Source organism: Mycoplasma sp. 1012 (assembly GCF_054343455.1).
This window is the reverse complement of record NZ_JBTGVG010000004.1, coordinates 1-46,445: the sequence shown is the minus strand read 5'-3', so window position 1 is coordinate 46,445 and position 46,445 is coordinate 1. Positions and strand designations below refer to the sequence as shown.

General features: G+C 23.7%; 43 protein-coding genes. 42 read left to right on the top strand and 1 reads right to left on the bottom strand.

Annotation, left to right across the window (positions count from 1 at the left end):
* The first annotated feature begins 252 nt into the window (after positions 1-252).
* The 18 genes from prfA to ACXX89_RS01065 all read left to right on the top strand — a co-directional run bounded on the left by prfA (position 253) and on the right by ACXX89_RS01065 (position 14,362).
* Positions 253-1,332, top strand: a complete 1,080-nt coding sequence (gene prfA / locus ACXX89_RS01150; RefSeq protein WP_458557350.1) for a peptide chain release factor 1 — start codon at positions 253-255, stop codon at positions 1,330-1,332.
* The gene (locus ACXX89_RS01145; RefSeq protein WP_458557349.1) at positions 1,325-2,056 is read left to right on the top strand and encodes a peptide chain release factor N(5)-glutamine methyltransferase; all 732 of its coding nucleotides are present in this window, start codon (positions 1,325-1,327) and stop codon (positions 2,054-2,056) included. The genes prfA and ACXX89_RS01145 overlap by 8 nt, the downstream gene beginning before the upstream one ends.
* Positions 2,050-2,766 (top strand): hypothetical protein, encoded by a 717-nt coding sequence (locus ACXX89_RS01140; protein ID WP_458557348.1) that lies wholly within the window; start codon positions 2,050-2,052, stop codon positions 2,764-2,766. The genes ACXX89_RS01145 and ACXX89_RS01140 overlap by 7 nt, the downstream gene beginning before the upstream one ends.
* Positions 2,767-2,898: 132 nt before the next feature.
* Entirely contained in the window at positions 2,899-4,302 is a 1,404-nt protein-coding gene (gene gltX / locus ACXX89_RS01135; RefSeq protein ID WP_458557347.1) for a glutamate--tRNA ligase, read from the top strand.
* The gene (locus tag ACXX89_RS01130; protein WP_458557346.1) at positions 4,293-4,667 is read left to right on the top strand and encodes a hypothetical protein; all 375 of its coding nucleotides are present in this window, start codon (positions 4,293-4,295) and stop codon (positions 4,665-4,667) included. The genes gltX and ACXX89_RS01130 overlap by 10 nt, the downstream gene beginning before the upstream one ends.
* 1 nt (position 4,668) lies before the next feature.
* Positions 4,669-5,880 carry an endonuclease/exonuclease/phosphatase family protein gene (locus ACXX89_RS01125; RefSeq protein ID WP_458557345.1) on the top strand — a complete coding sequence of 404 codons (1,212 nt, stop codon included), beginning with the start codon at positions 4,669-4,671 and terminating at the stop codon, positions 5,878-5,880.
* Positions 5,881-5,931: 51 nt separating this feature from the next.
* A complete protein-coding gene (gene dnaJ, locus ACXX89_RS01120) occupies positions 5,932-7,035 on the top strand; it encodes a molecular chaperone DnaJ (RefSeq protein ID WP_458557344.1) in 1,104 nt (367 codons plus the stop codon).
* Positions 7,014-7,502, top strand: a complete 489-nt coding sequence (locus tag ACXX89_RS01115) for a Sua5/YciO/YrdC/YwlC family protein (RefSeq protein WP_458557343.1) — start codon at positions 7,014-7,016, stop codon at positions 7,500-7,502. Before dnaJ ends, ACXX89_RS01115 begins: the two co-directional genes overlap by 22 nt.
* Before the next feature lies 1 nt (position 7,503).
* On the top strand, positions 7,504-7,950 hold the full coding sequence (locus ACXX89_RS01110) for an RpiB/LacA/LacB family sugar-phosphate isomerase (RefSeq protein ID WP_436358897.1): 447 nt from the start codon (positions 7,504-7,506) through the stop codon (positions 7,948-7,950).
* A 109-nt stretch (positions 7,951-8,059) separates the two neighbouring features.
* A complete protein-coding gene (gene rplK, locus ACXX89_RS01105) occupies positions 8,060-8,641 on the top strand; it encodes a 50S ribosomal protein L11 (protein ID WP_436358898.1) in 582 nt (193 codons plus the stop codon).
* A gap of 1 nt (position 8,642) precedes the next feature.
* Complete coding sequence (gene rplA / locus ACXX89_RS01100) at positions 8,643-9,332, top strand: 50S ribosomal protein L1 (RefSeq protein ID WP_458557342.1); 690 nt, start codon at positions 8,643-8,645, stop codon at positions 9,330-9,332.
* Positions 9,333-9,407: 75 nt separating this feature from the next.
* The gene (gene ylqF, locus ACXX89_RS01095) at positions 9,408-10,232 is read left to right on the top strand and encodes a ribosome biogenesis GTPase YlqF (RefSeq protein WP_458557341.1); all 825 of its coding nucleotides are present in this window, start codon (positions 9,408-9,410) and stop codon (positions 10,230-10,232) included.
* A 9-nt stretch (positions 10,233-10,241) separates the two neighbouring features.
* Positions 10,242-10,784 (top strand): DJ-1/PfpI family protein, encoded by a 543-nt coding sequence (locus ACXX89_RS01090; protein WP_458557340.1) that lies wholly within the window; start codon positions 10,242-10,244, stop codon positions 10,782-10,784.
* A 237-nt stretch (positions 10,785-11,021) separates the two neighbouring features.
* On the top strand, positions 11,022-11,369 hold the full coding sequence (locus ACXX89_RS01085) for an MG284/MPN403 family protein (RefSeq protein WP_436358902.1): 348 nt from the start codon (positions 11,022-11,024) through the stop codon (positions 11,367-11,369).
* Complete coding sequence (locus ACXX89_RS01080) at positions 11,338-12,492, top strand: MHO_1580 family protein (RefSeq protein ID WP_458557351.1); 1,155 nt, start codon at positions 11,338-11,340, stop codon at positions 12,490-12,492. The genes ACXX89_RS01085 and ACXX89_RS01080 overlap by 32 nt, the downstream gene beginning before the upstream one ends.
* The gene (locus ACXX89_RS01075) at positions 12,464-12,901 is read left to right on the top strand and encodes an MHO_1590 family protein (protein ID WP_458557339.1); all 438 of its coding nucleotides are present in this window, start codon (positions 12,464-12,466) and stop codon (positions 12,899-12,901) included. The genes ACXX89_RS01080 and ACXX89_RS01075 overlap by 29 nt, the downstream gene beginning before the upstream one ends.
* An 8-nt stretch (positions 12,902-12,909) precedes the next feature.
* Entirely contained in the window at positions 12,910-13,125 is a 216-nt protein-coding gene (locus ACXX89_RS01070) for a phosphopantetheine-binding protein (protein ID WP_458557338.1), read from the top strand.
* Between the two features lie 13 nt (positions 13,126-13,138).
* Positions 13,139-14,362: a Y-family DNA polymerase gene (locus ACXX89_RS01065; protein WP_458557337.1), complete on the top strand. Its 1,224-nt coding sequence runs from the start codon at positions 13,139-13,141 to the stop codon at positions 14,360-14,362.
* Between the two features lies 1 nt (position 14,363).
* On the opposite strand, the gene ACXX89_RS01060 is transcribed toward ACXX89_RS01065, so the two are convergent.
* The gene (locus tag ACXX89_RS01060; protein WP_458557336.1) at positions 14,364-15,083 is read right to left on the bottom strand and encodes a PQ-loop domain-containing transporter; all 720 of its coding nucleotides are present in this window, start codon (positions 15,081-15,083) and stop codon (positions 14,364-14,366) included.
* Positions 15,084-15,209: 126 nt separating this feature from the next.
* On the opposite strand from ACXX89_RS01060, the gene pyrH reads away from it, so the two are divergent.
* From pyrH to rbfA, 24 genes are all read left to right on the top strand, one after another.
* Positions 15,210-15,932 carry a UMP kinase gene (gene pyrH / locus ACXX89_RS01055; RefSeq protein WP_458557335.1) on the top strand — a complete coding sequence of 241 codons (723 nt, stop codon included), beginning with the start codon at positions 15,210-15,212 and terminating at the stop codon, positions 15,930-15,932.
* Between the two features lies 1 nt (position 15,933).
* On the top strand, positions 15,934-16,485 hold the full coding sequence (gene frr / locus ACXX89_RS01050) for a ribosome recycling factor (protein WP_458557334.1): 552 nt from the start codon (positions 15,934-15,936) through the stop codon (positions 16,483-16,485).
* An 8-nt stretch (positions 16,486-16,493) separates the two neighbouring features.
* Complete coding sequence (locus tag ACXX89_RS01045) at positions 16,494-17,423, top strand: phosphatidate cytidylyltransferase (protein WP_458557333.1); 930 nt, start codon at positions 16,494-16,496, stop codon at positions 17,421-17,423.
* Positions 17,424-17,430: 7 nt separating this feature from the next.
* Complete coding sequence (locus tag ACXX89_RS01040; protein ID WP_436358911.1) at positions 17,431-18,345, top strand: Cof-type HAD-IIB family hydrolase; 915 nt, start codon at positions 17,431-17,433, stop codon at positions 18,343-18,345.
* Position 18,346: 1 nt separating this feature from the next.
* Complete coding sequence (locus ACXX89_RS01035; protein WP_458557332.1) at positions 18,347-19,009, top strand: ribonuclease HIII; 663 nt, start codon at positions 18,347-18,349, stop codon at positions 19,007-19,009.
* A 128-nt stretch (positions 19,010-19,137) separates the two neighbouring features.
* Positions 19,138-20,487, top strand: coding sequence for an APC family permease (locus tag ACXX89_RS01030; protein WP_458557331.1), 1,350 nt, complete (start codon positions 19,138-19,140; stop codon positions 20,485-20,487).
* 83 nt (positions 20,488-20,570) lie between these two features.
* A complete protein-coding gene (locus ACXX89_RS01025; protein WP_458557330.1) occupies positions 20,571-24,872 on the top strand; it encodes a PolC-type DNA polymerase III in 4,302 nt (1,433 codons plus the stop codon).
* Positions 24,873-25,030: 158 nt separating this feature from the next.
* A complete protein-coding gene (locus ACXX89_RS01020) occupies positions 25,031-25,588 on the top strand; it encodes a hypothetical protein (RefSeq protein ID WP_458557329.1) in 558 nt (185 codons plus the stop codon).
* A 164-nt stretch (positions 25,589-25,752) separates the two neighbouring features.
* Positions 25,753-26,478 (top strand): ATP-binding cassette domain-containing protein, encoded by a 726-nt coding sequence (locus ACXX89_RS01015; RefSeq protein ID WP_458557328.1) that lies wholly within the window; start codon positions 25,753-25,755, stop codon positions 26,476-26,478.
* A complete protein-coding gene (locus ACXX89_RS01010; protein WP_458557327.1) occupies positions 26,456-28,126 on the top strand; it encodes a hypothetical protein in 1,671 nt (556 codons plus the stop codon). The genes ACXX89_RS01015 and ACXX89_RS01010 overlap by 23 nt, the downstream gene beginning before the upstream one ends.
* Positions 28,126-31,677, top strand: coding sequence for a hypothetical protein (locus ACXX89_RS01005; RefSeq protein WP_458557326.1), 3,552 nt, complete (start codon positions 28,126-28,128; stop codon positions 31,675-31,677). Before ACXX89_RS01010 ends, ACXX89_RS01005 begins: the two co-directional genes overlap by 1 nt.
* Positions 31,658-34,030 (top strand): hypothetical protein, encoded by a 2,373-nt coding sequence (locus ACXX89_RS01000; protein WP_458557325.1) that lies wholly within the window; start codon positions 31,658-31,660, stop codon positions 34,028-34,030. The genes ACXX89_RS01005 and ACXX89_RS01000 overlap by 20 nt, the downstream gene beginning before the upstream one ends.
* The gene (locus ACXX89_RS00995) at positions 34,030-35,121 is read left to right on the top strand and encodes a hypothetical protein (protein ID WP_458557324.1); all 1,092 of its coding nucleotides are present in this window, start codon (positions 34,030-34,032) and stop codon (positions 35,119-35,121) included. The genes ACXX89_RS01000 and ACXX89_RS00995 overlap by 1 nt, the downstream gene beginning before the upstream one ends.
* A gap of 185 nt (positions 35,122-35,306) precedes the next feature.
* Positions 35,307-35,639: a hypothetical protein gene (locus tag ACXX89_RS00990; RefSeq protein ID WP_458557323.1), complete on the top strand. Its 333-nt coding sequence runs from the start codon at positions 35,307-35,309 to the stop codon at positions 35,637-35,639.
* Positions 35,639-36,739 carry a hypothetical protein gene (locus ACXX89_RS00985; protein WP_436358560.1) on the top strand — a complete coding sequence of 367 codons (1,101 nt, stop codon included), beginning with the start codon at positions 35,639-35,641 and terminating at the stop codon, positions 36,737-36,739. Before ACXX89_RS00990 ends, ACXX89_RS00985 begins: the two co-directional genes overlap by 1 nt.
* Entirely contained in the window at positions 36,639-38,966 is a 2,328-nt protein-coding gene (locus ACXX89_RS00980; RefSeq protein ID WP_458557322.1) for a hypothetical protein, read from the top strand. Before ACXX89_RS00985 ends, ACXX89_RS00980 begins: the two co-directional genes overlap by 101 nt.
* Positions 38,966-40,072, top strand: a complete 1,107-nt coding sequence (locus ACXX89_RS00975; protein ID WP_436358557.1) for a hypothetical protein — start codon at positions 38,966-38,968, stop codon at positions 40,070-40,072. Before ACXX89_RS00980 ends, ACXX89_RS00975 begins: the two co-directional genes overlap by 1 nt.
* 8 nt (positions 40,073-40,080) lie before the next feature.
* Positions 40,081-40,590, top strand: coding sequence for a hypothetical protein (locus tag ACXX89_RS00970; RefSeq protein WP_458557321.1), 510 nt, complete (start codon positions 40,081-40,083; stop codon positions 40,588-40,590).
* The gene (locus tag ACXX89_RS00965; RefSeq protein ID WP_436358552.1) at positions 40,590-41,687 is read left to right on the top strand and encodes a hypothetical protein; all 1,098 of its coding nucleotides are present in this window, start codon (positions 40,590-40,592) and stop codon (positions 41,685-41,687) included. Before ACXX89_RS00970 ends, ACXX89_RS00965 begins: the two co-directional genes overlap by 1 nt.
* 110 nt (positions 41,688-41,797) lie before the next feature.
* Complete coding sequence (locus ACXX89_RS00960; protein WP_436358550.1) at positions 41,798-42,214, top strand: LSm family protein; 417 nt, start codon at positions 41,798-41,800, stop codon at positions 42,212-42,214.
* Between the two features lie 7 nt (positions 42,215-42,221).
* The gene (gene nusA, locus ACXX89_RS00955; RefSeq protein ID WP_436358549.1) at positions 42,222-43,916 is read left to right on the top strand and encodes a transcription termination factor NusA; all 1,695 of its coding nucleotides are present in this window, start codon (positions 42,222-42,224) and stop codon (positions 43,914-43,916) included.
* A complete protein-coding gene (locus tag ACXX89_RS00950) occupies positions 43,909-44,187 on the top strand; it encodes a YlxR family protein (protein ID WP_436358547.1) in 279 nt (92 codons plus the stop codon). The genes nusA and ACXX89_RS00950 overlap by 8 nt, the downstream gene beginning before the upstream one ends.
* Positions 44,168-45,973: a translation initiation factor IF-2 gene (gene infB / locus ACXX89_RS00945; protein ID WP_436358546.1), complete on the top strand. Its 1,806-nt coding sequence runs from the start codon at positions 44,168-44,170 to the stop codon at positions 45,971-45,973. Before ACXX89_RS00950 ends, infB begins: the two co-directional genes overlap by 20 nt.
* 1 nt (position 45,974) lies before the next feature.
* Positions 45,975-46,322, top strand: a complete 348-nt coding sequence (gene rbfA, locus ACXX89_RS00940) for a 30S ribosome-binding factor RbfA (RefSeq protein ID WP_436358544.1) — start codon at positions 45,975-45,977, stop codon at positions 46,320-46,322.
* Positions 46,323-46,445 lie beyond the last annotated feature (123 nt).

Genomic DNA, 46,445 nt, shown 5'->3' with positions numbered 1-46,445 from the left:
GTCCCATACTTTAAATTTTACTTTAAAGTGGTGCACTTGATCTTACAATTAAGCAGGACATAAATTTGGTTTCTTACCAAAGTTATGTTCTTGTTTATATAGAAATGTTTTTTATGTTTAAAACTGGAAATGTTTTTACAAAGTAAAATAAAATTTTAAAACTTTTAATAAATCTTTAACTTTACAAATATAATTAAATTTTCGCCTTTTAAGTTTTTAAAAAAGCAGTTTTCTTATATAATTAAAATTAATATGGAAACTTCAATGTATAAATCACTAATTTCAATTAAAGAAAAATATAATGAATTAAATAAAATTTTATTAGATGAAAAAACAATGAGTGATATAAAAAAATACACTCAAATTGTTAAAGAAATTTCTTCAATCAAAGACATAGTAGAAACATTTGACAAATATTTAGCATTTGAAAACACTATAAAAGAAGCTAAATTTCTTCTTGCAGAAAAAGATGCAGAAATTATTGCTTTTGCTAAATCTGAAATAACAAACTGTGAAGAGCAAATGCCTATTTTAGAAAAAGAACTTATTATTTTATTATTGCCAAAAGATGAAAATGATGAAAGAAACGTTATTATGGAAATAAGAGGGGCAGCTGGCGGCGATGAAGCAAACATTTTTGCTGGTGACCTTTTTAAAATGTACAATAAATGAGCTGATTCAAATGATATGACAGTAAAGGTTCTTGATTCTACATTTGCTGTAGCTGGAGGTTTTACTCAAATAGTTTTTTCAATTAGTGGTGAAAAAGCATATTCAAAACTTAAGTTTGAGTCAGGAGTTCATAGGGTTCAAAGAATTCCAGAAACTGAAACTCAAGGTAGAGTTCACACTTCAACTGCAACAGTTACTGTAATGCCTGAAGCAGATGAAGATGTTGAAATTGAAATTAATCCAAGTGATATTAGAGTAGATACTTTTAGATCTTCTGGTGCAGGTGGTCAATCTGTTAATACAACAGATTCTGCTGTAAGAATAATACACATTCCTACAGGTGTTATTGCTACTTCTCAAGATGGAAGAAGCCAAATAGCCAACAGAGAATTAGCAATGAAAATTTTAAAATCAAGACTTTATGACTTAGAAATTAGAAAAAAACAAGAAGTAGAAGGTGCTTTTAGAAAATTAGCCGGTTCTGGTGCAAGAAGTGAAAAAATAAGAACTTATAATTATCCACAAGATAGAATAACAGATCATAGAATTGGTTTTTCTACATCTTTAAAAAATGTTGTAGCAGGTCAATTAAATCCAATTATCGAAGCTTTATTAGCGGAAGAACAAGCAGAAAAGATTCAAAATGCAGGACTTGAATAAAAGAAGAGAAGCTTTATTACGAGAAAAAATAAGAAATAATTTACCATTAATAATTACTAATGAAGAAGAAAATAAATTAAAAACTTCAATGCCTATTCAACAAATTATTGGTTTTGTTCAAATGGACAGACTAAAATTTTTAATTACAGAAGATAAGGTTTTAATCCCAAGATATGAAACAGAAGAAGTTATTAATGAATCTTTAAAATTTTTGAATAAAAATTCTAAAGTTTTAGATATGTGTGCAGGTTCTGGCTTTATAGGATTAACTATTTTTGATAAGATAGGTTGTGAAGTAACTTTAGTTGATAATGATGAAAAAGCAATAAGTAAAATTTTGACTAATATAAAGGAAAATCACTTATTTTCGTCAAAAATTAAAGTAATTAAATCTAATCTATTTAAAAAATTAGATTCCAATCAAAAGTATGATTTAATTATTTCTAATCCCCCATATATACCTGAAAATATAAAACTGGATCACTCTGTTTTAGAATGAGAAAATCACAATGCATTATTTGCAAAAGAAGATGGAAATTACTTTTATAAAAAAATTATTAATGATGGTAAATCTTTTTTAAAAAAGGAAGGAATTCTTATATTTGAAATTTCAGATTGAAATTTAGATTATTTTAAGTCTCTTGAAAATTTAAATATAGAAATAAAAAAAGATATTAATCAAAAAAACAGAATAGTTATAATTAAAAAAGGAGAAAAATGATAGCTTATATAATAACTTTCTTAGCAATTCTTTTAGCAACAATTTTAACAATTTCAATCACTTTTATTAGATATAAGAACATAATTAATTTAAAAAATGTAGATTTAAAATTATGAAAAAAATTTCTTATTACAAATAAAAAAATTTCTTATTTTGATATTATCTATTTATTTTTTGAAATTATTTGTTTAATATTTGGAATAGGTTTTTTGATTATTGATTTTTTTAATTCTAAAACTTTTAATATCAATGTTATATTATTTATTGTTTCTATTGCTTATATTTTGTTTTTAACTTTTATTTCATTTATAGTTTATAAAATAAAATTAAAAAAAGAAAAGAAAAAAGCAAACTGAGATCAAATTGAAGTAAATCAAAATGACTTAGTTTATTTTGAAAAATATTTAAGTAAAGATTTTTATTTTGAAGAAAATGAAGTCGTTGAATTTTACAAAAAAGAGGAAAATATTTCTTTTAAACTTTTAAATTATATAGATCAAAACAAAATAGATTTTAATGAAAAAATAAAAGATGAAAAAGAAAAATTTATTAATATAATAACTTGTACTTTTTGATTTTATAATAGACTATACTTTGGAAAATCTTACATAAAAGTTAATGATACAAAAATTTATAAAAATGATAAAGATTTTTATCCTTTTATTCTTTGATATTCAATAAATTTTTATTTAAATAAGAATTGAAATAATTAAACAAAATTAGCAAACTTTCAAAAAGGAAGTTTGCTTTTATCTTGAAAATAAATAAAGAAGTTTTATTGCATTTATTCAATTTTTAAAAAAATAAAATATAATTATTTATAAATTAATAACTAAGGAGAAACAATGAAAAAAATAAGAACTAGATATGCACCAAGTCCAACAGGATATCTCCATATAGGTGGAGCAAGAACAGCTTTATTTTCATACTTATTTGCTAAGCATTATAGTGGAGAATTTGTTTTAAGAATTGAAGATACTGATGTTTCGAGAAATGTTGAAGGAGGAGAAGAATCACAATTAAATAATCTGAAATGATTAGGTATTATTCCAGATGAATCACCAATAAATCCTAATTCAAAATACGGAAAATACAGACAAAGTGAAAAACTTGATAGATACAATGAATTAGTAGATTGATTAATTTCTAAAAACCTTGCTTATAAAGCATATGATACTTCAGAAGAGTTAGATAAACAAAGACAAGAACAAGAAAAACAAGGGATTTTCAGCTTTAGATACGATAGAAATTGGCTAAAAATTTCTGAAGAAGAAAAAGAAACAAGAGATAAAAATAAAGAATATTCAGTAAGATTAGCTCTTAAACCTAACAAAGATTACGCTTGAAATGATATTGTAAGAGGACAAATTTCTGTAAATTCAAACGATATTGGTGATTGAGTAATAAAAAAATCTGATGGATTTCCAACTTATAATTTTGCAGTTGTAGTTGATGATCATGATATGGAAATCACCCATGTTTTAAGAGGTGAAGAACATATTACAAATACACCTAAACAACTTGCGGTATATGATGCTTTTGGTTGAGAAACACCAAAATTTGGACACTTAACAATAATTACTAATATGGAAGGAAAAAAACTTTCTAAAAGAGATTTAAGTTTAAAACAGTTTATTGAAGATTATAAAAATGAAGGTTATATTTCTGAAGCTATTTTTAACTTCTTAGCATTACTTGGATGAACAAGTGAAGATGCACAGGAAATCTTAAGTCACAAAGAATTAATTGAAAAATTTGATGAAAATAGATTGTCTAAATCTCCTTCAAAATTTGATATTAAGAAAATGGAATGATTTTCTAAACAATATATGAAAAATCAAAGCAACACTATTTTAAAAGAACAATTACAACTAAATAGTGATTCTGATTGAAATGAATTATTTGTAGAAACATATAAACAAAGTGCTGCTACTTTAAATGAAATTAAAAATAATTTAAGAATTTACAAGTTTCCAAAAGATTTAACAGAAACATTTATAAAGGAAAACCCTATAAATTTAGAAGTTATTTTTGTTTTTTACAGTCATTTAAATAATTTAAATTTTTCAATTGATAATATTCAAAAAGCAATAGATTTAACAAAAGAACAAACAAAATTATCTGGAAAGAATTTATTTTTACCAATTAGAATTGCTTCCACTCTTGAACAACATGGACCAGAATTAGCAAAAAGTATTTATTTATTTGGAGAAAACATTATTAAAGAGAGATTGAAAAAATGACTATAAAATTTGTTTCAACAATTATCAAGGATGATGATAAAAAAGTAATTGAATTTATTTCTCCTTTAGAATTAGATAAATGAGAAGAATTTGATGCATTTATTTTTAAAGATCCAAATACAAATATTGCTATAAGAATTGAAGTTTCAAAAAACAAAGTTAATATTTTTCAAAGTCATGCAACTGTTAATTTAGAGTTAAATAAAGAAAAAGTATGTCCTTTTAAAACTGAATATGGTGAGTTAGATTTCATTTATAAAATGACAAAATTAGAAAGAGAAGAAAATTTTATTTCCTTTTATTACGATTTATTTTCTGCTAAAGAAGAATACATTTCAAGTTTTCAAATAGAATTATTTATAAATAGATAAAATGAAAAAATGAATTAAATGATTTTCTTTTCTTTCTTTACCTTTAGTTTTTACTTCATGTGGTTCAAAACAAACACATCAAGAACCTATTACAAAACAGACACAACAGGAACAACCGTCAAAAGAGAATATTAACTCTTCTATTCCAAGTAACGATGAAAAAGGACAAAAAGAATACAAAAAAAATAATGATTTAAACAAAAAAACAGATAATAATCAAGAATTATGATTTGATAAAATAAGAATTGGTCATTGAAATATTTTAAATCACACTGGAAAACAAGATTGAAAAAATGAAGCAATAGCAAAAATTATTAATCATGAAAATCTTTCCTTAGTTGGTTTAACTGAAGTTACAATTGATAATGAAAATAATGAACTTGCTGTTTCTAAAATAATTGAAAAATTAAAAGAATATGATCCTGATGGAGATTGAAAATATTTATTAAGTCCTAAATTATTTGGTAAAGGTAAAGAATCACAGCAAGAATATATAGGTATAGTTTATAAAAATAAATTTTTAGAACCAATTCCATTTGCTGGATATCAAAACAATAAAAACCCTTATTTAGGAATTCCTTATCCAAACCCAGAATTTACTTCTTACTTTAATAAAAAAGAAAAAACCGTTTATGCAAGACCGCCATATGGAGCACATTTTAGAGTTAAAAATCAAAAACATAATGATTTTACCGTAGTATTCTCTCACTTTGATTCTCCAGGACAAAAAAGAGGTGTTGAACCAGCAGCGAGCGGTTATTCCGGTCAAGGTCAATTTGAAATAAATGAAGCTAAAGAGTTAAAAAATGTTTTAAATTGATTTGATTTACAAGATGGCAAAAATAACGATATTTTCTTTATGGGAGATACAAATATAAAGGAAAATAACGGAGCAAAAGCATTTGATTTAACAATTAAAGCAGGTTATAAAACATTACTTGATTGAAATTTAGAAACAAGTCTTGGCAGATCTCGACAATGATCAGAACCATATGATAAAATCCTTTATAAAGGTGATTTAAAAACTTCTAACGCTCAAAGATTTGATATATTTTCTGTCTTTAAAAAAAATATTATTGAAGAAAAAGAATGAAAGAAAAAAGTTGATAAAAAACCTTCAAAGGATAACTTACAAAATTGAATTTTAAAAATTAGCGATCACACCTTAGTTTATACAGATTTAGATGTATCAAAAGATGACATAGACGAATAATAATATACAAAATTTTAGCACTCTAATATAAAATGTGCTAAAATTTTATTTATGAAAAAAAGAGATTATTATGAAGTATTAGAAATAAATAAAAACGCAACAGATAAAGAAATAAAAATAGCTTATAGAAAATTAGCTATGAAATATCACCCAGATAAAAATAAAGAAACAGATGCAGAAGAGAAATTTAAAGAAGTAAATGAAGCATATGAAGTTTTATCAAATCCAGAAAAAAGAGCACAATATGATCAATATGGTCATGATGCTTTTGATCCAAATGCACAAGCAGGCTTTGGTGGATTTGGAAATTTTGGTGGATTCAGTGGATTCAGTGACTTTTTTGGAGATATTTTTGGTGGATTTGGCAGAAGAAAATCAAGAGAAAATTATCCAGAAGACGGTTCGGATTATAAAATTGAATATTCAATAAGTTTTCTTGAATCAATTTTAGGAACAAGCATAAAGAGAAAATTTGATAAATATAGCACATGTAATAATTGTCATGGTAGTGGAGCAAATTCTACAGCAGATATTAAGCAATGTAGTACTTGTGGTGGAACAGGAAGCGTTACAAAAGTTATTAAAACACCTTTTGGAGCAATTCAAAATAGTGCAACTTGTTCTGATTGTTCTGGTAAAGGAAAAAGAATTCAAAAATTATGTAAATTATGTTCTGGTAAAGGAATTATAAAAGAAAGTAAAGAGTTGACAGTTTCTATCCCTGCAGGTATTAAAGAAGGGCAATCTGTAGTTTTAAATGGATATGGTGGTCCTGGATTAAATGGTGGGCAAAATGGAGATTTATATATAGAAATAACTGTTAGAGATCATACGCATTACACAAGAGTTGGTGATGATATTCATTTAACTGTGCCAGTTTCTGTAATTGATATTATTTCTGAAAATCTTATCACAATTCCAACACCATATGGAAATGAAGAGATTAGAATGAATAATTCTTATAAATCAGGTGATGTATTAACTGTAAAAAATAAAGGCTCTAAAAATCCAAAAAATAATTCTTATGGAAACTTAAAAATTCACTTACAATTATATGTTCCAAAATTATCAAATTCAGAGAAAAAAGCAATGGAATCAATTTTTTCAGGTGTAAAAGATGATCGAAAAAATAAATGATTGAAAGATTTTGATTAATGAATGAAATTGACAAATATAAAGATGTATTTATTACTACAACCGATACAGTTGTTGGTATAGGAATTCCTGTCAAAACAAAAAAAATAGATCTTTTATATGAACTTAAACAAAGAGATATAAATAAAAAAATAATAATTTTAGTTGCTTCTATAGACCAAGCAAGAGAATTTCAAGAATGAAATTCACAAGCAGAGGAATTGGCTAAGAAATTTTGACCTGGAAATATAACTTTAATTGTTAATAATCAAGGTTTTAGAATGCCAAATCAAAAAGGATTACAGGCGTTTTTGGAAAAAACTGGTCCTTGCTGAGTAACAAGTGCAAATATTTCTGGTCAAAAAAATTTAACCCTAAAAGAAGCACAAAAAGTTTTTAATAAAATAAAACAAGTTTATAATTTTGGAGAAGGAAGCAACGAACCTTCACAAATTATAAAAGTAGAAACATTGGAAAGATTAAGATAGTATGGAAAAAATTAGAGTAGCATTCGCAAGCGATCATGCTGGTTATGATTTAAAAGTAAAAGTTTTAGAATATGTAAAATCCAAAGGATATGAAGTGGAAGATTTAGGTCCTTTTAACGGAGTAGAATCAGTATCCTATGCTACATATGGTAAAAAACTTGGAAAATATTTACAAAGCAAAAAAGCAGATATTGGAATGGGTTTTTGTGGAACAGGACTAGGAATTTCATATGCTTTAAATAGATTCAAAGGAGTTAGAGCAGCAAGAATTACAAATGTTAATGATGCTTATTTAGCAAAATTACACAATAACGCAAATGCAATCGCTTTAAGTGGTAGATTTACAACTTTTGAAGAAGCAAAAAAAATGGTCGATGAGTATTTTGAAACTAAATACGAAGGCGGAAGACATCAAGCAAGAATTGATGAGTTAGATAAATTAGACTAAATTTTAATTTAAAAAAGCAAAATATGGTAAAATTTCAATTGCAATATTTATATTGCCTTAGTGGAAGAGAAATCGTTATTACCACCAAGAGAAAGAAAGGAAGCTCGCAATGGCAAAAGAAATAGTTCGTGTTGCTAAATTGCAATTTAATGCTGGACAAGCTAAACCTGGTCCTGCATTAGCTGGTTTAGGTATTGTTATGCCTGAATTTACAAAGCAATTTAACGATCAAACAAGAGATAGAGGGAGCGAACCAGTTCCTGTAGCTATCACAATATATAAAGATAAATCATTTGATTTTAAATTATTCACTTCACCTGCTTCATATAAAATTAAACAAGCAGCAAAAATTCAATCAGGTTCTTCAAATTCTAAAACTAAAATTGTTGCTACAATTACTTTAGAACAATTAAAAGAAATAGCACAATACAAATTAGTTGATTTAAACACAGACTCATTAGATAAAGCTATGCAAACAATCGCAGGAACAGCTAAAAATATGGGTGTTTTAGTTGAAGGTTGAGACGATGTTGTAGCTGCTAAAAAAGAAGCTGAAAAACAAGCTAAAGCAAATGCAAAAGCTGCTGCTTCAGCTGCTAAACTAGAAGAAGATGCAAAAGCTGCTGCAGAAAATAAAGGTTTTGTAGATGCAGAAGTTATAAAAGAAAAACAAGAAAGTGAAGAAAACTAATATGAGAAAAATTGGTAAAAAACTTCAATCTGCAAGAGAACTTGTAGAAAAAGATAAAGTTTATTCTTTAGAAGATGCAATGGAGTTAGTAAAGAAAACTTCATATGCAAAATTTGATGCATCAGTAGATTTAGCAATTAGATTAAATTTAGATACAAGAAAAGCAGATCAACAATTAAGAGGGGCTGTTGTATTACCTAACGGAACAGGAAAAAATATTAGAGTTTTAGTAGCAACAGATAATCCCGATATGCAAAAATCTTCAAAAGAAGCAGGAGCCGATTTAGTTTATACAACAGGTGAATTAGAAGAAGCTTTAAAAAATGATGTATTTGACTTTGATGTAATGGTAGTTGATCCAAAAATGATGCCTGTTTTAGGTAAATATGGTAAAAAACTTGGACCAAAAGGATTAATGCCTAACCCAAAAACTGGAACAGTTACTCCTACACCTTCAAAAGCTGTAGAAGAACTTAAAAAGGGTAAAGCAAACTATAGAGCAGATAAATCTGGTATTGTTCACTCATTAATTGGAAAAACTTCAATGAGTGCACAAGCATTAGCAGAAAATGCACAAACATTAATTTCATTAATTAAAAAATTAAAACCAAGTGTTGTTAAAGGTGCATATATTTTAAACTTAACAGTTTCTGCTTCAATGGGACCTTCAATTAAAATCAAGTTTGATTAATAATATACAGAAATTTCCTATAAATTAGGAAATTTTTCTTTCTTATTTTTTTAAAAATACATTATAATAATTGATATGATTCAATGATTCCCAGGCCATATGGCAAAAGCGATGAAACAAATACAAGAAAAACAAGTTTTAGCAGACTTGTTTTTAATTGTTTTAGATGGTAGAGCTCCAATAAGTAGTTACAATGAAGAATTTGATAAAATATCCCCTTCTAAGCCTAGGTTGTTTGTAATTACAAAAAGTGATATGTCAGATAGAAGTAAAATAAATAAAATTTTATCAAGATTTAATAGTGAAAATTCAAAAGTAATTTTTGTTAATTTAAAAGAAAATAGCAGCAAAAAAATAATTTTAAAAGCTATTAATGACCGATTGGAAGATAAGAGAAAAAAAGATTCTGCAAAAGGTTTACTAAAACCACGATTAAGAGTTTTTATTATGGGTGTTCCTAATAGTGGAAAATCTACATTAATTAATTTAATTTCAAATGCAAAAACTAAAGTTGGAGATATGCCAGGAGTAACAAAAGGACAACAGTGGATAAATGCAGGTGATATACAATTATTAGATACTCCTGGTATTTTATGACCTAAATTTCAAGATGAATTAATAGGGATAAAGTTAGCTATAATCGGTTCAATTAAACCTGAAATAATACCAAAAAAAGATTTTTTTAATTTCGGTTATAAACTTCTTTCTGAATATTATCCAAATAAAATTATTGACTTAGGTTTAACTCCTTCAACCGATGAAACAGAAATTTATAATAATTTATACAAGCTAGGAAAAATTAAACTTTTTCTAACTAAAAATAATCAACCAGACTTAGAAAAAACTATGCAATGATTTATAATATATTTACGAAAACTTACAAATGTTACATATGATTAGAAAGGAAAAATGAATAATAAATTACTTGTTTTAGTTCAAGATGATTTTCAAGATTTTGAATTAACTGCTGTAACTACAACTTTAGAAAGAGCGAAAACTTTTTCTGAAATAATTTTTTATAATAATAACGAATCAAGAGAATATATAGGACAACACAAAATTGTAAAAATACAAACTAAAAAAGAAATTGATTTAAGTGAATTTTCAGCTATTTTTATTCCAGGCGGTAAGGGAGCAACTTATTTAAGAAAAGATTTTAAAAATTTAAATATAGTCAATCATTTTTTAGAAAATAAAAAATGAATTTTTGCTATTTGTGATGCACCAAATGCTCTTTTTGAAACAAAAATTTTTGATGATAAAACTGAATATGTAGGTTTTCCAAATGAATCTAAAAAAGGGGAAAAATTCCAAGACAAAAACATAGTGCATTTTGATAAAATTATAACCGCTAAAAGTGCTTTTTATTCATTGGAATTTTCACTAAAAATAATTGAAATTATTCAAGGAATTGAAATTAAAAAACAAATTTTAAAACAACTAACAGGATAAAAAATAAACATAATTTTTATAGTTTTAAATTAAAACATTTTAATATGACAACTATCAATAAGAAATATAAAAATTTAATTTCAATATTTAGTTCAAAAAACCAAAAAGTGTCAAAAATATTAGGAAAATTGCCCTATTTTTCCTAATTTTTTCCTTTTTTTATGATTTTTTTAAAAATATTTAAAAATTATAATGGGTAGAATATTAAAAAATTACCCAAAAAAGGAGAAAAAAAACATGGCAAAATTACATAGAATCATTACTTTCGTAGAGAAAAGAAAATTTATGGAATTAATTATTTTAATGCATAATAAATTAAAACTAGAACAAAGTTTAGAAATAAATTTAGATCCAAATAATCAAAATAAAATTGTTGCTGAAAAACCAGTTTCTATTTTTGAAAAAATAATGGACTTAATTGAACCAGAATATTCTTATATTTTAAGAAAAGAATTTCTTGAAAATAACAAAAACTGATTTAAAAAACATTGATCAAAAAGTACATACTATAAAAATATCAACAAAGCAATCGACAGATTCTTATTTTACTTATATGGACAATATCCAGCATCTATCTGAGTATAAAGAAATAAATGAAATAGAATCAGTTTTTGAAGTTAAAAAAAGTAAAATCATTTCTAAAAATACACCAATGGGTGAAAGACATTTTATAGAAATCAAAAGAAACATTATTGATGATACATTTTCAATTAAATCTACATATTTTTCTAGAAATCAAAAGAAAGTAGAATTTAGTATCCAATTAAATAACCAACCTTTAGATTTTTCTGTAATTAAAGAGATAAATGAGGAATCTTATGAAAATTTTATAATTCCGTTTTTGGAATTTAAAAAAAATACTTTTTCAGATATTAAAACTTTAAGTTTAATTAGTTCAATAGAAAATAAGAAAGAAGATCCTTTAATTGTAACTCAATTAAAATTAGTTAAAAATCCACTTTTACAAAAAGATTTTTTTGTAGATGATAGTATTATATTTAAATCAGTTAAAGCCCTTAGAACTTCAAGTTTTGCAAACACAATAAATGATAAATATCAAAATTCTTATGATAAATTACTTTATAACAATTTAGTATTTTATCCTACAAAACTAAAATTAGGAGAATACAACGAAACATTATTTGATGTAGTTGCATATAACGATGCATATAATGAAGAACTAATAGAAAGAGATTTAAATTTAAAACCTAAGTTTGTTGAAAATTTACCAATTGAAAATCAAGAAAAACTAAATTTATATTTTGAAAAAAATGATAAAGTTGAATTTATTAACGGTAAAAAAGTTATAGGAAAAATTAAAATTGTAGATAATACTTATTATGATTTTGAGAAAAAAGCCACTGTAAAGGGCATAAATAGCTATTCTAAGCGAGGTTTTATTATTCCCTATAATTTCTCAGGGGAAATATTTCCACGCATTAAAATTGATATAAATAAAGATTTTGAAGATATCACTTTGAGTTATAAACAAAAAATTAAACATAAATTTTTAGATAAAAATGATGGAAAAGTAAAATTTTATATTTCTAGCTATAAAGAACCTAGAATTTCAGAAGTGGATCACTATTTAATAAAAAATAGTCAATTTAAATTTTTATTAGATACTACAATTACTCTTGATGGATTAAAAAAATTATACAAAAAAGATGAAGAAGAAATTGTCGAAAATAAAGGAAATTCTCTTTAAAAAGAAAAAAATAATTTTATATTATTCTCTTTCTGTTGCTTCTGTTATTGCTATAACTATCCCAGTTATATATTTAGCTTTAAAAAGTGAAGATACTTCGAAAAATAAAAAAATTAAAAATAATAACGAATCATTTTTCTTAACTGAAAATGATATTTTCCCAGAAGTTGATGCAAGAGAATATTATGATTATATTGAAATTGAAAATGGAGAACCAGTAATAAATGATAAAATGATTTCATTTTTTATAACAGATATTATAAAAAGACTTGGTGTATCTTATGGCGATATAAAGTTTAATTATAAATATGAAAATAAAAAAAGTGTTTTAGTAGAGTTTATTTGGATTAATGAAGATCAAAAAGTTTATAAAAATTATCATTTAAATATAGAAAATAATGATATATAATTTATTTTATGAAAGATTTCGTTTTTGAAAAATTAAAAAAAATAACAAATAAAAAATTCACTGAAGAAAGTGATATTTTTGAAATTGGAGTTGATTCTCTTGATTTAGTGGAAATTATAACAGATATTGAAACTGAATTATCAATATCTATTTCAGATGAAGAATTAATGAAAATATCAAAAATAAAAGACGTTATAGTTCTTTTAGAAGAAAAGAAACAATAAAATACATTATAAAATGTCAAATAAAAAGATTATATTACATATTGATATAGATTCTTTTTTTGTGTCTGCAGAGAGAAAGAATAATAAACTTTTAGAAAAAAAAGAAATTGCTATAGCTTACAATAGAAAAAACTCTATTGTTGTTTCATTGTCTTATGAAGCAAAAAATAAAGGTGCTAAAGTTCCTTGATTATTGTCAAAAATAAAAGAAATAATTCCAAATATAGTTGTTGTGGAACCAAACTATAATTTATATTTAAAAGAATCTGAAAATTTTTTTGATTTTTTAAAAAGAAAATATACAAAAAAAATTGAAATCATTTCTATTGATGAATGTTTTATGGATGCTACTGAATTAGTTAAAAAATTTAATAACAATTTAAATTTTATGATTTCTTCTATTCAAAATGATGTAAAAAAATTTTTAGATTTACCCATTACAGTTGGTGTTTCTTACAATAAATTTTTAGCAAAAATGGCAACCAATTTAGCTAAACCATTTGGTTTAAAAACATTAGAGAAAAAAGATATTAAAAAAGAAATTTTACCGCTATCAATCGATAAATGTTATGGTATAGGAAAATCTTCCTATATCAAATTTCAAAATTTGAAAATTTATACTATTGAAGATTTTTATAAGAAAATAAAAAAAGATTTAGAAACAAATCAAAAGGTTCATAAGAGAGATTTTGACCTTTTAAATAATTTAGAAAATAATGGTGATGATTTTGTAAATTATAAGCATGAAGAACCTAAAGGAATTTCACAACAAATATCTTTTGATACTGATAATTGAGTTACAGAAAGAAAAGTTTTACTAGAAAGCATAAAACATATTTCCAAAACAATTTGTTCTAATTTACAGAGAAAACAGTTATTTTCAAAAAATTTATTTTTAGTAATTTATACAGATTTAGAAAAAAAATCTAAAAAATTAACTCTTTCTAATTTAACAAATAATGAGGAAGTTGTTTATAATCATTTAAGCAAAATGCTAGATCAAATATGAAACGAACAACCAGTTAAATTTATCACTTGTGGTTTTAATAATTTAGTTGCAAGTTTCTCACAAATAAGTATAATTGAAGAAGAAGGAGAAAATAAAAAAATTCAAAATTTAATAACAAAATTAAATAATAAATTTTATAAAAAAACCTTTATGTCATTATCTGAACATAAAGATAATAAAATTAAAAATAAAGAAACTACTTATAAAGGTTTTGGTGTAAAGAAATAGTTTATTTATGTTTTATTTTGGTTGATTTTTCTTTTAATAATAATACTATTTGTATTGTATAAATTATCATAGCAATTGCTTGAACAATTAAAATGTAAATTATATCTACTTTTGTTATTAATCCTGTTGAAAAACCAATGATAAATCAATAAATTTCTCAACTAAAATTAATTAAAAATCCTAAAATTAAAGTAATAAGAGATAAATCTTTAACATTTCTTGTTTTAATAATCATAAATGTTTGTGGTGCAAAAGCAAAAGAAGTTCCTGATGCAGCTGCTATTCCAAAAATAGCATCAGCAATAGAATTTAATTTTCACCCGTTGTGATATGCGATTGAAGCAAAACAAATTACCCCTATATTGTATATAGTGGATAAGAAAATAAAAGGTTTATAAAATTTTGATTCTCTATACTTTAAAAATAAATTAATAGTAATTGTTAAAAGGACTAAAGAAAGTAAGTTTGCAACTACTAATTGAATTTTTTTAAATTCAAGTAAAGAAGCATAAATTGATCATAAAGTAACTCCGAAAAAGAAAATAAAGAAACTTAATAAATTAACTTTCCCACTTTTTTCTTTAAAAGTTTTTATTAATTGCGGAACTGCAAAAGCAACCGTAAAAATAACTCCAAATCAACCGAAAATTTCTCCAAAAATTTCTGTCATTAAATTGTGCCTTTCTAGTTTTAATGTTTTTACCTTATGAAATTTTATCATTTATTATTTATTTTTTTAAATAAATGAAAATTAAATCAGTTTCTTTTTTAATATATTAAATAATTTATTAGTTTTTTATTAAAAAAGTATTAAAATTTAAATAAATAAATTATAAGTTGGTGAATAATGGAATATAAATATAAGAGAATTTTGTTAAAACTTTCAGGAGAAAGTTTAGCAAACAAAGAAACTAGGTTAGCAATTGACAATAATATGGTAAAAAAAATTGCAAAACAATTAAAAGAAGTTATTAAAATGGGAATTGAAGTTGCTGTTGTTGTTGGTGGTGGAAACTTTTGAAGAGGTGCTTCTGCTGAAAAAAACGGAATTTCAAGAAATAGAGCTGATTATATAGGGATGCTTGCAACTGTGATGAATGGTTTAGCATTACAATCAGGTTTTGAACAGGAAGGTTTATCTGCAAGAGTATTGTCTTCTATAAACTTTGATAAAAGAGTTTCAGAATACTATATTAATGAAAAAACAGATAAATATTTATCACAAAAAGAAATAATAATTTTTGTTGGAGGAACAGGAAGACCATTTTTTACAACAGATACTGCAGCAACTTTATTCGCTTCAGAAATAAATGCTGATGTAATATTAGTTGGTAAAAATAATGTTGCGGGAGTTTATGATTCAGATCCAAAATTAAATCCTAATGCACAATGATTTGAAAAAATAACATATGATGAAATTTTAGAAAGAAATTTAAAAGTAATGGATTCTACATCCTTTTCTATGGCAAAAGATAATAATATTGAACTTATAGTTTTTAACATAAATGAAGAAAATTCAATTTTAAGAGCTATAAGAGGAGAAATAAAACATACAAAGGTAATTAATTAATATGGAATTAGATTTATATTTATTAGAATTTGAAGAAAAAGCAGAAAAAGTTATTGATAATTTTGAAAGACAATTAACTAAAATCTCTACAGGACGAGCAAATCCGCAATTAGTAGCATATATAAAAGTTAATTATTACGATACATTAACCCCTATTGAACAATTAGCATCAATTTCAGTGCCACAACCACAACAATTATTAATAAAACCATTTGACATTTCCTCCGTTAAAGAAGTTTATGCAACATTAGTAGCACATAATTTAAATATTCAAGTAGTTAACGAAGGGCATCAAATAAGATTAACTTTTCCACCTTTAACTACAGAAAGAAGAAGAGAACTAGTCAAAAGTTTATCCAAAACCATTGAAGAAGCTAAAGTTGGAATAAGATTAATAAGACAAGAAATAAATAAAGATGTTAAAAAAGATGAAGAATTAAGTGAAGATGAGCAAAAAAGATATTTAGAAGTTATTCAACAAAATGTTGATAAAAAAATAGATTTAATTTCTAAAATAGCAGATGAAAAAGAAAAAGATTTAATGACTATCTAAAGAATATTATGAAAACAGAAAATAAATGAAATTGTCTTCTAAAAAATAAAATTTTAGTAAGAACAATTGTGGTATTATTGATTTTTTTAATTTTATTTCCAAGCTTTTTTTCAATTTATTTTTTGGGAATTGGTGGAAGAATTTTTGGTTTACTCTTTTTTATTGTTTTAAGTTCTTATGGTTCATACGAAATTCTCAAAAATTTTAAAATTAAAAAGTTGATATTCATCCCGTTAATTGTTTTATCAAATATGACTTACTTTTTATCTATAGATAATTTCTTATCAATAGTTAAAGATGGTATAAATCATTTTGAAGATTTAATTTCTTATTTAACATTAGATTTAGAAACTGGAATATTTTTAATTTCTTTATTTATTTTGCTTTTAATTATTAGTTTTATTGATAAAGAAACACAAAATATTTTTAACTATATATTAATTTATTTAGTGCTTTCTTCAATTTCTTTATTCGGAAAATATTTATTTATTTTTAATGTTTATAGTGTTTATGCTGTTCTTATAATTGGATTTATTGCAGGAATTTCCGATACTTTCGGTTTATTCGGAGGTTCTTTACTGGGCAACAAAATTTTTAAAAGAAAATTAGCACCAAAAATTTCACCTAAAAAAACTTGAGAAGGAGCAATAATTTCTGTTTTATTTTCTGGAATTTTTACTTTTTGTTGTTTATATTTTAGTCCCATTTTTCCTTTTGCAAACAATGAAAAAATAATTTTTTCATTAGTAATGTCATTGGTCTTACCAATTGCTTCGATTCTTGGAGATTTATTATTTTCATTAATAAAAAGATATTTATCTATAAAAGATTTTTCTAATTTATTGCCTAATCACGGCGGAATAATGGATAGATTCGATTCAACATTTTTAGTTCTTTTTTGTTTGGTTATAGGAATTTTAATAATTAATATTTTTTAGGAGAAAAATGAAAAATAAAAAACAAAGATATTTATTTGCTTTGGACTTAGATGGTACAGTTTTAGCGAATTCAGCAACCGGAGAAATGCATCCAGATACAATTGAAGCAATAAAATTAGCAAAAAGTCAAGGGCATGTAGTTTGTATAATAACAGGTCGTCCATGAAGAAGTACCAAACCAATTTATGAAAAATTAAATTTAGATACAGTTGTTGGTAATTATAATGGTGCTCACATTCATAATCCTGTAGATGACTTTTTTATTCCACAAATTCATTATCTAAATTTAAATGAAATGCTTTATATTTTAGGGGATAAAAGGGTAAAAAAAGAAATTTCTAACATTGCAATTGAAGGGCCGGGTTGAGTTCAACTTAAAAAAAGAGATGAGGCTTTGGAGAGGGTTTTTGGATTTAGTGATTCTTTAAAATTTACAGTAGGAATCAATTTAAATAAATTACCTTTAAAACCAACAGGAATTGTTTTTGATGTAAAAGAAACCACTGATGTATATGAATTAAAAACCTATTTAGAAAGAAAATTCGGAGATTTAGGAGAATTTTCTTCTTGATCAAAAGGAGAAGGTTTAACACCTGTATTTGATATTACTTCAGTTGGAGTTAATAAAGCTAAAGTTGTTTCTTTATTAATGAGATATTACGATATAGACGTAGATAATACCATAAGTATTGGTGATGGTTATAATGACGTTTCAATGTTTCATGTTACAAACGTTGCAGTTGCTATGGGAAACAGCGAACAAAGAATTAAAAGAATTGCAACAGTAGTCTTGAAAAAAACCAATAAAGAAGGTGGTGTAGGACACTATATTAAAAAATTTTTAAAAGATCCAAGCAAAGAAAAAGAAAAAAGCAAAAAAATAAGAGAATCTAGAAATAACAAAGAAGCAGAAATAACTTAAAATGATTAATGAAAAAATAGGTTGTGATGAAACTGGAGTAGGTGATTATTTAAGTCCATTAGTTGCTGCAGCAGTTTTAATTCCTAAAGAAAATTTAGAAAAAATTTCTTTATTAAATATCAAAGATTCCAAAAAAATAACAGATTCTAAAATTATTGAACTTACTCCGAAAATAAAGGAAAATTGCTACTTTTCAATCAGTTTTTTAAGTCAAAAACAATATAATTATTTATCTAAATTTTTAAATGCAAATGAATTAAAAATGTTGCTACATTTACAAAATATAAATAAACTAGAAAAAAAATATATAACAAATGAAGTTATTATTGATCAATTTTCTACAACAAATTCCATTAATAAATATATTAATAAATTGGTGAATTCATCACTACAAGTTACAGCTATCAAATCCAAATTAAAGTTAGAAACAAAAGCAGAAGACAAATTTTTAGAAGTTGGTTGTGCTTCGATTATTGCAAGAGAATTTTTATTACAAAAAATGGAAGAACAAAACCAAAAATGAAACTTTAAATTTTTATTAGGAGCTACTAAAGATGCAAAAAATTGTGCATTTGAATTTGTAACAAAATATGGTTTTGAAAATTTAAATCAAGTAGCTAAAATTAACTTCAAAATTACAGAAGAAATTAAAGAAAATTTATAAGCTTTATAATGAAAAAGGGCAAAAAAATACAATTTTTTCATTTGAAAGCTTATTTTTTATAAAATTTTTATTTTTTTTCTATAATTATGTAGTTGTTTATTTTAATAACAACGAAAGGGGAAAAAATATTGAAGAATAACTTTTCAGAAAGGCAGTTTTTACTATTTGGACTAAACTATATAGTTGGTTTTGGTTTTATAGTAACAATTGCTGGTGTTATTAGTAAAGGACTTTGAGGAATGCTTATTTTTGTATTAACAGCCTTTATTTGTGGTGCTGTTATGCTTGCTTTTGCCAGGGGTGGAGAAAATTTTGGTTCTGAAGTTGGTGGAAGTTATGTATATGGAAAAAAAGCTTTCCCAAAACAAAGATGATTTATCTTTTTCCAAGGATGAAATCAATTTGCTCAAGTTCCTTTATTTTCTGCTACAACTCCATTGTTCTTTTCTGGTTTATTGAGCGAACTTGATAAAGAACATCAAGAAATTTATCTTGCAGTTTCTATTGTGTTTTTCTTATTAACTACAATAGTGAGTGCTTTGGGTTTGAAAATATCAAAATGATTTATTTTTATATCAGCGATTATAAAATGAATAACAATAATAACAGGTTTATTTATAGTAATTTACCTTTCAGCAACACAGTTAGATTTTGCATCTAAATTATTAAGTCAAGATGAAATAACTATAGGGGTAATAGTTGGTTCGGTTTTAAGTTTTATTTATGCTTTTGGTGGTTTAGAAGGTTTAGCAGGTCTATCTGCTGATGTTGAAACAAAAAGATTTAAGAAAATTTTAGTTTTAATTTTTATAATAATTTTAAGTTTTTATTTAATCTTTTATTTAATTTTTTTAGGAGTTTCTTTTAACGATACTACAAATTCCTTTTCAAATTTATTCAAACTAGTTTTTGGAATTACAGGAGTTATATTATTTGCAATAGGGTTATTTTTTAACAGAACAACTTCTTCAATTAGTTCATTAGTTTATTATGCAAGAACAGTTGTACCTTTAGCAGAAGATGGATTTTTACCAAGTTCATTAGCAATAAAAGGAAAAAATAATAATTATAAAAATGCCATTATTTTTTGTACTATTTTTGCATCTATATCTATGATTATTTTTACTCTAATTCCTTATTTTTTAGGAATAGAAGACAAATTCCATGCAATTCTAAATGCTGGTAATATTGTGTTCTTAATGCAATATTTACTCACTATATTTAGTATTCTTGTAATTGGTTATAAGTATAAAGAATTTAAAATCCCAATTTGAGAACAAATATTATTATATTTTGGAATGTTAGTTATAATTTTCGTAATTTTAATTTCTTTTATACCACCAATGGTAGGTGAAGAATATACATTAAGTACAGCAATTTTATTACCAAGTTATGCAGGAACAATGTTAATTGGTTATGCAATTTGAGGTCTTTGACACTGAATTTCAAAGAGAAAACAAAATAAGAGTAAGTTGTAAAAAACTTACTCTTTTCATTTGAATTTTTAGCAAAAAAGATAGTATAATTATTTTTTATAATAAGCATAAATAAAAGGAGTTATATGAACGAAACATTTAAAAAATTTTGTCAAGAAATTGAATTTGAACCAACTGAAGAATTTTATGGTGTCGAAATTGAACAAGTTAGCAGAGAAGGTAATTATTATTTAGTCTATTTTAATTTTAGAGACATTGTTAAAATTTCATTATTTAGACAATTTTATTCTAAAGTTAGAAAAGCAAAACTTAATTTTGAAATTAAAATTAAATATTTTGATGATTCCAAAAAAGAATTTTTAGTGAAAGATTATTTTGAATATGCTTTTCTTTTAGTTAATAATTTATTTGATTTTTTTGAAAACAAAAATTATGAGTTTTCAAAAAGCAATATTTTAACAATTTTTGTTAGAAATGAATTAGACGCAAAAATTGAAAAATTAAATCAAATAGAAACATATATGCAAAACTGAGGTTTTGAAAACTTTAAAGTAGAATTTAAAATTGATGAAGAAAAAGAAAAAGAAGCACAAAAATTAAGAATTGAAGAAATGTTCAAAGAAGAAAAAATGAAACAAGATTTTCTCAAAAGTGTTAAACAAACTGAAAATAGCAATAATATAGGTTTCAAAAAGGATTTTACTTCTTTTATGAAAAATAAAAGTTATACTCCTTTATCTATAAAAGAAGCATTAGAAAGTGAAGAATTTAATGTTATAGTTACTGGTGAAATTTTTAAAAGAGATGTTCAAAAAACTAAAACCGGTTTATGAATAACAATTTTAACAATAACAGATTATGAAGAAGCTATTAAAGTTAAAATATTTTCAAAAACTGATCAAGAAAAAGAAGAACAGGAAAAATATGTAGTAGGTAAAACAATAACTGCATATGGTTCTAATACAAAAGATGAGTATTTAAAAACTAAAGTAATTAGTGCTAAAAAAATAGAATTTATAGAACTCAAAAAAGATGAAAGAATCGATAAAGAGAAAGAAACAAGAGTTGAATTTTATGCAAGAAGCAATATGAATGCTATGGACGGAATATCAACAGCAGAAGAATATGTGCTTGCAGCAAAAAAATTTAATCACAGTGCAATTGGTATTGCTGATGTTGATTCTGTTCAATCCTTTCCTGAATTTTATCATTCATCTAAAAAACACAAGATAAAAGCAATTTATGGTTCCACTTTTAACACCATCGAATATAAAAACAATGCTGTTATAAATGCAAAAAAAGATTCCGTATTAAAGAATGCTAAATATGTAGTTTTTGACTTAGAAACAACAGGTTTATCTCCTAGATATGACGAAATCATTGAATTTGGTGCAGTTGTCATAGAACATGGAAAAATAAAGGAAAATATTCAATTTTTTATCAAACCCAATAAACCTTTACCAAAGTATATTACAGAAATTACAAACATTACAGAAACAGATGTAATTAATGCAATTTCACAAGAAGAAGGAATAAAAAAAATTAGAGAAATTTTAGATAATTCCATCGCTGTAGCTCATAATGCTAATTTTGATATAAATTTTGTTAATGAAAAAATAAGAGTTTTTAATTTACCAAAATTAGATATTGAAACTATTGATACACTTATAGTGGCAAGAATTATTAATCCAGATGCTAAAAAATTTAGATTGGAAAATTTAGCAACAAGATTAAATATAAGTTATGATTCAACTGTAGCTCATAGAGCTGATTATGATGCTAATGTTTTAGCTCAAGTTTGACTTTCTTTTTTAAGAGAACTAGAACAAAAAAATATTACTTCTAGTTATGATTTAGAATTTTTTGAATTAGAATCACTTCATGAAAAAAAATTCAGTTATGAAGTAGTTATTTATGCAAAAAATCAAAAAGGTTTAAAAGAATTATTTAAATTAATATCAGACGCATCAGTCCAAACATTTTACAATGGACCAAAACTTTTTATAGATAAATATCAAAAAAGTGAGAATTTATTATTAGCTAGTGGAACTTTAAATTCAAGATTAATTGATAAACTTTTCTTTTCTACAACAGAAATTTTTGAACAAGAATTACAAAGATATGATGTTATTTTTGTACCACCATTAAGAGATTTTGTCCATTGAAATAATAGAAATATTTTAGCTACTAAAGATATAAAAGAAGGTTTAAGAGATTTAGTTTATACAGCTCAAAAATTTAATAAAAAGATTATCGCTGTTTCTGATTGTCGTTATATAGAAAAAAACCAAAAGATACTTCATAATATTTATATAAATGCTAAAGGGCTTGGTGGGACAAGACATTATTTATATAAATATAAAGAAGAAAATCCAATTTATCCTTTACAAAACTTTTTAACAACTGATGAAATGTTTAAAGAATTTGACTTTTTAGAAGATTTTAACATCATAAAGGAAATTGTGGTTTCCAACTCAAGAAATTTAGCAGAAGAATTCGAAGAAATCCAGGTTATTAAAGACAAATTATATGCTCCTATTTTCGATAATTCAAAAGAAAATTTAGAAAAACTTGTTTGAAAAACAGCGAAAGAAAAATATGGTGAAAATTTACCAGCCATAGTAAAAAATAGATTAGAAAAAGAGTTGAATCCTATTTTAAATTATGGTTTTGATGCGATTTATTGAATTAGTCATAAACTAGTAAGAAAATCACTTGATGATGGATATTTAGTTGGATCTCGTGGTTCAGTTGGTTCTTCTCTTGTTGCAACAATGGCAGGAATTACTGAAGTTAATCCACTTGTTCCACATTACATTTGTTCTAAATGTAAAACATCCGAATTTTTTGAAGATGGTAAATACCTTTCAGGTTTTGACTTACCAGATAAAAATTGTTCTAACTGTAATATTCCTTTTGAAAAAGAAGGACAAACAATTCCTTTTGAAACCTTTTTAGGATTTAAAGCTGATAAAGTTCCTGATATAGATTTAAATTTTTCAGGTGAATACCAAATCAATATTCATAATGAAGTAAGAAGATTATTTGGAGAAAACCACACTTTTAGAGCGGGAACTATTTCTACAAATGCTGAAAAAACTGTTTATGGTTATATTAAAAGTCAAATAGAAGAAAATTTAGCTAACTATTCTTCTGCTTTTATGGAATTTTTATCATTAAAAGCTAAAGGAGTAAAAAGAACTACAGGACAACATCCTGGTGGGATAATCGTAATACCAAAAGAATTTGATGTAGAAGATTTTACTCCAATTAATTATCCAGCTAATAATGACTCATCTACTTGAAAAACAACTCACTTTGATTTTAGTTCTATTCATGATAATGTATTAAAATTAGATTTACTTGGCCATGATGATCCTACAGCAATTAGGATGCTAGAAAATTTAACTAAAGTAAAAGCAACAAGCATTCCAAAATCAGATCCCAAAATAATTTCCCTTTTTTCTTCCACAGAGGCTTTAGGTATTTTACCAGAAGATATTTCTGGAGAAACTACAGGAGCAATGGGAATTCCGGAGTTTGGGACTAACTTTGTAAGAGGGATGTTAAAAGTAGCAAAAGCAGAGACTTTTGCGGACTTAGTTGCTATTTCTGGTTTATCTCATGGAACAGATGTTTGAAAAGGAAATGCTGAAGAATTAATAGTAGAAAAAAAACTTACTTTCAAAGATATAGTATCTTGTCGTGATGATATAATGAGTTTTTTAATTTTGAAAGGAGTTGAACCATCAGCATCTTTTAAAATTATGGAAAATGTTAGAAAAGGAAAATCTTTAACTAAAGATGAAGAAGATTTATTAAATAAACATAACATTCCAGATTGATATATAGAATCACTTAAAAAAATTAAGTATCTTTTCCCAAAAGCACACGCTACAGCCTATGTTTTAATGGCTTGAAGAATCGCTTATTACAAATTATATTATCCACTTGCTTATTATGCAACTTACTTTACAACAAGAGCTGATGTTAGTGATATAAAAACACTAACATCAGGAAAAACAGGGATAAAAGAAAAAATAAGAGAATTAAAAAGAAGAGAATTTTCAAAGAAAAAAGAAGAACAATTATCTGTAAAAGAAAAAGATTTAATTCCGATTTTATGTATTGCTGAAGAAATGCATGCAAGGGGATTTACTATTTCTAATGTAAATCTAGAAAAATCAAGTTCAACTGATTGAATTCTTGATTATGAAAACAACGCCTTAATTCCACCGTTTATTACAATTGATGGACTTGGTGAAGCTGTTGCTAAATCGATTGAAAAAGCGAGAGAAGAGTCTGAATTTTCTTCTATTGAAGACTTAAAAAATAGAACCCTTTTAAATAAAACCCTTCTTGAAAAAATAAAAGAAATGGGAATAGTAAAACATCTTAATGAAACAGATCAAAATTCATTATTTTAACTAAAATAGAAAAAATATTAAATCACTAATAAAAAGAACAAAAATTCAGCTTTTTTGTTTTTTTATTTCTTTTTTGTTCAAATATATTCATAAAGTGAAATAATTATATTGTATATACATTATGGTTGTATATAATTAAATGAACAAACAGGAGATTTATGTTCCAAGATAAAAAGAAAATTTTAGCATTAGGTTTTCTTTCAAATTTAATGTTAACAATATTTATATTTTTTCTAATTTTATTTATAACATTTAGTGAAATGCATTTGCATTATTTAGATGGAGGATGACAATTTGTATTAAGTCTTTGTATAATTTACTATACTTTATTTAATTACCTAATTTTCATTATCTATAAGTTTTTGCTTATTAAAAATGCCAAATTAGGTTTTAGTAAAAAAATTATTTTTATATTTTTTACTATGCTATTTTATTTTTTAATTTACAAAAAAGAAAATTTGAATCTAAATTTAAATGTAAAAAACAAAAAAATAATATTAATCACTTATGCTGTAATAGTTTTCATTGTTTTTGTTATATTAATGAGTGTTTTATTTATAGCTATACTTAAAATTGGTTTATTTGTTTTACAAATCCCGTTTCATTTTACTATTTTCCCTGCTGCTTTCAATATTTTAATTATTTCTATGTTGGAATATTCTAATTCATCAAAAGAAAAAAGTAAAATAAAAAAGATTGTTGATAACAAAATTTAAAAAATTTATATCCACTATTTAGTTTTTTTTAAAATAGTGGATTTTTTATCTAAAAGAATTTTAAATAAAATTTAAGCAAAAATAATGCTTAATTTATTCAAATTTATTTATTTTTTTTATAAAAAAAGTGAATTTTTTTAAATAAAATGATATAATTAAAATATATGAGTAAAGTAGTTATCAAAAACGTGAGTAAAATTCATAAGGACAAGAAAATATTAAATAATATTTCACTTAATATCGAATTTAAAAGTTTTTATTTAATAGCAGGAAACAATGGTTCTGGTAAAAGTACTCTTTTAAAAATAATTGCCGGAAATGATTCAGATTATGATGGTGAAATTTTTATAGACAACGAGCTTTTAGAAAAAATCAAAGGTAAAAAAGATGCTTTATATTTTAATACTGATTTGAAATTTCCAAACAACATGAGTGCATTGAAATTTATTGAGCATTTTTATTATTATTTTCATCAAAAGAAAATTTCAAAACAAGCAATAAAAGATAAAATGCAAGATTATAAAATAACCTTTAATAAAAACCCAAATACATTTTCTTCAGGAGAAAAACAAAAATTAATTTTGATATTAGTGGAATTTATTAAACCAAAATTACTACTAATCGATGAATTAGAAAGTAATTTAGATATTTACTGAAAAGAAAAGTTTTACAAAACTATAGATAATTTAAGAGTTGAAAACGATATGACTATAGTAATCGTTTCGCATGAGATAAATAATATCTCACCTTATGTTACAGATTTTGTTTTGCTTGATTCAGGAAAAATTAAAGAAATCAATTTAAAAGAAAATAAAAATAAAAAAGAGAACTTTACAAAGGTAATTATAGAGACACTAAAAGGAGAATATGAAAACAATTTTAAAAAGTAATTTTAAGTATTTATTTAAAACATATACAATATGAATATTGTTGATATTTTGTTTTTTATCTTCATTTTCAATAATTCCTATAATTTTAAGTAAGAATAATTTAATAAACTATAATTGATTTATTTTTTATATTAATTTTGTAATATGTGCAATCATTTCTTTTACTTTGATTTATTTACTTTTTATAGGAACTAAAAGAAATTTTTATGATGGTTTTCAAAATACTTTATTTTCTAGTAAAAGAGTGATTTTATTTTCTAAAATAATTACTATTTATATTTTATTTAGTGTTATAAATTTCCTTATAATATTAAATCAAATAATAATTTCTCTTGCTATTTTTAGTGAACTAGTTGTAATTTATATTACTTTATTAAATTGACTAGTTAATAATTTTGTTTTTGTATTATTTTCCTTTGTTTTTCTTTTAATAATCAAAATTTTTAAATCATCTATGAAAACTATTTTGATAAGTTCAATGATAACTAGTACTTTTATTTTAATTCCTGTTATAACAAGAAGTTCTATTGACTATTCAGAAAATTATAGAAATCGAAATATTTTACAAACTATAGAATTATCAAAAGAAAATAAAATTAATTATTATAATGTTTCTGAAAAATTTTTAAATTATAAAAATAAAGAATATTTTGATTTTATTGAATCGCTATATTTACTTTCAATTTTAGTATTTAAAGAAACTATACACAAGGATATAAAACATATAGAAAATAAAGGAAATTATAATACTTTATATCAAATAAATCAATTTAAAAAGCATGATTGAGATACTACTAACAATGAATATTTTTTATATAAAGAAAATCAAGAACCACTTTTAATCTTGGATAGAAATTCTCTAATATCTACCATAAATTTTTCTAATATAAACAAGAATATGAATTATGAAAATCTAAAAGTAAAAGTAAATAAAGATTTATGAAATGAAAAAGATTTTAGTGATGATGAAATTTTGTTTATAAAACAACTAAATGGTTTAGATAATATAAATATTCAAACTTTTAAAAGAGATTTTATCTATTTTTTAAAAGATCAATTTTTTATAAAAAAATTTATTGAACAAAATTCACAAGAGTTGTTTGATTTTCTGAATTTATTATTTATAAAAAGAAGATTTATAAACAATAAATTTATTAATAATAAACTAAGCAAATTTTATGTAGAACCTTTGATTTTAAGTAACAAAGAAATAGATTTGAATTCAAAAATAGATAATAAAGATTTTGAATTTCTATCTCAAAAATATTTAATATTCCAAGGCAATAAAGTTTGAATATTAAATAGTGCATTTAAATATTTTGAAGTAGATTTATCACAATTTCATATTTATTATTCAAATATTAATACACTCGATGATTGAAAAAATTATTTGATTTCTGAATCATTTTCGATTCAAAATTTATCTGATAAATTAAAAAACTTTAAATATCTATCAAACAATGAAAATAAAAATTATGAATTTGAATTTTTAGCAAATAAACCAAAAATTACTGATTTTCAATATGTTGTAACTAATAAAATATCAGTAAAAAATAAGTTTAATTATTTAGGTTTAACTTTAATAATATTAGTTACATTGCTAAATGGTTCATTTCTAGTATTTTATTGAATAAAAAGGAGTAAATAATGAAAAAATACATTAAAAATTTAGGTTTCGGTGCAATAGCAACAGTTTTAGTGGGTTCAGGAGTCGCTGCTGCTATTTTAATGCCTATAAATAAAGAAAATAAGAAAACAATTAATGAAGAAGAACAAATTAAAAGTAGTATTTTAGAACAGTTAAAACAAGAAACACAATATCAAAGTAAAGATGTTTTTGTTTCAAAAACATTAGATAAATTAATTGATAATTTTAGTGATTTAAATGTAATGTTAGATAAAAAAATAGAAGCAGTTGAATTCTTTTCTAATAAAGATATTCAAGAACTTGAAAAACAGATTTTACCAAGCAATGAGTTAAATTCTAATTTATTTGGACTAACTCTTGTAAGAAAAGATGAATTAGAAAATAAAGAAGTTTTTCTAGGAAAAGATAATCAAGTTTTTACTGATGAATTAGAAGCAAAACTTTCATATTTTAATGTAAATTCATTTTACAAATATGAAACAACTTTTGACAAAAGTAGTGGAAATGCTAAAATTTTTCAAACTAAAGCTGAATTAATTAATTATTTTGAAAGTCTTTATCAAGAAATTGCTACTAAAAATATATCAGATAAGCAAAAATTAAGCGAATTAAAAGCAAAAATTAAATTTGCTAAAACTAATAAACATATTAATGCACCAAATGATTTAATTTCTTTTTCTGATATTTCAATTAAATCTAATTTAGATAATTTTGTAAAAAATAATTACAAAAAATACGTTTATTTTAAAAACAAAATTTATGAATATGATAACTTTATTAAAAATCAATTATTTGATTCATACTTAAGTGAATTACCGATTTTAAAATTAAATTCAACTAACGGACAAAACAAATTTATTGTTGATTTAGACAAATCAGTAAAAGAAAATTTCTATGGAAAATTATTTTTAGATAGCCCATCTGGTTCTATAAATGATATTGTTGATGTAAATAATTGAAACAAAAAAGATAGAGAAGAAAAATTATTTACAAACCCAATGGAAGAAACTAAAAAAAGTCTTGTAAATAATTTTGTATCCCAAATTATTAAACAAAAAAGTGATGCTAATTTTAACAAATTCCTTTTAAATTCCCATTTAAACAAAAATGATAAAGAAAAATTACAAAAAGATTATAATCAAAATTTTTCCATTTTAAATAACTATTTATTAAGAGAAGATTTGGAAAATTTAAAAGAAGAATTTTCTAAAATTAAATATGCTAACTTAAATGATGTTACTCTTTGAGACAAAATCAAAGAAGCAAATAACATCCTTTTAAAAGGAAAACATGGAACTATATTTAATCAAATTTATTCCTTTTATATTTCTTCAATTTCAGCGATGTTTGAAAGTAAAATTAATTTTAAAACAGTCTATGTATTTAAAAAATATATAAAATCATTTTTAAACACTATTAATACAACTTTAAAAGAAATATTCACAGATGAATTTTATGTTACAGAAAACAATGAACCCATTGATTTATTAAAATTATATGGTTTAAAAGATGATTTAAATATTTCAGTATCAACAAGTCCTGATTACTTTTTAGGTTCACTCACACAAAGCACTAAATTTATGAATGCAATTAATTTAATAAATTTTGCAACCGCTTCTTTAACTAATACTAATTCAAGCGAAGAATTTGATAGAATTCTTTTATTAAAAGACACTAATAATGAAGAAGAATTAAGAAAATATAAAGAATTTTTTGAATTGTATTCTTTAACTTCAAAAACCAAAAATGCCTACAACTATAAAGAAAGCACTTTAGAATATGTTAAAAATGTTCCTGTTTTTAACTCTTTAACTAAGAGTCAACAAGAATTTATTGATGCTACTATTGCAGTTTCAAAAAGCATTAAATTTTTTTTAAAATCTTCAATAGAACAATTATTGACACTACCTGATGTTGATATATTTAACATCGAATACGAAGAAAGTAGTAGTGCTTATATTCCGCCCAAAGAAATTAAAACATTAAAAGATCAATATAAAGATTATTTTGAACTAATCAGTTTTGTTAAATTTGCTTCAAATGATTTTGCAAATCACACTTCTTTAATTGATTCTCCAAAGTTTTATGACACTGTTCTAACTTTAAGACAAGAAAAAGATAAAATACTAAAAAAAGTGGATCAAAAAACTCATTGAAAATGAACAAAAAAATTCAAAAGTACGGGAAAATACACAAAACCAACTAAAAAACATATTAGTGAACAAAATCAAAAATTTTTAAATAAAAGTGCAGCACTTTTAGGTCTTGCAACAGATTTCATTTTCTTTGCAAGTACAGAAAAAACACTAGAATCCACCTTATATTTTATTAAAAATGCAGCAGGAGCAATTAAAAACTTAAGTCAAGTTTTAGGACCTTGAGCTTTTGGTGTTGAAATCCTTTTTGACTTTATTATTCAAGCAATAGGAACAGAAGAATTTCATGAATATGTTTTTAAACCAAATTCAGAAGAAGATTATATTTGACAAGGCGGAAGTTCCACAAAACGTTTTTGAGGATTATGAAATAAAGTAAATTCTGACATTAGCAAGATCAAAGATAAAATATTAACACCAGTAAAAATTTTAAATGCAACAGTAAAAGATGAATTTTATTTTAATAATAAAAAATATGATCAGTATATGTTTGAATATCTTAAAAAAGAAGTAATTCAAGAAATTGAAAAAGGAAATTTACAATTAGAATATATCGATGATTTAAAAATATTATATTCCTTTGAAAAAGAAATTCCTACATCAATTTTTGATAAAAATACAATGCCTTTCTTTGAAAGTGTTCAAGAGTTGCAAAATTATTTAGCAAGCGAAAATAATCGTTCTAGATACTTAACTGATATTACTTATTTAAAATTTGACTCTGATAATTTTCAATATAAAGTAGATAACTATAAAGAATTAATGAAAAAATTCATTAACTATTTAAATATTAACTTAAAACCAATTTATTTATTACAGGTTCCTGAACTAAAAGATTCTTATCCTTTAGAACAAGAAAAGTTTTTAGAAAATCCTTCATTAGAAAAATATGATAATTCTTATTTAAGCAGAGAAGAAATTGAAAAATTATTATTAAATAATGATTTAAGTAATAGTGAAAGATTTGTAGTACTTGATACAAATATTCGTTTTAATTCTAAATATGTCTATTTAGATGTTAAAAAAGAAATAGAGCAACTGCTTGCTAAATATGCAAACAAATTTAAAGTTAGATCAAAATTTGCATTAAGAAGAGATATTGACGGTCAATATAAATATAGTGAACTCAAAAGTTATCAAAAAATAATTCTTTATAAAACTTTTGATAAAGAAAATAATGTTAAATATTTTTTAAATTATGATCAGGCAAAAGAGTTTTTAAAAACAGATAAAAGTTTGGATATCAGAAAAGAAGTTTACCGCTATAATCCAAGAACTGTATATTCTTATTTAGGAAAAGAATTTGACTCCAAAGAAGAATTAATAAATTACTTCATAGAAGAATATAGAAAAAACAAAATAAAAGGTGAAAACAATGAAAAAAATAATATTTAGTTTAACAGCAGCAACTTATGTTGCTTTACCAGTAATTTCTGTTTCTGCTTATGGCGAATCAGAAACAGGATATTTATATGTAATGGAAATAAATGGTGTACCTAAATCATTTAGAAATCATCAAGAAATTCTAAATGAATTGTTAAAAATAGGAAACAGAAGATTCACAAGTGCAATCGGTCTGAAAGACACAAATAATCAATATGGTCAAGTTTTTCTCGAAACAGAAAAACTTTATAAATACGATCGAGAAAAAATAAAACCTGCATACAGAGATATTTTTGGAAATTATGTTGATAATCAAAGACTTGCAATTGATTCATACATTTCTGAAAACAGAATAGTTAAAAAATACTTTGATAGTTTCAACAATCCTTTTGATACGCAAGAAGAAGCGCAGTTAAGTATAGTCGAAGGAATTAAAGAAAATCTAACTTACAATCCGTTTTATGAATTTAAAGTTAAAGAAGTAAATCAACCAGAATACGATTTAAAAATCAATCCATTTATACAGGATGATATAGATAAATTAAGAGATATTTTAGCAAAAGAAAATGTTATTATACGTCATAAAGATGATTTAGAAAATGTAAAAATTAATCAGGAAAAACAAGGAATTACACTAAATGGAAATGACTATATTTATCATAGAGACAATACTGATTTAGAAAATTATTTAGAAAATGTTATGAATAATTTTATTGATGATTTATTTGATATGAAAAACGAAAAAGTCTTTAAACTACAATTTAAATTAGTTGAAACAAAAGGTGATAAAAACAAAACAAATAGTGGTTTTGAAGTTTCAATTAATGATAATGAAAGCAATTGATCTATTATGCAAAATGATGAAAATGGTCTTACTTTAGAAAAAAATGTTAGTCAAAATTATATAGATAAATATGATGTAGAAAATGTTTTAGAAACAATGAAAAATTCTAATGATTATTTTACAACGGATTTAGAACAGAAATATAATTTTTTTGTAAATAAAGTTGGAGATGTTACACTTAGACTCAAAGATAAAAACTTTTTATCAATAAATAATATGAATATAAAAACAAAAACCAAATGAAAACTAGATGAACAAGCAATTGTAAGATATTTTGGTTTTTCTAAAGCCCCAGTAAGTATTTTGGATTCTTATGATTCAGCAAGAGCATGAAATAATTTTGATATAGAAGTAAACTTAAAGTTGGACAAATATAAATTAAAAAAAGTTTTAGAAAATAGAGTTAAAAATTTAAATGTAAAAACATTAAAAGAGCAAATGATTCTAACACTGAATAAAATATTTAATAACAATCATCAATTAAAAGAAAAATATATAGAATTTAACAATGATTTAATTTTAGATATAGAAAGCAAAAATATTTTTTTAAAAGAAATAAATAAAAGTTTAAAAATAAACTGGAATAACATAAGCTATAAATTTTTTAACAAGATCAATAAAAAAGAAAATAAAAAAGAAAAAGAAAAACAAGGGGTTTTTCAAAAATTTTTATCACAAGAAATAAAGAAAAATATAGTCCAAAAAACTAATTTACTTTCTTTTTTTGTTATAAATAAACTCTTTTCTTTAAATGATAAATTTGTTTATAAAAATCAAAATAATATATCATTATTTGAAAATATAGAAAAAAATGATTATACAATTATTAATCACAAAAAATTAATAAAAAGCCCATTTAATAATCAAAAAATAAAATATATAAATAAAACCGATTCTACTATAAATGGATTAAATCAATTAAGAAGCATTTGATTAGATTATTATGAAAAGAATAAAACTAAAAAAGATGAAAAATTGCTTAATATTTTAGAAAATTTTAATGAATATTTTAGAAAAAACAAAGAATTTTTATTCTTAGAAAATACTAAAATAGGAATTTTAAAAAACTTTATTTCTGTAGATGATGCTGAGAAAAAAATCTATAACTATAATTCAAGGTATACAAACATTACAGAATTAGCAAATCAAACCGAAGAATCTAATTTAGAAGAATATCTTTTAAAAAGAATGAAACCTAAAGAAAGATATTATATCCCGGGATTAAAAAGTACATTAATTTCTCGTGGGCAACCTTTTAGAGAAGAATTATTTGAGTTTAATGACCCTAAAATTTTCCAATTAAACTACAGATTAATTCTCGGGAAATTAATTCTGCCTGTAGCAGAAAGAAGATTTTATGTTGAAAATAACAAAGCAATTGAAATAAAATCTAATTATTATAATTTGTGAACCATAGATTTAAATAATCAAGAGTTATTCTTTGATTCGCAAGAAGGAATGATGTCGTATCTAAAAGATTACATAAAATATAGAGCTAAAAAAATAGAAGGGACTAAATAATGAAAAAGAAAATATTATTAACTAGTGCAGCAATCCTAGCTTTTGCTTCTGTAAATTTGGTAGTAAGTTGTAATGAAGAAAAAATCGAAAAATCTAATTTTCCAAAAACACCTGAAGAGCAAAAATATGAACAACTTTTTAGCAAATATAAAGAAAAATACGTAGGAACTGATAATTATGTTTTTGATGATTTTGAAGAATTTGATTTTAATAATCATGAATATTATGATATTGTAGATATAAAAAAATTAAAAGAATTAAATTCATTATATGAAGACAGAGAACTTAGTAATTTTAATAATCAAAATATATATTGATATTTTAAGGATGAAAACATAGAAAAATTTTACTCTTGAGTAGCAGATTATAATTATAAATTTAAAGTATATAAGGATGTAATTGATAAATTTGCACCAAATAAAAAAATTAAACAAAATAATAATAAAGAAGATATATATTTAGTTAAAGAAAGTAATTTTAATTTTAATTTTACTGAAAAAAAAGAAGAATATTTAGTTGCTGCAGCAATAAGTTCTTCAGTTTTAGAAGAAATGATTTCTTTACCAAATGTAAGTATAAAAGGTTATTTTGCCTTACTTTCTCCATTTGTGTTTTCTCCGTATAAAAAGTATACATATTTATCAAACTTAAATATGATTTCAAATTTTAGTTTAACAGAATTAAATAAAGGCGATTCTTTTAAAATATTTTCTACAACTAAACCAAAAATAGAAAAATTAATTCCAGACATTTCTAAAAAAGAAATTGATAAATTTAATTCTTCTGAACCTATAATAAATTTAAAAACAACATTTGATTTTGGTTTGAAATCAAAAAACGATTTAAATGATTGATATAATATTGAAAATGATTTAAACTCAAGGGAAAATGCTCAAATAATTGCAAATCAAGACTCAGAGAATTTCTATGATTATGATTTAACTTTTTCTAGAGAAAGAAAAGTACGAGATTATGATGTAAAAACAGATGAAAGAAGAGAATATATAGAAAAAGATTCTATTCATTTTATACTTTCTAGACCACTTAAAATTATATCTACTGAAGGAAAAAACGAAAAAAGAAGAGGTTAATCCTTTTTTGAAAAAACAAAGAATTTTTATTTTTAGAAAATACCAAAATAGGAATTTTAAAAAACTTTATTTCAATAGATGATGCAGAGAAAAAAAACTACAATTATAATTCAAGATATACCAATATTACAGAATTAGCTAATCAAACTGAAGAATCCAATTTAGAAGAATATCTTTTAAAAAGAATGAAATCAAAAGAAAGATATTATATCCCAGGATTAAAAAGCACATTAATTTCTCGTGGACAACCTTTTAGAGAAGAATTATTTGAGTTTAATGATCCTAAAATTTTCCAATTGAACTACAGATTAATTCTTGGAAAATTAATTCTTCCTGTAGCAGAAAGAAGATTTTATGTAGAAGATAACAAATCTATTGAAATAAAATCTAACTATTATAATTTGTGAACCATAGATTTAAATAATCAAGAATTATTCTTTGATTCTCAAGAAGGAATGATGTCATATCTAAAAGATTATATAAAATATAGAACTAAAAAAATAGAAGGAACTAAATAATGAAAAAGAAAATATTATTAACTAGTGCAGCAATCCTAGCTTTTGCTTCTGTAAATTTGGTAGTAAGTTGTAATCATGAAGAAAAATCAAAAGAACCAAATTTTCCAAAAACGCCTGAAGAACAAAAATATGAAGAACTTTTTAACAAATATAAAGAAAAATATGTAGGAACTGACAATTATGTATTTGATGATTTTGAAGAATTTGATTTCAATAATCATGAACATTATGAAATTGTAAATATGAAAAAATTAATTGAAATAGATGAGTATTTTCAAGATACTTACCCTTCTGAAGAAAATAAAAATATCAACAACAATAATAATATTTTTTGATATTTTAAAAAAGAAGAATTTCAGAAACTTTATGATTGAATAAAAGATTACAATTTTAAATTTAAAGTATACAAGGATGTAATTGATCAATTTGCTCCCAGTAAAAAAATTAAACAAAATAATAAAGAGGATATATATTTAGTTAAAGAAAGTAATTTTGATTTCACTTTTTCTAAAAAACAAGATGATTATTTAATTGTTGTGGCAATGTATCCATTTATTATGGAAAGACTTTTATTAATACCAAATGTTAAAATAAAAGGTTATTTTTATTTTAATTCTAATTTAGTATTTCAAGAAGAATTTAAAAATAATTATTTTTCTGAATTGTCTATATTTTCTAATATAAATTTTAGAAATTTAATTAATTCAAAATACAAACTATTTTCAACTCCAAAACCAAAATTAAACAAATTTTTAGAAGATATATCTAAAGAAGATATTTCTAAATTCAATTCAAATATTCCTAAAATAAATTTCTCTTCTATTTTAGATATTAGCAATAAATCAGAAAATTATTTTAATGATTGATATAATATTGAAAATGATTTAAACTCAAGGGAAAATGCTCAAATAATTGCAAATAAAGATTTAAATAATTTTTACGATTATGATTTAACTTTTTCTAGAGAAAGAAAAGTACGAGATTATGATGTAAAAACAGATGAAAGAAGAGAATACATTGAAAAGGATTCTATTCACTTTATACTTTCTAGACCGCTTAAAATTATATCTACTGAAGGAAAAAATCAAAAACAAAATTAAAATTCTAAATGAATTATTAAAAATAGGTAACAGAAGATTCACAAGTGCAATTGGCCTTAAAGATACAAATAACCAATACGGTCAGGTTTTTCTTGAACCAGAAAAACTCTATAAATACGATCGAGAAAAAATAAAACCTGCATATAGAGATATTTTTGGAAATTATGTTGATAATCAAAGACTTGCAATTGATTCATATATTTCTGAAAACAGAATAGTTAAAAAATACTTTGATAGTTTCAACAATCCTTTTGATACACAAGAAGAAGCACAACTAAGTATAGTCGAAGGAATTAAAGAAAATTTAACTTATAATCCGTTTTATGAATTTAAAGTTAAAGAAGTAAATCAACCAGAATATGATTTAAAAATTAATCCATTTATACAGGATGATATAAATAAATTGTATGAAAAATTATCAAAAAATGATATAAGTGTTCGTCATAAAGATGATGTAGAAAATGTAAAAATTAATCAAGAAAAACAAGGAATTACACTCAATGGAAACGACTACATTTATCATAGAAATAATACTGATTTAGAAAATTATTTAGAAAATGTTATGAATAATTTTATTGATGATTTATTTGATATGAAAAATGAAAACGTTTTTAAATTACAATTCAAATTAGTTGAAACAAAAGGAGATAAAAATAAATCAAATAATGGTTTTGAAGTTTCTATTAATGATAATGAAAGTAATTGATACATCATGCAAAATGACGAAAATGGTCTTACTTTAGAAAAAAATGTTAGTCAAAATTATATAGATAAATATAATGTGGAAAACGTTTTAGAAAAAATGAAAAATTCTAATGATTATTTCACAACAGATTTAGAACAGAAATATAATTTTACAGTAAATAAAGTTGGAGATGTTACACTCAGACTCAAAGATAAAAACTTTTTATCAATAAATCATATGCATATAAAAACAAAGACTAAATGAAAACTAGATGAGTATGCTTTTCTAAGACTTTTGGGTTTTTCCAAAGCACCAGTAAGCATTTTGGATTCTTATGATTCAGCAAGAGCATGAAATAATTTCAATATAGAAGTCAACTTAAAATTAGATACAAATAAATTAAAAAGAGTTTTTGAAAATAGAATTAAAAATTTAAACATACAAACCCTAAATAATCAAATAGTCTTAACTCTCAATAAAATGTTTAAAAATAATTCTCAATTAAAAGAAAGATATAAAGAATTTAATAATGATTTAATGTTGGATGTAGAAAGTAAGAAAAAGTTTATATCTGAATCAAATAAACAATTGATTTCTTGACTTCCAGAATATCTTTATAGTTATGAAAATTCTATTTCTAAACAAAGTAATAAAAAAACAGTAAATAAAAATTTAAATTTTAGCTCTTTACCTTTTTTAATTAAAGATAGACTTGCAGATAATAAATTACTTATATATCGAATTTTTACTAAAAATAAATTCTTTTCTTTAAATGATAAATTTGTTTATAAAAATCAAAATAATATATCATTATTTGAAAATATCGAAAAAAATGATTATACAATTATTAATCATCAAAAATTAATAAAAAATCCATTTAATAATCAAAAAATAAAATACATAAATAAAACAGATTCAACTATAAATGGACTAAATCAACTAAGAAGCATTTGATTAGATTATTATGAAAATAATAAAACTAAAAAAGATGAAAAATTGCTTAAGATTTTAGGAAATTTTAATCAATACTTTTTAAAAAACAAAGAATTTTTATTCTTAGAAAATACCAAAATAGGAATTTTAAAAAACTTTATTTCAGTGGATGATGAAGAGAAAAAAATCTACAACTACAATTCAAGATATACCAACATTACAGAATTAGCCAACAAAACTGAAGAATCTAATTTAGAAGAATATCTTTTAAAAAGAATGAAACCTAAAGAAAGATATTACATACCAGGATTAAAAAGTACATTAATTTCTCGTGGACAACCTTTTAGAGAAGAATTATTCGAATTTAATGATCCTAAAATTTTCCAATTAAACTATAGATTAATTCTAGGAAAATTAATTCTGCCTGTAGCAGAAAGAAGATTTTACGTAGAAAATAACAAATCGATTGAAATAAAATCTAACTATTACAATTTGTGAACAATAGACTTAAATAATCAAGAGTTATTCTTTGATTCTCAAGAAGGAATGATGTCATATCTAAAAGATTACATAAAATATAGAACTAAAAAAATAGAAGGAACAAAATAATGAAAAAGAAAATATTATTAACCAGTGCAACAGTTTTGACCCTTGCTTCTGTAAATTTGGTAGCAAGTTGTAATGAAGAGAAAACTAAAGAACCAGATATTCCAAAAACACCTGAAGAGCAAAAATATGAAGAACTTTTTAACAAATATAAAGAAAAATACGTAGGAACTGATAATTATGTGTTTGATGATTTTGAGGAATTTGATTTTAATAATCATGAACACTATGAAATTGTAAATATGAAAAAATTAATTGAAATAGATGAGTATTTTCAAGATACTTACCCTTCTGAAGAAAATAAAAATATCAACAATAACAATAATAATATTTTTTGATATTTTAAGAAAGAAGAATTTCAGAAACTTTACGATTGAATAAAAGATTACAATTTTAAATTTAAAGTATACAAGGATGTAATTGATAAATTTGCTCCAAATAAAAAAATTAAACAAAATAATAATAAAGAAGATATATATTTAGTAAAAGAAAGTAATTTTGATTTCACTTTTTCTAAAAAACAAGATGATTATTTAATTGTAGTTGCAATGTATCCATTCATTATGGAAAAACTTTTATTAATACCAAATGTCAAGATAAAGGGTTATTTTTATTTTAATTCAAATTTAATATTTCAAGAAGAAATGAAAAATAATTACTTTTCTGAATTGTCTATATTTTCTAATATAAATTTTCCAAATTTAATTAATTCAAAATACAAATTATTTTCAACTCAAAAACCTAAATTAAACAAATTTTCAGAAGATATATCTAAAGAAGATATGGTTAAATTCAATACAAGTAATCCTAAAATAAATTTCTCTTCTATTTTAGATATTAGTAATACATCAGAAAGTTATTTTAATGATTGATATAATATTGAAAATGATTGAAACGCAAGGGAAAATGCTCAAATAATTGCAAATCAAGATTCAGAAAATTTTTATGATTATGATTTAACTTTTTCTAGAGAAAGATTGGAAAAAGAATATGATAGTGAAATAAAAGATTATAGAAAACACATAGAAAAAGATTCTATTCATTTTATATTGTCAAGACCTTTAAGAATTATATCAACTGAAGGGGAAAACGAAAAAAGAAGACGTTAATTCTTTTTTTGAAAAAACAAAGAATTTTTATTCTTAGAAAATACCAAAATAGGAATTTTAAAAAACTTTATTTCTGTAGATGATGCAGAGAAAAAATCTATAATTACAATTCAAGATATACAAATATTACAGAATTAGCAAACCAAACTGAAGAATCTAATTTAGAAGAATATCTTTTAAAAAGAATGAAACCTAAAGAAAGATATTACATACCAGGACTAAAAAGTACCCTTATCTCTCGTGGACAACCTTTTAGAGAAGAATTATTTGAATTTAATGATCCTAAAATTTTCCAATTAAATTATAGATTAATTCTCGGTAAATTAATTCTGCCTGTTGCAGAAAGAAGATTTTATGTAGAAAATAACAAATCTATCGAAATAAAATCTAATTACTACAACTTGTGAACAATAGATTTAAATAATCAAGAACTTTTCTTCGATTCACAAGAAGGGATGATGTCATATTTAAAAGATTACATAAAATATAGAGCTAAAAAAATAGAAGGAACAAAATAATGAAAAAGAAAATATTATTAAATAGTGCAGCAACCTTAACTTTTGCTTCTGTAAATTTGGTAGCAAGTTGTAATTATGAAGAAAAGTCTAAAGAACCGGATTTTCCAAAAACACCTGAAGAACAAAAATATGATGAACTTTTTAACAAATATAAAGAAAAATACGTAGGAACTGACAATTATGTGTTTGATGACTTTGAAGAATTTGATTTTAATAACAGAGATTATTACGAAATAATAAATGTTAATAAATTAATAGAATTAAGACCTACTTATGAAAGCATAAAATTAGAAAATTTTAATAATGAAAACATTTTTATATATTTTAAGCAAGAAAAAACAGAAATTTTCTTTAAGTGATTATTAGACTTTCAATTTAAATTCAAGGTTTATAAAGATGTTATTGATAAATTAGCTCCAAATAAAAAAATAAAATACAAAAACGGAAATGAAATTTATTTAGTAAAAGAGAGTAATTATAAATTTAAATTTAATTTTTCTCAAAGTGATAAAGATTATAATGAAATTTTTTCCATTAATACAACAATAATGGAATACTTATTATCAATTCCAAATTTACATTTAGAAGGACGCTTTGCTTTTAATAAAGCTTTATATTTCCCTGAAGATTATAATAATAACTATTTTTCTAAAATAAATTTATTGTCTAATTTTGGTATTTTTCAGTATAAAGCAAATGAAAATTATAAATGATTTTCTACTCCAAAACCTAAAATAGAAAAAATATTTCCAGGTATTTTGCAAAAAGAAATTGATAAGTTTCACTCATCTTCGCCTATAATAAATGTATTTACAACAGAAAATTTAGGTTTCACATCTCGAAATTATTTAAACGACTGATATAACATTGAAAATGATTTAAGTGCAAGGGAAAATGCTCAAATAATTGCAAATCAAGACTCAGAAAACTTCTATGATTATGATTTAACTTTTTCTAGAGAAAGAAAAGTACAAGATTATGATGTAAAAGCAGATGAAAAAAAAGAATATATTAAAAAAGATTCTATTCATTTTATACTTTCTAGACCACTTAAAATCATATCTACTGAAGGGAAAAACGAAAAAAGAAGAAATTAATAATTTGCATAATTTATTTATAAAAAAATATTATTGGTTTATAATTATATTAATAGTAATAAAAAAATGGTTGCTGTTAGCAACCTTTTCATATATTTTTAAGGAGAAAAATGGATATTTTAGAAAAATTAAAAGAGAATTTTAGTTCAATTTTAGAAGCTTATTTTGAAAAAGAAGGAAGTCTTAATTTTTTAAGAATAAAAACAAATTTTACTGATTTGAATGATATTGAAAAAATTTCAAGAAAAATATCTGACTTTTTAGATAAAGAAGATTCTATAAAAGAAGAATATTATTTAGATGTATTTTCTAAAGGGTCTGATATTGATATAAATATAGAAAATATAGAAGAATTTATCAACAAAAAAATTCAAATTTGATTTAATGAAAAAGATTTTATTATAGGAAAATTAATCCAAAACAATGAAAATACTTTATTACTAGAAATTAATTTAAAAGGCAGAATGAAAAAAGAAGAAATAAACAAAGAAAAAATAGAAAAAATTAATTTATATATAAATATTTAGGAGAAAAATGGCAAGAAAATCTGTAAATTCTAAAAATATTTCAAAGAACAAAATATTTTTTAATCAATTAAAAGAAATTTCAGAATTTAGAAAAATAGATATACAAACAATTATGAAAATTCTTGAAGATTCTTTTATAAAAACAATTACTAAAAACTTAGATCCTGACGCTGAAATAGAACTAATTGTTGATTATGAAAATGAAAATATTAGATTAGTAAACAAAACAGCTTTAGTAGTTTCTGACGAAACTTATAATGAAGATATTGCAGCAGATGAAGGTTTAAAAACTTGTGAAATTTCCATTTCACAAGCAAAACAATTATTTGCACACAAAGTTCAAGAAGATGAAAAAGTTTCTATTGATATTGATTTTGAAACTTTGCCAAAAAATATATTTTCACCAGTTCAGCAACAATTTAAACAAAAAATTGCCGAACTTGTAAGAGAAGCTGTTTATCAAAAATATTCAACTTTAAAAGGAAAAGTAGTAAAAGCAAAATTAATTTCTAAATTAAGAGCAGGATACTTATATGAAATTGAAGACGATCAAGTTCATGCATTTATGCCTAAACACTTAGCTACAAATTCTAAAAAGAAGAATGAGCTTGGTTTAAGCGAAGATGTTTATATTGAAGATGTGCTTGAAGAAGTAAAAGATACACAAATAATTATTTCTAACTCATCAAATAACATCTTAAAAGACTTAATTGAAAAAGAAATTCCTGAAATTGCAGCAGGAGAAATAGAAATCTTTAGAATCGCAAGACACGCAGGTGAAAGATCAAAAGTTGCTATTAAATCTACATCTGGAACAGTGATTAATAATGTTGGAGCATTAGTTGGAAAATCCGGAAGCAGAATTGAATTAATAGTAAATGAACTCGGAGAAGAAAAAGTGGATATTATTGAATATTCAGAAGATTTAAACCAATTTATAGTAAATGCTTTAGCACCAACAAGAATAGTTTCTGTTTTACCATTTAAATCTAAAAAACTTAATAAAATTGTTGTTGTTGTTCCTGATTCACAACATTCGCTTGCTATTGGTAAAAAAGGAATTAATGTTACTTTAGCTTCTGAATTAACAAGATCAAGAATTGATATTTATTCTTATTCAAAAGCTTTAAATGATGGTTTTAAATTAAACTGAAATGGAAATATTAGTTCTGAAAGTGAATTAGAAACAATCGAAAACGAATTTAAAAATAGAACTTCAGCAAATGCTAAAATCAAAAAAGCACCTTATACTACTAATAAAACAAGAAATAGTAAATCTAAAATTAATCCTAATTATTTACTTGATGAATTTGATAAAGATATTCAAAAATATAACGAAGATTTTGGTTTAAATATTTCTGAAGAAACAGCAAATAGCGAACAAAAAGTAGAAAAAAATGATTCAACTTCAAAATCATCAACTAAAGTTGAAAAAGATTCTGTAGTTAAAAATAATAGAAAAGCAAATGTAAATAAATTTGATGGTGATAGCATTTTTGACAATGCATTTTCTGATTTTCAAGATAATATTGATAACAACAAACCAAAAACAGAAGAACTTTATACAAAAGAAGATTTAAAACAAATTAGTGAAGAAATTAAGAATTACAAAATGGATAATGATTTAGCTGAATTTGCTGGTTTAAATGATTTTGATTTTGATATAAATGATGCTGATTGAGATGATGAAGAAAATGAATAATGACTATTCAAGAAAATGCATTTTTTCAAACAATATCATCCCTATAACAAAATTAATGCGTTTTACTAAAACAAAGGAAAATACAGTAATTATAGACAAAAATAAAAATCTACAAGGGCGTGGAGCTTATATAGAAAATGTCAAAGAGAGCATTTTAAAAGCTTTTGAGAAAAAACTTCTTAATAAGTCTTTTAAAATGAATATAACAAAAGAAAATTACGATCAATTAAGAAAGGAAATAGAACTAATTTATGGCAAAGAAACACATTAGAAAATCTAATACAGAAGAAATTAAATCCCAGTTAGTTAGTGTAAAAACTGAATTAAAAGATGGTATTTTTATTTTTACAGGAGCAATGACAATTGCAGAATTTACAAAAAAAATTAATAAACCTGCTAATGAAATCATTACAAACCTTTTTAAAAAAGGAAAAATGTATACTTTAAATCATACACTTTCTGAAGATGAAATAGCTGAATTGTGTATTGAATATGGTTTTGATTTTCAAAAAGAAGTAGAAATAAATGCTTCCAACTTTATGGATGAAGTTGAAATAAGTGATCATGAAAGTGAACTTGAAAATAGAGTACCAATAATTACTATAATGGGACATGTTGATCATGGTAAAACAACATTATTAGATACTATAAGAAAAAGTAATGTTGCAAGTGGTGAAGCTGGTGGTATTACTCAACACACTGGTGCTTATCAAGTTGAATACCAAAACAAAAAAATAACCTTTTTAGACACTCCAGGTCACGAAGCATTTACAGAAATGCGTGCAAGAGGTGCAAAAATAACAGATATTGTTATTTTAGTAGTTGCTGCTGATGATGGAGTTATGCCTCAAACCATTGAGGCAATTGATCATGCAAGAAATGCAAAAGTTCCTATAATAGTTTTTGTTAACAAAATTGACAAACCTTCAATTGATATTGAAAGAGTAAAATCAGAACTTTCTACCCACAATATTCTTCCTGAAGAATGAGGAGGAGACAATATGTTTGTTTATGGTTCTGGTAAAACCGGTCAAGGACTAAACGACTTATTTGAAGCAATTAATTTACAAGCGGAAGTTCTTAATTTAAAAGCAAATAGAAATAGATATCCTATCGGTACAGTAGTTGAATCAAAATTAGATAAAGGTAAAGGAGTTACTGCAACATTAATTGTTCAAAATGGAACTCTTTATCCAAGAGATTTTATTGTTGCAGGTTCTAAATACGGAAAAATTAGAACAATGCATGATTCCCATGGACAAATTCTTGAAAAAGCAACTCCAGGTACTCCTGTAGTTGTTACTGGTTTAAATTATGTGCCTTTAGCAGGAGATAAATTCTTTGGTTTTCCAGAAGAAAAATTTGCTAAAAATTTAGCTGAAGAAAAAGCTTTTGTAGATAAACAAACACAACTAAAAGAAAGAAATTCCGTAATTTTTGAAGAAGGTAAAAAAGTTATTAATTTAATTATCAAAAGCGATGTGCACGGAACTTCAGAAGCTATAAAATCATCTTTAGAGAGATTAAAAAACGATGAAGCTTTTGTTAATGTAGTACATGCTTCTGTTGGAGATGTTACAAAAGCAGATATTTTACTTGCAGAAGCATCAAATGCAATTATTTATGTATTTAATACAAATGTCCCAAGCTCTATAAAACAGTTTGCAACTCAGCAAAAAATAGAGATAAAAGAATATTCTGTAATTTATAAAATCACCGAAGAAGTAGAGACTTTATTAAAAGGTTATAAAGAACCAAAATATGAAGAAGTTAATATAGGTGAAGCATTAGTTCTTAAACTTTTTAGTTATTCAAAAGTTGGGATTATTGCTGGATGTACTATGATTAGTGGTAAATTTAAAAATAACTGTAAAGTTAAAGTTATTAGAAAAAATAAAGTTATTTATACAGGAAAATTGGACTCTTTAAGAAAAGGTCCAAATGATGCTAAAGAAGTAGCAATGGGTATGGAATTTGGTTGTCATATTTATAAATATAACGAAATTCAAGTTGATGATACTATTCAAGCATTTGAAGATGTTTTAATTGAAGAATAATATGAACTCAATTACATTAAGAAAAAAAGAATCCCACTATTTTTTACTAGTTTCTAAAATTATAAGTGAAGAAATAACAAATGCTAATATAATTGGAGCAACTGTAAATGATGTAAAACTTTCTAACGATGGTTCACATTTAAAAATTTATTTAAGTTTTATAAAATCACCTCAAAAAGGTTTAGAAGCAATAAATAATGCAAAAGGATTTATTAGAACTCAATTATCCAAAATAGTAAATTCTAGAACAGTGCCACAATTACATTTCTTTTTAGATGAAGTATTAGACAATGCACAAAGAATAGAAGAAATACTTGCTAAAATCAAAGAAAAAGATAACTCTAAGTAAGTTATCTTTTTTTATTTAGGATTATTAATATAAAGTCATAAATTGAAAAAACATTTGGTTAAGCTTTCGGTAGTGTAAGATATTTTGTGTAAATTTCTCTTGCTTACTTTTTAGTAAGAGATT